The following is a 57,671-nucleotide window of genomic DNA, read 5'->3' as shown; positions in this document are numbered from 1 at the left end:
CATAACCCTCTGGGGACAGTCATACATCACGGACTATATCGGTGACATCAAATATCAGATATCCCCATTGTCCTTCTATCAGGTAAATCCTGTCCAGACAAATGTCCTGTACAACAAGGCTTTGGAGTATGCGGATCTGTCAGGCGACGAGACTGTGTGGGATATGTACTGCGGAATAGGAACCATATCCTTGTTCCTCGCACAGAAGGCAAAGAAGGTATACGGAGTGGAGATCGTTCCACAGGCTATAGATGATGCAAGACACAACGCCGAGATCAACGGGATCACAAATGCCGAGTTCTTTGTCGGCAAGGCAGAGGAAGTCGTTACAGATATATATAAGAAAGGTGGCGACGGCTCCCACGCGGACGTCGTGGTCGTAGACCCACCACGAAAGGGCTGTGATCAGGTTCTTCTGGATACTCTGGTCCATATGGCGCCGGAACGTATCGTCTACGTGAGCTGCGACCCGGCAACCCTGGCTAGGGATGTGAAAATACTTCAGGAGAAGGGGTATGTGGCGAAGAAGGTGGCGGTCGTGGATCAGTTTTGCCATAGCGGGCATGTGGAGACGGTCGTACTTCTTTCCCACAAAAAACCAGACAGCGTAATCAATGTAAAAGTGGAGTTTGGCGAGGGTGAGGGCAAAATTCCTCTTGATAATATCGAAAAAAGAGCAGAAAGCTACAAGCCAAAAGAGCGAGTAACCTACAAGATGATTAAGGAGTACATAGAAGAAAAATACGGCTTCAAAGTACATACCGCATATATCGCAGAAGTAAAACGAGATTTAGGGTTGCCGATGTATGATGCTCCTAATGCGGTAGAGGAATTGAAACAACCGAGGAAACACCCAACACCAGAAAAGGTAGAAGCGATAAAAGATGCCTTGAAACATTTTGAAATTATCTAATCGTACAGGCGTATCATTAGAAATAGTGGTACGCCTATTTTTTGCCCTGATTTGCAGATTTGTCCTTTCCTTTGCTTACAGATATAATTAAGTCAAGAAAGGACGGTGACAATTATGAGAGATAAAACCTATCACGCATATTTGGATAGCCACGAACGGCAGATAGTTATACATAGCCTTGTGGAGCTGAAAAATCAGCTCATACAGCAGGGCAGATATACAGACTGTGTTGACGAGCTAATATTCAAAGTCGCCAACGCTCCTGTTAAGAGAATGAAAATTGAATATGTCTAAGGCACATTACACCGAGCCGCTTATTCTTATTGATTTTTAAGAGTAAGCGGCTTTTTTGCGTTCTCTGATATGGTTACATAGCCGCCTTGACAAAGCGGCTAAATAAATGCGAAAGGAGGACGCACCTATGTCAAATTGCAAAGTGATTGCTCTGACTAATCAGAAAGGCGGTGTCGGAAAGACAACCACGGCGGTCAATCTGGGCGTAGGTCTGGCAAAGCAGGGCAAGAAAGTTTTGCTCATTGATGCCGATGCACAGGCTAATCTCACAATGGCTCTGGGCTACAACAGACCAGACGATATTCCTGTCACACTCTCCACCATAATGCAGAACATCATAGACGATAAATCTTTTGATGCTTCTGGAGGTATCCTGCACCACAGCGAGGACGTTGACCTGCTCCCGTCCAACATTGAGCTGTCAGGCTTTGAGGTCAGGCTTATCAATGCGATGAGCCGTGAGAGTGTTCTGAAAACCTATGTGAATGAGGTCAGGAAGAATTACGACTATGTGCTTATCGACTGTATGCCCTCTCTCGGAATGATAACTATCAATGCTCTAGCGGCGGCTGACAGCGTGATTATTCCCACACAGCCCCACTATCTTTCTGCCAAAGGTTTAGAGCTTTTGCTTCGCTCGGTGTCAATGGTCAAGCGGCAAATCAACCCCAAGCTGCGGATAGACGGTATCCTTATGACAATGGTAATGCCACGCACCAACATTTCTAAGGAGATTACCGCAACCGTTAAGAGTGCTTACGGGCAGAGGATTAAGGTATTTGATACGGAAATCCCTCATTCTATCCGTGCGGTGGAAGCTACCGCAGAGGGCAAGAGCATTTTTGCCTATGACAAAAGCGGTAAGGTAGCCGCAGCTTATGAACAGTTTGGAAAGGAGGTGGCAGATATTGGCGAGAAGCAGAGAAAGCAAAATCGAGCTGACTGCATACGATGACCTTTTCCAGACGGACGAGAGCCGTGAGGAAGCAAAGCTAAGTAAAATCAGGGATATACCGATTGCAGAGATTGACGAGTTTCCAGACCACCCATTTAAGGTTTTGATGGACGAGGATATGGAACAGCTTGTCGATAGTATCAAGCGAAATGGTATTATGACCCCTGCTACCGTGCGGGTCAAAGAGGACGGACGGTATGAGCTTATTAGCGGTCACAGGCGTAAAAAGGCTTGTGAGCTTGCAGGGCTTAACACGCTTAAATGCGAGGTTAAGGAGCTGACCCGTGATGAAGCCATTATTATAATGGTGGAAAGCAACTTGCAGAGGTCAACGATTTTACCGAGTGAGAAAGCCTTTGCTTATAAGATGCGGCTTGAAGCTATGAAGCGGCAAGCAGGCAGACCGCCGAAAGAAAATGCGTCGCCAATGGCGACTAATTTCTCAAAAGGCAGGTCGGACGAGGAATTAGGCGAACTTGTCGGAGAAAGTAAAGACCAAATCCGTCGTTTTATCCGATTGACCGAGCTTGTTCCTGAAATCCTGCAAATGGTGGACGACAGGCAGATTGCTTTTCGCCCTGCGGTGGAAATCTCCTATCTGTCCGAGGAACAGCAATACACCCTGCTTGAAGCGATACAGTACAACGATGCTACCCCGTCACTTGCACAGGCTATCAAAATGAAAAAGTTTATGCAGGACGGAAAGCTGACGGACGAGGTTATCCAGAGCGTTATGGAGGAAGAAAAGCCGAACCAAAAAGAAAAGCCTGCCTTCCGTGATGAAAGGATAACCAAGCTCATTCCAAAGAATGTCCCTAGAGGGCAGGAAACAGATTTTGTTGTTAAGGCGTTGGAGTTTTACAACCGCCACCTGCAACGAAGCAAGGCTCACGAAAGGTAAGCCACACACCGAGGGAGGGGTCTGTCTATGCGGAGGATAGCCATTTTTTCGGCTTCCCCCTCTCCACACCTCACCCCCTTAACTACTACCAAAACTATCCGAAAAAAGAAAAACTATAAGCTGTCCGATACAGGGCAGCTTTTTCGGTTAGTAAGGGAAATTTTCAATATCAACATTATCAGGAGGTAAGCGATGAAAATTCGCGGATTATTCAAAAAGGCTGCGGCTACTCTTATGGCTGCGGTCACGGCATTGTCGATTTTGCCTGCAACGACGGCGTTTGCAGCGGGTGACATCGGTACGATTTCCTTTAGCCACACCTACGACAGCAGCGGCAATGCTATGAGATACAATTCGAGTGCAACCTTTGACGGTCATACCGCAGGCGGCACGGGAAACTATAAGTACCGTATGTTTGTGGACGGAGAAAACGCCTTTTGTATTCAGCCGGGTGTACCGCTGAAAACAGGCAACACCTTGAAACAGGCATCTTCGGACACTTGGAACGCCCTTTCTGCCAATCAGAAAAAGGCAGTCGGGCTTGCCCTGCTCTACGGGTATCAGGGCAACCGCAGTAACCTTACAGGAAGCGATGATGAGAAGTGGGTTGCGACACAGACCCTTGTATGGGAGTTTGTCACGGGCTGCCGTGAAGCTACAGGCCCATTTAGCAAGACAAACGACAAGGTTTACAGCCTGCATTTTGGCTCTAACTATGCTAACAGCGGAGCAAAGGCGGCATACGACCAGATTGTTTCGCTGATGAGTGGGCATCATACTATTCCGAGCTTTATGTCGGGCAGTAAAAACGGCATCACAAAGGAGCTTGCCTATAAGGATGGCAAATATACGCTGACCTTTACGGACAGCAACGGTGTTCTTTCCGATTATGCCTTTTCAAGCTCTGACAGTAAGGTAAGCGTGTCGAAATCTGGCAACAAGCTGACTATCAGCTCTGCTAAAGCCTTTGACGGTACGGTACGCATTACCGCAACAAGAAACAATGTGCCGACAGTCAGCAGTAGTGCAAAGCTGATTGCATACGGCGACCCGAACTTGCAGGACTTGGTAACAGGCGTTGAAAATGCCGATACCGTAGCCGCTTATATCAATGTGGAAACCCCGACAGGCACGATTGCCCTGAAAAAGACTTCCGAGGACGGTGTTGTAGAAGGTATCCAGTTTACCATTAAGGGCAAGGACTTTAATCAGACGGTCAAGACCGACAAGAACGGCAATATTACCGTAGCAGGTTTAGTGCCTGACACCTACACCATTACGGAACAGGCGATTGATAAATATGAGCCGCAGCAGACCCAGACCGTTACCCTTATCGGCGGCAAGACCACAACCGTCACTTTCAGTAATGTTTTAAAGCGTGGAAGCCTTGAAGTGGTTAAAACTTCCGAGGATAATCTGGTTGAGGGCGTGAAATTCCACCTTTACGGCACTTCCCTTAGCGGTTATCCCGTTGATGAATATGCCGTAACCAATGCAAAGGGCGTTGCAAAGTTTGAAAATGTCCTTATCAGCGGCAACACTCCTTACACCTTAGAAGAAGTCGATACCGCAATCCGCTATGTCGTTCCTGCTTCCCAGACCGCACCGATTGAATGGAACAAGGTCACAAACCGCAGCTTCCACAACATTCTCAAAAAATTCAATGTGACGGTCACAAAGACCGATGCGGAAACAGGCAAGCCGCAGGGCGACGCTTCCCTTGCAGGTGCGGTGTATGGCATTTACAAGGGCGAAGAACTCATTGACACTTATACTACCGATGCAAACGGTCAGTTTACGACCAAGTATTATATTTGTGACAATGACTGGACTATCCGAGAAATCAGCCCGTCCGAGGGTTATCTGCTCGACACCACTATTCATAAGGTCGGTGCAGAGCCAGAGCTTTATACCGTAGAGCTGAACAGCACGGAAAACGCCGTGAATGAACAGGTCATTAAGGGTAACATTTCCATTATCAAACACACTGACAACGGCGAAACACAGATTGAAACACCCGAAGAAGGGGCTGTTTTTGAGGTTTATCTGAAAGCCGCAGGCAGCTATGAAGCGGCAAAGGAAACTGAGCGTGATATGCTCACCTGCGATGAAAACGGCTTTGCCCAGAGTAAGGATATGCCATACGGCATTTATACCGTGAAGCAGACCTCTGGTTGGGAGGGTCGAGAGCTGATGAAGCCTTTCGATGTATTTATCAATCAGGACGGTCAGACTTACCGCTACCTTATCAACAACGCAAACTTTGAGAGCTATATCAAGATTGTCAAGAAAGATGCAGAAACGGGAAAGACAATCCCGTATGCAGGGGCAGGCTTCCAGATTTATGACCCAAGCGGCAGCCTTGTATCTATGACTTTCACTTATCCAGAAGTGACAACGATTGATACTTTCTACACCACCGCAGACGGCGACCTTATCACACCGCAGACTTTGGAATACGGCAAGGGCTATTCTCTGGTTGAGGTGCAAGCCCCTTACGGCTATGTACTGAACTCCGAGCCTGTCTATTTTGATGTAATGCAGGAGAACTCCGAGGAAGAAAGCGGCATTACCGTTATTGAAGTGGTACGCTCCAATATGGCACAGAAAGGCACAATTACCGTAACCAAATCTGGCGAAATGTTCAGCACCGTTGCAGGCGACAAGGGCTTGTATCAGCCTATCTTCTCTGTCGGCAATCTGGAGGGTGCGGTCTATGAGATTCGTGCTGCCGAGGATATTTATACTCTGGACGGAACGCTTAGAGCTTCTAAGGGCGAGGTTGTGGATACTGTTACCACAGGCAAGGACGGTACGGCAAAATCCAAAGAACTGTATCTCGGAAAATACGAAGTTAAAGAAGTTACAGCTCCGTTCGGTATGGTGTTGAATGAGGAAATCCACGCCGTCGAGCTTGTGTATGCAGGTCAGGAAATCGCCGTAACGGAAACTGCCACAGGTTTTGTGAACGAGCGTCAGCGTGTGGAAATCGACCTTGTGAAAGCCCTTGAAATTGACAAGGATTACGGCGTGGGCGAAAACGGCGAGCTTGCCGATGTAACCTTTGGCTTGTATGCCGCTGAGGAACTGACTGCCGCAGACGGAAAGACTATCCCTGCTGACGGTTTGATTGAGGTCATCTTCCTTAATGAGAACGGTCACGGCAAGGCAATCAGCGACCTGCCGATTGGCAACTACTATGTGCAGGAAATCAAGACAAATGCAGCTTATCTTACGAGCGATACTAAATATCCCGTAAACTTTGAGTATGCAGGTCAGGAAACCGCTACTGTCCACATCACGGCAAACGAGGACAACGCCATTGAAAACAAGCTGATTTACGGCTCTGTAAGCGGTAAAAAGTCTGACGAGGACGGAAAGGCTCTTGGCGGTGCTGTTATCGGTATCTTTAAGGTGGGTACAACCGAGTTTACAAAGGAAAATGCGATTAAGACTACCACATCGGCGGATGACGGTAGTTTTTCTTTTGCAAAAGTACCGTATGGAACTTGGGTAATCCGTGAAATCGAAAGCCCGAAAGGGTTTGTACTCTCCGAAGAAGAAATCCCTGTTACTATCGGAAAGGTTGACGAGGTTGTGGAAATCGAGCTTGTCAACTTCTATATCACAGGCAAAATTGAGCTGACAAAGGTGGACGAGGATTATCCTGAAAACAAGCTGACGGGTGCGGTCTTTGAGGTCTATGCCGATAAGAACGGCGACGGAAAGCTCGACAAGGACGATGAGCTGCTCGGAACAATGGGCGAAGTGGAAAAAGGTGTTTACCAGATGGGCGACTTAAGATACGGCAAATACCTTGTCCGTGAAAAGACAGCCCCAGAGGGCTTTATGCTTGACGAAGGCGTGTATGGCGTATCCATTGAGGAAAACGGCAAGACCTATGCCGTAGAGAACAAGGCAGGCGTTGGCTTTATCAACACCGCACAGAAAGGCTCTCTGAAAATCGTTAAGACTTCCTCTAATGGAAAACTGGAGGGCTTCTCTTTTAGAGTAACAGGTACGGACTATGACCAGACCTTTAAGACTGACAAAAACGGCGAAATCTTCATTGATGGCTTGCGTATTGGCGAGTACACCGTTTCTGAGGTCAGCGACAATGCTTCCGCAGGCTATATTCTCCCTGCCGACAAGCAGGCAACGGTTAAGGTCGGAGCAACCACGATTGTTCAGATGCACAACGAGCTTCGCGACACACCGAAAACAGGCGATGACTTCAATCCTGCCTTGTGGGTAAGCCTTGCGGCGGTATCCCTTATCAGTGCAGGCGTTCTCGGCGTTGTTGGCTTTAAGGGTAGAAAAAAGAAGAAGGAGGACTAAGGAATGGACGCAAAGACTATCATTGCCATCGTGCTTGTTGTCTTTATCGGTGGTGCGGCACTCTGGCTCAATATCCGTCACAGAAAGAATAAGTGACCCATAAAATTCGGGAACGGGGGCGGCTGAAATATGCCGCTCTCTTTCCATATATGGAGGTATCCAATGCGGAACTTAAAGACCGTTGAAAAGAAAGTCAGGGCTATTCTGGAAAAGAACGAAGATGCCCGAAATGACGATATGGTGCTGTACCTTGCCCTTTGTAATGTGTGCCTGAAAGATGCGGGGGCAATCCCCCTTGCGGAGATAATGACACAGTATAAGTATCTCGGTCTGCCGAGCTTTGAAAGTGTCAGTAGGACACGCCGTAAATTGCAGGCGAAGCACCCAGAACTGTCAGGCAACGCCCGTATGCAGCGGCTTCGGGCAACAGGCGAAAAGGCATATCGGAAGTATGCCAAAGAATGAGAGGTGTCTATGGACGAAGAAAAACGCTCCAATGGGGGCTATGAAATCATAGAGAGCTGTACTATCGGGAGTAACGAGCTTGTCATCGGTCATAACCCCAATGCTCCTAACCCTTATGTGTGTTGGTATTGTAAGGGCGGCAATAACTATTTCTGGGGCTACTACTGCAATGATATTTCTGCCGCACGGGAGAAACTGAATGAACGGTATCAGACGGAGTGCCGTATGCCGTACAATCAGGCTTCCCCGAAGCAGAAAAACGGTGATGACCGTGAGCGATAACCAAAAGAAATATGACTGTACGACCTGTCCTTATCCCCGATATAAGGACGGGTCAATTATTTTCTGCGATGTCTGTATCCGTAAGATTTTAGATGAGCAGAAAGCGAAAAAAGAACGAAAGGAGCAGCCGAATGAGTGAAGAAAAAAGAATGCTCGGTAATTATGAAGTGACCCAGAGCATCTATGTTGGGGATAAAGAGGTTGTGCTTGCCGTGGATAAAAAGGAACAGTATCCCTTTTTAGTCTGCTACTGCGACTACCACAATCCGCTGTCAGCAGCGTGGGCAACTGAGGGCGTTGCTTCCGATGATTATCTGGAAGCAATGGAGATTTTCACGGAACGGGTACAATCTCAGATTGACCGCACCAGAGCCGAGCTGTCAAAGTTTCCTTTTGATAAAGCCGTGTTCACAAAGGAGCATTGTATTTCTGACGACCATAAAAGCAATATCGTCGGCAAGGTTGTCGTTCTCAATGCCGAGACGAAGCGGTATGAATATCAGCACCCTGCCTATCAGCTTATCTTGACAGAGGGCGGCAGCGGTGCAACAGGCGGCAGAGGTCAGGCGGTGTTTGGCACTTGCCTTGCCACGGGAGAAAGAGCCAGATGGGAAAGGTACGATGTGCTTGGGGAAATCAAGCCCGAATGTATGCCCGATTGGGCAAAAGAAGCCCTTGCCAAAGTCAAGGAGCAGCAAAAAACTGAAAAGGCGAAAAAGCCGAACAGTCGGGAGGAACGCTGATATGGAGATACGGGCTTTAACCCCTGCCGAACTGAAATACACTTATGCTCAGAGTATGCAGCTTCAAGGGCAGACAGGTAATATCGGACATCTGCGTGGCGATTTTGCTTCCTCTGGGTACGGATTTTATACCACTTGGTTTGACACCAGACCCCAATGGAAAACGGACGAGTTTAAGGCAGGGCTTGACGAGGTTATCAATTCGCTCCGTGAGGATAAAGGGCTGTTGCACAACCGCTATGATATGGGTGCGTTTGCAAGGCGTTTCCACGAAAGTTCTTTTATGGGGAGCTACTGTACCGAGTATGGCTTCCGTATGGATACGGAGAAACACGCTTTTCTGTTCCGATGCAATCCTACAAAGGGCGATTACAACTTTTACTGCTTCTGCTATGTAAAGGAATGGCTTGACCGCCATATTTCCAAAGCGGAACAGGGCATCCGATTTATTGACCCGAACTACAAAGAGCTGTTCCGTATTCCTGATGGCGGCAAAATCATCATCACAACATCGTGGGGCGAAAAATCGGAACATTCCTGCCGCTTTATTGATGAGTACCACACGGAGGTCGGAAACTACCTTTACCATATCTGCGAGTTTGCAGAGCGTATGGCGAAAAACGGGGCAACCTATGAGCCGAAGCCCGCAGAGCCGCAGGCTGCGGTCAAAGCTCCGAAGCACAAGGATTTAGAACGATAGGAGGACTGACAAATGGCAGTAAACCAGAAAGCAGTCAAGGTCTTAAACAAGATTTTGGACGCAGGATTTACCGATGAAAAAGCTATTGCCGCTATGACAATGGACGATATTCTTGCTATGCAGGGCATTACAGTTGCGGATATTTCCCTTATCAATGACCTGCAAAAGAGTATCAAGGCAAACAAGGTCATTTCCTTTCTTGGCGGTGATGCCAATGAATGACCCAAAATAAATCTATAAGGAGGTGGAAACACAATGGCTGCGAAGTATCAGCTAATCACAGAGCTGTATCGGCGTACAGGCATTGCGGTTGCGAAAAATCCGCAGGCGTGGCAGAACTTTTTAGCTGCCGCCTGCCGCAACTATAAATGCCGCTTTGACGAACAGCTCTTAATCTATGCCCAACGCCCTGATGCCGTTGCCGTGGCACAGCTTGAAACTTGGAACAAACAGTTTCGGCGGTGGGTCAATAAGGACAGCAAAGGTATAGCGGTCTTTGACCCGAAAGGTCGCAGGAACACGCTGAAATATTACTTTGATGTGTCAGATACGCACGAAGGGTATTATGGCAGCCGCCCCGTTCCGATATGGCAGATGAATGAGCGATACGAGCAGGCTGTTATGGAAAGGCTCTCGGACAGGTTTGGAGAGATGGAAGGCTCTGACCTTGCTTCTGTCTTAATGGAAACGGCAAAGAACGCTGTCGAGGATAATTTACAGGACTATCTTTCACAGCTAAAAGACTGCACAAAGGACAGCTTCTTGGAAGAACTGGACGATTATAATGTAGAAGTTATCTATAAGCGGCTGGCAGCAAACAGCGTTGCTTTTATGCTGATCAGCCGCTGCGGTCTGGACACGGACGGTTTTTTTGACCGTGAGGATTTTCAGGAGATTGTCAATTTCAACACCCCTGCCACTATTAACGCCCTCGGTATTGCAACAAGCGATATTGCGGAAATGACACTCAGGGAAATCTCCCTGACTATCCGAGATGTGCAAATGGCAGAGAAAACCCAAAATCGCACCTTTGCACAGAAACCGCAGGCTCGGTATGATATAGGCAGAGAACAACCCGAAAGGAGCAAATACAATGAACGAAATCACTTACACCAGACAGGGCGATTATCTTATTCCCGACCTGACATTAGCGACAGAGCCAGAGCTTCCGCTTGGCAGATACGCTTTGATGCACAGGGATTATCTGGAGCAGCACAAGAGAGTGACCTACCTCAACCTGCTGACAACGGGCAGGCTGAACGAACATCTGCACCAGACAGAACAGACGGCACTACAACGGTTGGAGCTTCTGACGAAGCAGCTACAAGCCGAACAGGGCGTGACCGAGGAACTGAAAGCGAAAGCCCCGATGCAGTGGGTCGGACTGATGAACAATATTCGCAGTCAGGCGGAGGAAGTGATACTGACCGAGCTGATTTACAATTAGACAGGTCATACCCCGCCGAGGAAAGCATCGCCAATGAAACAGAGGTCAGGGCTAATCTCCCTACCGTAGAGGAACAGATTGAAATGATAGCTGAAGCAGAGGACGAAAAATCCTCTGCTTTTGCTATTTCTCAGGAGAATATTGACTCTGTTCTTTTATTAGGAAGCGGTTTTCAAAACGGCAAGTACCGCATTTACCGTCAATTCCAGAAACAAGAGGACAACAAAAATAATATCGCTTTTCTCAAAAATGAGTATGGTATCGGCGGCGGTACGCACTACTTCCCAGACGGAACGCAAGGCGGTCAGTCCCACGATGGCAAAGGTATCCACATTGAAAAGCATGGCTCATACACCAATCCAGACCTTATCCTCTCTTGGAGTAAGATGGAAAAGCGGCTGCGTGAGCTGATAAAGAATAACCGCTATCTGAATGAAAAAGAGAAAGACCACTATCCCGAATATCTAAAGAGCGTGGAAGCTCCGCAGTATGAAATCGACACGCAGGAGAAAGTGAACAGGCAGAGATTTATTGATGCCCACCGTGACCTGCCCCCTGCTGATAAACGGGATACGCTCTCTTTGCGGCTGTCCGATTTTATCCGTGACTTGGACGGTTACGAAAAAAGTCTGCTTGAAAATGTAAACAGAAACGACCTTGCCGATGTGACCACTGAGCAGATGGAACAGCATTTATCTGACCCTGCCACCGTTCAGCAGCTCATTGACTTTCTTGCTCTGGTACAGGGTAAGACTTCTGATGTTTACAGCCGCAGCAATGCGTGGCGTTTTTCGCAGGAGCTTCTGGAGCTATATCCGCTTCGCTATCTCTACCATGAGGACGATGTGGTATATATCGGTGCGGATAAATACGAGGTTGTGGCATTCGATGAAAATGCCGTTTCTCTGCGTAATCCAGAGTTTCCCCTGTTCGGCAAGGAACTTAGTCGGGCAGACTTTGAGGAAAAGCTAAAGGAAAACCCTGCCAACGACCACTTAAAGGTCGTTGTGACCGAGAAACAGAAAACGGAAATACCGCCTGAACAAAAGCCAGACGGCATCCAGTTTTCTATCGGATTTTCGGAACACCCTGCCTTTTATGACAGGCAGTTTAATGACCGCTACACCGATTTGAGCTTTGCCCTTGGTAATTATCTGCTCGGCGTTCTGGACGAAAAGCAGCACCGTGAGCGTGAGGGCGATGATAATGTCGGTTGGTATCACAAGACTGATTTTGATATAACCGTTACTATTGGCGGCGAGGACTTCCACTATGATGGACGGTTTGATATTGGCGACGGCGAGGGCGATTTAATTGCCCATATCAAGAACTTTTATGAATATTCCCTTTCCCCAGACTGCCCGTTTATCCCTGAGTGGAAAAGGCAGGGCGAGGACTATTACCGTGAGAAGATGGAAAGTCTGCGTTGGGGGCGTGATGTGTTTATCCCGTATCTGGAGCAGCACAAAGACCTGACCCCAGAGGACAGAAAGCTCTTTGACGAGATAATGTCCTTTGAAAAGGAATGGTTTGTCCTTGCCGAGGAAAAACCGTCTGCGGTTGATGAAATGATTGCTTATGCAGAAAGGGCAGCCGCAGAAAGTGAAACCGAGCTGCCAGAAGAACGCTTTGAGGTCGTTATGACTTCCGATGCGTTCCCAGACCCCGAAGATGCTTATGCTATCTGGGATAATATCCGAGAGGAATACTATGCTGACAGCTACGGCAAGATACTGACCTATCCTACTGAGGAAGAAGCCGAAACTGGACTTACGGCAGTCAGAAAAGAGGTTGCCGACAAGGAAGCCGAGGAATGGCTTTATGTGGAACGGGCAAAGCATGGCTTAGAGCCTGCCGAGCAGGATAATTCTGACCTTATCGGTAAAGAAATCGTTATAGACAACCGCCGCTATCTCATTGAAAGCGTTGGGAAAGTCAGCGGCGATGTGTCAATGCGTGACATCACTTTTAAGGACAGCGTAGGTTTCCCTATCAACCGTGTGGAGAAAATCGGCTATATCCGAAGTCTTTTGGAGCAGGAACAGCCAGAGCTACCGCCCGAAGAAAAAGCTGAGAGGTCTGCCGTTCCCTCTGCTTTACGACACAACTACCACATTACCGAGGATACTTTAGGCGTTGGCGGTGCAAAAGAAAAGTTCCGAAACAATATGGCGGCAATCAACCTTTTGCACGAATTGGAGCTTGAAAACCGCCTTGCCACGCCCGAAGAACAGGAAACCCTTTCAAAATATGTTGGTTGGGGCGGTCTGTCAATGGCTTTTGACGAGAATAACGCAGCGTGGGCAAACGAGTTTCAGGAGCTTTACGCAAGCCTGTCGCCAGAGGAATACCGTGCGGCGATGGAGTCCACCCTGACAGCGTTTTATACGCCGCCCGTTGTGATTAAGGGAATGTATGAAGCCATTGCCCGTCTGGGATTTTCTGAGGGCAGCATTTTAGAGCCGTCTTGCGGTACAGGAAATTTCTTTGGTCTGCTTCCCGACAGTATGGCAGGCAGCAAGCTCCACGGCGTGGAAATTGACGAACTCACAGGCAGGATTGCAAAGCAACTCTATCAGAAAGCGAACATCGCCGTACAGGGCTTTGAGGAAACGAAGCTGCCAGACGACCACTTTGATGTGGTTATCGGCAATGTGCCGTTTGGAGATTTTAAGGTAAATGACAGCCGTTACAACGCCCAGAAGTTTCTCATTCACGACTATTTCTTTGCAAAGGCTCTGGATAAGGTACGCACAGGCGGCGTGGTGGCGTTCATTACCTCAAAGGGTACAATGGACAAAGCAAGCCCAGAGGTGCGGAAGTATATCGCCCAGAGAGCCGAGCTACTCGGAGCAATCAGGCTTCCCGATAACACTTTCCGAGCAAACGCAGGCACGGAGGTCACAAGTGATATTCTCTTTTTGCAGAAGCGTGACCGCATTACGGATATAGAGCCTGACTGGGTACACTTCGACATCGATGAGAACGGCATCACAATGAACAGCTATTTTGTGCAGCACCCAGAGATGATTTTGGGTGAGATGAAAATGGAAAGCACCCGCTTTGGAATGGATAGTGCCTGCAAAGCATATCAGGATATTCCTTTGTCAGAACTGTTGCACAACGCTGTCCAGAACATTCAGGGAGAAATCCCAGAGTATGTGGGTGAGATTGACGAAATCTCCGATGAGCAGGACGAGGTTATCCCTGCTGACCCGAATGTGCGGAACTTCTCCTATACTCTGGTAAACGGTCAGATTTACTTCCGAGAGAATGACCGCATGACCCCCGCCACGCTGTCCATGACGGCGGCAAACCGTATCAAAGGGCTAATCGAAATCCGTGACTGCGTGAGAAAGCTCATTGAGTATCAGACCGAGGACTACCCAGAGGAAATGATACAGACCGAGCAGGAAAACCTAAACCGCCTGTATGATGCTTTTGCCAAAAAGTACGGGCTTATCAACAGCCGAGGAAATTATCTTGCCTTTGCTTCAGACGAGAGCTACTTCCTTTTATGTTCTTTGGAGGTGCTTGACGATGAGGGCAACTTCAAGCGAAAAGCGGATATGTTTACGAAACGGACGATAAAGCGCCACCGTGAAATCACTTCCGTGGAAACGGCGAGCGAAGCTCTTGCCCTGTCTATCGGGGAGAAAGCCCATGTTGATTTACCCTTTATGGAACAGCTCACGGGTAAGACGCAGGAAGAATTGATTGCCGATTTACAGGGCGTTATCTTCCGTATCCCTGCCGCCGAGCCTGCAAGGTATGTGACCGCCGATGAGTATTTATCAGGGAATGTACGGGCGAAGCTCGTAACCGCCGAAGCCGCAGCAAAGAATGACCCAGAGCTTGCGGTCAATGTGGAAGCCTTAAAGCAGGTCATACCGAAAGACCTGTCTGTGGCTGAAATCTCTGTCCGTCTGGGTACGACTTGGATACCGCAGGAGGATATTCAGCGTTTTGTTGTAGAGCTTCTAACCCCGTCAAGCTATGCAATGGGCAGGCTAAAGGTACGCTACACCCCGATGAACGGCGACTGGTTTATTGAGAACAAAAGCTCCGATATTGGAAATGTAAAGGCGGACAGCACCTATGGTACAAAGAGGGCTTCCGCCTATCGCATTATTGAGGACACCTTAAACCTGCGAGATACCCGTATCTTTGATTATGTGTATGACGAGTACGGCAACAAAAAAACGGTGTTCAACGCAAAGGAAACCACGGCGGCACAGGCAAAGCAGGAAGTTATCAAGCAGGCGTTTCAGGATTGGATATGGAAAGACCCAGAACGGCGAAACCGCCTTGTGAGGTACTACAACGATACCTTTAATTCAGTACGCCCCCGTGAGTATGACGGCAGCCATATCACTTTTGGCGGTATCAGCCCAGAGATTACCCTAAGACCCCATCAGGTCAACGCTATCGCCCATATCCTTTACGGCGGGAATACGCTCCTTGCCCACAAGGTAGGAGCAGGCAAAACCTTTGAAATGGTCGCCGCCGCACAGGAAAGCAAGCGGCTCGGACTATGTAATAAAGCAATGTTCGTTGTGCCAAATCATCTGGTCGGTCAGTGGGCTTCTGAGTACCTGCGGCTCTATCCGAGTGCCAATATCCTTGTGACAAGGAAGCAGGATTTTGAAACGGGAAACCGCAAAAAGTTCTGTTCCCGTATTGCCACAGGCGATTATGATGCGGTCATTATCGGGCATAGCCAGTTCGAAAAAATCCCGATGAGCATTGAACGCCAGAGGGAACAGCTTCAAAGGCAACTCGACGATATTGAGCGTGGCATTGACGATGTGCAGGCAAGCAAGGGTGAACAGTTCACGGTCAAGCAGCTTATGAAAACCCGAAAAGGGATTAAAGCGAAGCTCGACAAGCTCAATGATACCAAGCGTAAGGATACGGTCATTGACTTTGAACAGCTCGGCGTAGACCGCCTGTTCATTGACGAGAGCCATTTTTACAAGAATTTGTACCTCTATACTAAGATGCGGAATGTGGGCGGAATTGCTCAGACCGAAGCCCAGAAGTCAAGCGACCTATTTATGAAATGCCGCTATCTGGACGAAATCACGGGAAACCGTGGCACGATATTCGCAACGGGTACGCCTGTCAGTAACTCAATGGTGGAGCTTTACTCTGTCCAGAGGTACTTGCAGTATGACACGCTGATGCAGAACGGCTTACAGCATTTTGACAGTTGGGCTTCCACCTTTGGCGAAACGGTCACAGCTCTGGAGCTTGCACCTGAAGGCACGAATTACCGAGCCAAGACCCGCTTTGCCAAGTTTTTCAATCTCCCAGAGCTGATGCTGATGTTCCGTGAGGTGGCAGATATACAGACCGCCGATATGCTAAAGCTCCCCGTACCAAAGGTCAATTACCACAATGTAAAGACCAAGCCGAGCGAGATACAGACCGAAATGGTGGCTTCCCTTGCCAAGCGAGCCGAGAAAGTCAGGGCAAGGCTTGTTGAGCCGAACATCGACAATATGCTCAAAATCACGAATGACGGGCGTAAACTTGCTCTTGACCAGAGAATGATTGACCCGATGCTGCCCGATGACCCAGACAGTAAGGTCAACGCCTGTATCGACAATGTGTACCGTATCTGGGAGGAACACGCCGACACAAGGGCAACGCAGCTCATATTTTGCGACTTGTCTACCCCGAAGAATGACGGCACATTTAATGTCTATGATGATATTCGGGAAAAGCTCATCGCCCGTGGCATTCCTGCCGAGCAGATACGGTTTATCCACGAAGCCACCACCGATGCACAGAAAAAAGAGTTGTTCGGCAAGATTAGAAGCGGCGAAGTGCGTGTATTGTTAGGCTCTACCCCGAAAATGGGAGCAGGCACGAATGTCCAAGACAGGCTTATCGCCATTCACAATCTCGACTGTCCGTGGCGACCCTCTGATTTGGAACAGCGGCAAGGGCGTATTGAACGGCAAGGAAATATGTTTCCAGAGGTTGAGGTTTACCGCTATGTGACAGAGCAGACCTTTGATGCCTACCTCTATCAGTTGGTGGAGAGCAAGCAGAAATTTATCTCCCAGATAATGACGAGTAAAAGCCCTGTCCGTTCTGCCGAAGATGTGGACGAGGTTGCTTTGTCCTTTGCGGAGGTCAAGATGCTTGCCACAGGCGATGAGCGTTTTAAGGAAAAAATGGATTTGGATATTCAGGTTTCCAAGCTCAAAGTGCTGAAACAAAGCTACCTTTCCGAGCATTATGACCTTGAGGACAGGATACTCAAGCACTATCCGCAGACCATTAAGGAGTATGAGCAGCGTATTGTCTGCTATGAAGCCGATACCGTTCTTGCCGAGCAGAACAAGCCGCAGGGCGAGGAAAAGTTCTGTCCTATGACCCTGCGGGGGATTAAGTACACCGAAAAGGCAGCCGCAGGCGAAATGTTAATCGCTATCTGTAAGGAATATCCGCTGTCTGCACCCACCGAAATCGGCAGTTACCGTGGCTTCAAAATGGAAGTTTTCTATGATACGGTCAATGCTCACTACTGTCTAAATCTTTGCGGAAAGGCAAAGTACAAGGTAGATTTAGGCTCTGACCCTCTGGGAAACCTGACCCGAATTGAAAACGAGCTTGCAAAGTTCCCTGCCAGACTGGAAGTTGCCAAGACTAAAAGAACGGAAACTATCGCACAGTTTGAAACCGCAAAAGTTGAGGTACAAAAGCCTTTTGCCTTTGAAGATGAGCTGAAAGAGAAATCGGAACGGCTGAACGCTCTGAATATCGAATTGAATTTAGACCAGAAAGCCCCTGCCGTACTTGATGCCGAGCCAGAGCAAAGTGACGAGCCGCCCGAAAGAAAATGTGAAAATCGGGAGCGATAAAGTTATTTGCAGATTTGTATTGCCCCGCTTTGGGCAGTATAATAAGGGCAGATAGTTACAAGTCGGAGGTGTAAACGATGTCTGGAGCGTTTAGATTTGAAACCTTTATAGATACCCATAGCAATATATTCAACGAATATCTAAGCTCTGTTGTCGTCAATCTCTCTAAAGAGAATGAGGAATACAAAGCCATTCAGGACGAGATTGAAAGTCTGTATCAGCAGTATCCGAAAGTGTTGGGTGTGTTTGATACGGAACAGGCAACGGAGCTTACAAAGGAAGAATGTGCCGCTGTTATCAAAGTTATGGAGTTAAAGAACAGACTGACCGATATGGAAATGCAGTCGGTTTACTTCCGTGGCTGTTATGACAGCGTTGGGTATCTGAAAAAGGCAGGAATTTTATAAGCGAACAAAGGCGGCATTGGCGTAAAGCTGATGCCGTTTTTACATAGCCGAAAGGTAGAAAAATTCATACCTATATGGTATAATTCGACTGGAAAGGATGATGAATATGGCTACATTTAAGGATAGAGATGTATTTGAATTTTGCGAAAAATTATTTGAGAAGTTAAAGAAACAAGATAATGGCTATTTCCCACATAGACACGATAAACAGGTCTTTGATAAAGCTGCGGAACATTTTAGTATAAGTGTTGATGAGGTTGATAGGATATATGACTCATATACAAAACTTGCTGCTAAAGCAGAGATGATGAAAATCAATAGATTGCCAAAGGCAAAACGGAAAGCTGCAATGATGCGTAAGCTGCAAGATATTGTGTTGCATAATAAAGATTTACCATTTTACAAAATTGAAGGCGAGCCATCAGAGCCAATAATCCCTGCAACAGATATTATTGAAGAAGAATTTAAAGATAGCATAGCCGAGATTGCACAGTCAGGGTGGACAATTCCGTTGACAATAGATATTGAGAGATTAGACGAGTTGAGGGCGTGTTCTTCAAATCATACAGATATTGATGCGTTTTTCTCAACATTTTATTCTGATGATGAATTAGATGATTTGTATGATACTATTTATAATTCTATTGATAATTTGGGACAAAAGAAAAGATTTGAAGAGTGTTATATAATTTTCAAGCAGGGATTATATTCATCTTGTCTGACAACTTTGACCACGATTTTAGAGGGTGCAATTTCTACTTTTGGTGATGACCCTAAAGATGTAAGAATAATGAGAATATGTAATTTCCACGCAGAAGAAGAAAGAAATAATGGAAATAAAATCAAAAGTTTATGTTGGCAATCAATGTATGAATATACGAAGTTGTTATTTGAGAAAAGCGATTTTTCAAAAGCAGAACCAGATGAAGCTAATCGACATTGGTTAGTTCACGGACGAACAAGTCAAATTGGAGATAAATTGGATTGTATTCGTTTAATAAATGCACTTGCCACCTTATCAAATTTAAAATAACACAGAATATACATAGCCGAGAGGTTTTCACAGCGAAAGCCCCTCGGCTTATTTCATTTTCAGGAGGTGATGATGATTGAATGAGAAGTAACCGACCCTATGTGCAGCTTGACCCTGCCGTGATTGAGCAGGCACGACAGATGGACTTGCTTTCTTACTTGCAGAGGTATGAGCCAAGCAACCTAAAGCGTGTGGCAGGTAATGTCTATTGCACGAAAGAACACGACAGCTTGAAGATTTCCAATGGTAAGTGGTACTGGTGGTCGAGAGGTTTCGGCGGTGTTTCTGCCCTTGATTATCTCATTAAGGTCAGGGAGTATAGCTTTGTGGAAGCCGTGGAAATGCTCACAGGTATTACGGCAGACTGGAAGCCGCCGCCTGTTTCCGCACCCAAAGACGAGCCAAAGGTATTGCTCCTGCCACCGAGAAACCATGATTGTAACCGAGTGACCGACTACCTTTTCGGGCGTGGGATTGACCTTTCTATCATACAGGACTGCATTGCAGACGGTACGATTTTTGAAAGCGTTAAGTACCACAATGCCGTTTTTGTCGGCAAGGACGAAAGCGGAACGCCCAAGTATGCCGCCTACCGCAGCACGATAGGCAGCTCCTTTAAGGGCGACGCATCGGGCAGTGACAAGCGGTATTCGTTCCGACTTCTGGCAGATAACCCCGTAACTTCGGTGCATTTATTTGAAGCCGCCATTGATTTATTGTCCTATGCTACCTATCTAAAGCGTGAGGGCAAGGACTACAAATCAGAAAATCTGCTCTCTCTTTCGGGTGTATATCAGCCAAAGAAAGAGATAAAAGACAGCAAAATTCCCATAGCACTAACAACATTTTTGAACGCCAATCCCCATATTAAGACTATCTTTCTGCATCTGGATAACGACAAGACAGGCAGGCTTTGTACTGCCACCTTAAAAGAATTGTTGCAGAAAGACTACCAAATCGTTGATGATCCTCCGCCTGTCGGCAAGGACTTCAACGATTTTTTATTGTCCTATCTGGGGATTGTAAGACCGATTTCAAGCCGTGAAAGGAGTGATGCCCGTTGAATGTCTGCTGATATTGCCCCAAGAAAACAATCAAACCACAACAGATTTTAAGAATGAAAGCGAGGATTTAACCATTGAAAAAGTATGATGTAACTCTGATAGGACACTATGAAAAGACCATTGCCGTTTATGCCGACAGCCCCGAACAGGCGGCGGAAAAGGTAAGGATTATTCTTTGCGATACCGACCTTATCGACTTTTCTGACGATGATTTCGATTACGGAGAAGCGGATATTCAGGAAGCCGATGAGGAAAGAACGGCAGAAAACAGAGCCGATGATGAGGACGAGGACGAATGTCTGAAGCACGAGGATTGTTCGGACTGTCCGTACTTCTGCCCGATGTGTGGAGAGTGCCGTCTGGAGGACGAGGACTAAGTAATGTCTTACCAAGCACTGAATTTGATTATCCAAAAGTCTTTGGATACCAAATTCGCTTGTTAGGGGGCTGCCCCTAATACCCCGATATGAGAAAGGAGTTTTTAAGAATGAGTGAGTTCCTGTTTTTTACCATCGGCACAATGCTCGGCGGTCTGGTCGGTGTTGTGCTGATGTGCTGCTTGCAGATTAACAGGCTCTCCAAAAAGGAGGGATTGGAAAATGAGAAAGCGAAGCGTCCAGATACTTTTCCGTCTTAACGAGGAAGAAGCCGAGTATCTTTATGAGCTTGTGCGAAAATCGGGTCGCTCAAAAGAAGCGTTCCTTAGAGAAATGGTAAAGGGCTATCAGCTCTGCGAAAAACCCGACCCCGAATTTTACAGGATAATGCGTGAGCTGTCTGCCATCGGCAACCGTATCAATCAGCTTGCCGCCAAAGCAAACGCCCTGAACTTTATCGACACGCCGATGCTCCGTGAGGAAGCAAGGAAGTGGCACGATTTTCAGCTTGATGTCCGTAAAAAGTATCTGCTTCCCCGAAAGGTATCTTAATGGCGGTGTGTGAAATCTGGGATGTAAAAGGCAGGCTCGACCACCCGATAGACTATGCCGAAAACCCAGAAAAGACCGCCAACCCCAAATACACCGAAGCCGACTTGCAGGCGTTGGTCGATGTAATGGAGTATGCCACCAACAAGGACAAGACGGAAAAGCGGTTTTTCGTCACAGGGGTCAACTGCGATACTGCCACCGCCAGAGATGAAATGATGATTGCCAAAGCTGAGTGGAACGATGAAAGCGAGATTGTCTGCTATCACGGTTTCCAGAGCTTTAAGCACGGCGAGGTCACGCCAGAGGTTGCCCACGAGGTCGGCGTAAAACTTGCCGAAAAGATGTGGGGCGACAGGTTTCAGGTCATCGTTGCCACCCACTTAAATACCGAGTGCCTGCATAACCACTTTGTCGTAAACTCTGTTTCCTTTTTGGACGGGAAGCACTACCACGATAATAAAGCCAACCTGCGGCTGCTCCGTCAACGCTCCGATGAGCTTTGCAGGGAGTATGCTTTGTCTGTCATTGAACACCCAAGCGGAAAAAAGAAACCCTATGCTTTGTATCAGGCTGAAAAGAACGGTATGCCCACAAGGGATAATGTGGCTCGGCAGGCGGTGGACGAAGCTATCAGCAAATCGTTTACGCTCAAAGACTTTGACCGCCAGATGGCAGAGATGGGCTACCGTGTGAGCTTTGACCCCAACCGCAAATACTGGACGATAATCGGCAAAGGTTGGGAACGCCCAAAGCGATTATATAAGCTCGGAGAGGATTACACCAACGAGAGGATTACGGAGCGTATCAGGGAAAATTCCTATGCCGTAAAATTTTCCAGATTTGCCGAGCCGCAAAAAACCGTACAGGTTTTCCGTGTGAAAGGCTCACTCAAAAATGCGAAAAAAATCGGCGGCTTGCGTGGGCTGTATCTCCACTACTGTTACAGGCTCGGTATCCTGCCAAAAAGCAGAAAACAGAATTATGCAAGGCTTCATTATCTTTTGAAAGATGACCTGATGAAGATGGAAGCCATATCACAGGAAACAAGGCTGCTCTGCCGCAATCGGATTGATACGGTGGAACAGCTCTTGTCATATAAAGGCTCTCTGGAAACGGAAATGTCGGAGCTTACCGAACAGCGAAAGGAACTGTATTCCAAATCCCGCAAATCAGGCGGCGAAGAAAAAGAAGCGGTCAAGGCTCGGCTTACGGAAATTACGGAGAGAATGAAATTCTTACGGAAGGAGGTCAGACTATGCGGGGGCATCGAAGCCCGTAACGATACCCTCAAAGAAAAGCTAACAACCATACGGGCAGATGAACAGCAAGGAAAGGAGTTGATGACGAATGAACACAGGCGGCGAAGCGGCAGAACAAATCGTCCGAATGAGCTTGGAGGGCTTTGAGGTCGCTGCCAAAATTACAGGTGCAGGTGCGAAGAATATCGCAATCCTTTTGTATTCCATTCTCAAAGAAGAACAGAAAACAAAGGGCAAGGCAAGGCTTACGAATATGCTCCGTTCTGGCAAGGAGTTAAAGGTATTTACCGTAAGGAACAGCGACCTGAAGAAGTTTACGCAGGAAGCAAAAAAGTACGGCGTTCTTTATTGTGTCCTTGCAGACCGTAAAAACAAAGACCCCAATGCGGAGGTCGATGTGATTGCCCGTGCGGAGGACGCATCGAAAATCAGCCGCATTGCGGAACGCTTCAAACTGGCATCGGAAGCAACGGCTTCTGTTGTGACCGATGTGGAGAAAGCCAAAGACGAAAAGGCAGGTCAGCCAGAGCCAGACATCGGCGTACAGGACAAGGCAGAGAAAGACAAGCTCTTAGATGCCCTGATGGGTACGCCAATCCAAAAGGAGGAAAATGCCCCAAACCCCTCGGTGGCAAAGACCGAAAAATCCCCTCTGTCCGAGCCTACCTCAGAGCAGCCAAAGAAATCCGCAGAGGGGGCTACTATGACTAAGGAGAAACCTTCGGTCAAAGAGGAACTGCGGAAAATCAAGGAGAGCCGAAAAGAGCAGGAAGCAGATACTTCTTCTGCCCTGGACAAAAGCTCCGCTTCTGACAGGGCGAAGAAGCCGCCCGCAGGCAAGACGGAGCATAAACAGCCCCAGAAGCGGAAAAGAAAACCAAAATCCAAAGAAACGAGGTAAACAGTATGAGCATTTATGATGTATTCAGCAGCGGCAGCAAGCCCTTTGATAAAGCGGAATGGGCTGCCCAGAAGCAGGCACAGCGGCAGGAAGCCTATGAGCTGATTGACAACACCTGCTCCGAGATGATGGCAGACGGCGAGAGCTTCCGCCAGTATCTTGATGTGCAGGGGCGTTTTGACCGCTACTCGGTGGCGAACGCCGTTTTAGTATCGGCACAGATGCCCGAAGCGACACAGCTCAAAGATTATAACGCTTGGAAGCAGAGCCGTGTCTATGTGAACAAGGACGCACAGAAAATCGTTATCCTTGAGCCAAGCAAGGAGTACACCCGTGATGACGGCACGAAAGCGGTAGGCTACAACGCAAAGGTGGTCTATGACATTTCCGAAACATCGGCAAAGGACAGGCAGCAGGCACAAGAGCCGAAAACGATGCGTGAGCTTGTATCGGCTATGATTGATGCAAGCCCCGTTCCCTTTGTTCCCGTTGCCGACCTTGAAATCCCTGCCTACTATGACAGTAAACAGCAGACGATTTTCATTAAGACAGGGCTTACGGAGGAACAGCTCTTTGTGAGTATGGCAAAGGAAGTGTCGGCGGCGGTTTTCGATTTCAAGCATAACGAGAGCCGTGATGCTTCCGATTTCAAATCCTTCTGCGTTGCCTATATGGTCAGCACCCGTTACGGCGTGGACACCAGAGGTTTCAGTTTTGACAGGCTTCCGAGGGAGTTTTCGGAAATGGACACGCAGGTATTCAAAGGCGAGCTTGGCTCGATGCGTGATGTTCTGGGCGAAATCCAGAGCGATATGTTTAAGAGCCTTGAAAAGAACAAGCCGCCGAAGAACAAAGAGCAGGAACGCTAATCGGAGGTGCAGCCTATGAAAGAAGAACGATACCACATCGCACTTGACAAGTACGACAAGAATATCGTTATCAATGCTTTGAACACCTTGCGTACACGGCAGTTGCAGGAGGAACGCCCCACCGACCCTGTTGATGAGCTGATTGACAAGGTGGCGAACGCCCCGACAAAAAAGGTCAGGGTCATTCCGTGCAGGTGCAATGAGGAACGATAACGACCAAAAGACGGGCTTAATCCTTTCTATCTGCGGCATCGTTCCTGTTGTATGGCTTTCCCTGCTGACAGCACCCTATGTCAGCGGCGGCATCGTGGAGATAGTCAGCGGCTTATCCGTAGCAGTAAATAACCCGTTTTCCATAACGGTGTGTGAGGACAGCGTAAAGACTGTCCTTATTTTTTTGCTTGCCTACGCTATGGGCATCGGCATCTATTTCTCCACACGCAGGAACTACCGCAGGCGGGAGGAACACGGCTCGGCAAAATGGGGCAATACAGGTACTCTCAACAAGAAGTACCGAGATAAAAACCCGTTCGAGAACAAACTGCTCACGCAAAATGTGCGTATCGGCTTGGACGGAAAGAAGCACCGCCGAAACTTGAATATTTTGGTCTGCGGCGGTTCTGGTGCAGGTAAGACAAGGTTTTTTTGCAAGCCCAACGCTATGCAATGCAACACCTCTTTCGTGGTGCTTGACCCAAAGGGCGAAATCGTCCGTGACATTGGCGGTCTGCTCGAAAAGAAAGGTTATGAGGTGCGTGTCCTTGACCTTATCAATATGCACCGCAGCCATTGTTACAACCCCTTTGTGTATCTTCGGAACGACAACGATGTGCAAAGGCTTGTGACCAATCTCTTTAAGGCGACCACCCCGAAAGGAAGCCAGTCGCAAGACCCGTTCTGGGATACGGCGGCGAGTATGCTGCTTCTGGCATTGGTATTCTATCTCAAATATGAAGCACCGCCAGAGGAACAAAACTTCCCGATGGTTATGGAGCTTTTACGGGCAGGCGAAGTGCGTGAGGACGATGACAGCTATATAAGCCCTCTTGACGAACTCTTTGACCGTCTGGAGATGGTAAACCCAGAGCATATCGCCCTCAAGTATTACAGGGATTATCATTCAGGCTCGGCTAAGACCTTAAAAAGTATCCAGATAACCCTTGCCGCAAGGCTTGAAAAATTCAATCTGGAGAGCCTTGCAGGGCTTACTGCCACCGATGAGCTTGACCTGCCAAGTCTGGGGGAAAAGAAAGTCGCTTTATTCGCCCTGATACCAGACAACGATACGAGCTTTAACTTTCTTGTGTCGATTTTATACACGCAGCTCTTTCAGCAATTATTTTATCTGGCAGACCACAAGTACGGCGGCAGCCTGCCCGTGCATTGCCATTTTATTATGGACGAGTTTGCCAATGTTTCCCTGCCAGACGATTTTGACAAGATACTGTCGGTTATGCGTTCCCGTGGCGTGTCGGTCAGTATCATCCTGCAAAATCTGGCACAGCTCAAAGCCCTGTTTGAAAAGCAATGGGAAAGCATCGTGGGCAACTGCGATGAGTTTTTGTATCTGGGCGGCAACGAGCAAAGCACCCATAAGTATGTGTCCGAGCTTTTAGGTAAGGAAACCATTGATACCAACACCTACGGGAAAAGCTCTGGACGAAGTGGGAACTATTCGACCAACTACCAGATGTCAGGGCGTGAGCTGATGACCCCAGATGAAGTGCGTATGCTTGATAACCGCTACGCACTTCTTTTTGTGCGTGGCGAGCGACCTGTTATGGATTTTAAGTATGACATCTTAAAGCACCCCAATGTAAAACTGACTGCCGACGGAGGTCAGCCGCCTTATGTTCACGGCGAGCCGACACAGGCGGTTGCGACCCTTGTGTTTGACAGCGAAATACCTGATAACGCCGTAAGCGTTATGCCTGTCAGCACTTCCTATGAACTTCTGTCCGATGAGGACTTAGAAGAAATATTCAACATCTAAAGGAGGATTTATCTATGAAATTTTTTAACAAGAAGGACACCCAGAAGAAAGTAACCACAAAGCTGCCCATGACGGGCAAGGTCAGAACGGGTTTCCGCCGCTACTGCGTGGCGGTGCTTGCCCTCACGATGGTGCTTGGCACATCTATGACCGCTTTTGCTGCCAATGACCCCATTCAGGTCGTCAACAACCTTTCCGATTTTATCTTCGGTCTGGTAAGGGCTGTCGGTATGATTATGCTCGGCTTCGGTATCGTGCAGGTGGGCTTATCCCTCAAATCCCACGACCCGTCCCAGAGAGCGAACGGCTTTCTGACCCTTGCAGGCGGCGTAGTCATTACCTTTGCAAAGGAGATTTTGACCCTCATCACAGGCTAATTCCCCATATCCAGAGGACAAAAGACAGAGCATATCGGGCAGATCACTTCGTGGGCTGCCCGATATGCCCAATTTTAACAAGGAGGTGGTCGAATGTCTGATAACTGGGTCGTACAGAACTTGGAGAACGCCCTGAATACTTGGAATGAGAAGTTGGCTGAAATATGGCAGCTCGTTACCCAATCCCCAGAGCAATTCAAGGGCGGTACGATATGGAATGTGATTGTAAATATCCACGGTGCGTTGCAGGCTATCGGGCTTGCCCTGCTCGTGCTGTTTTTCGTCGTAGGCGTGATGCGTACCTGCGGTAACTTTGCAGAAGTGAAGAAACCCGAACACGCATTGAAGCTTTTTATCCGATTTGCCCTTGCCAAAGGTGCGGTCACTTATGGTCTGGAGCTGATGATGGCTCTGTTTAAGATTGTGCAGGGCGTTATCTCTACCATAATGAACGCCGCAGGCTTTGGAACGGCAACACAGACCGTCTTGCCCTCGGAAATCGTGACCGCCGTTGAGGACTGCGGCTTTTTCGAGAGTATCCCATTGTGGGCGGTCACGCTCATCGGCGGTCTGTTCATTACGGTACTCAGTTTCATTATGATAATGTCGGTGTACGGCAGATTTTTCAAACTCTACCTTTATACCGCTATCGCCCCTGTTCCTCTTTCTGCCTTTGCAGGAGAGCCGAGCCAGAGCGTCGGCAAGAGCTTTATCAAGTCTTATGCTGCCGTGTGTTTGGAGGGTGCAATCATAGTGCTTGCCTGCATCATCTTTTCGCTCTTTGCAGCGACACCGCCTGCGGTCAATCCCGATGCGGCGGCGGTCACAATGGTATGGAGCTATGTCGGGGAGCTTGTATTCAATATGCTCGTCTTGGTCGGTGCGGTCAAAATGGCAGACCGTGTTGTCCGTGAAATGATGGGCTTGTAAGGGAGGTGCTATTTTGGAAGTCAAGATAAATAAAGAAATCCGTAACTACACGGAGAGTATGTTTTTCGGACTGTCACTCAGGCAGTTCATTTTTTCTGTCCTTGCCTGCGGCGTGGCGGTTGGCTTATTCTTTCTGCTCCGCCCGCACTTTGGAACGGAAACGCTCAGTTGGGTGTGCATCTTAGGTGCGTTCCCCTTTGCGGCTATGGGCTTTATCAAGTACAACGGTATGACCGCCGAGCAGTTTGTCTGGGCGTGGATAAAGTCAGAGTTTCTGATGCCGAAAAAGATTGTATTTTTGCCCGACAATCTCTATTACGAAGCGTTGAAGCCGACCATTGAAGCCCACGAAAAGGGCTTGCCTGCCGTGCCAAAGAAGCAAAGGGCAAAAGCACAGAAGAAACCAAAGAAAGCAAAAAAGCGTAAGGAGGTAGACGATGTTAAAAACGCTTAGAAATCTGTTCAAGCAGGACAAGGAAAAATTTGTTGTGCCGAAATCGGTGCAGAGCGTTATCCCGATAAAGACTATCTGGGCAGACGGTATTTTCCTTGTCGGCAGCAACAAGTACGCAAAGACCTTTAAGTTTGAGGATATAAACTATACCGTGGCAAGCCGTGAGGACAAGGAAGCAATGTTCCTTGAATACTCGGAGCTTCTCAACGCTCTCGACAGCGGTGCGACCACGAAAATCACAATCAATAACCGCAGGCTCAACAAAGCGGATTTTGAGCAGACCATTCTTATTCCTATGTCCGATGACGGTCTGGATAAGTACCGCACGGAATACAACAAGATGCTGCTTGATAAGGCAACGGGGGCTAATTCTATTGTGCAGGACAAATATGTGACGGTATCGGTCTGCAAAAAGAACATTGAGGAAGCACGGAACTACTTTGCCCGTGTGGGTACTGACCTTATCGCCCATTTCTCCAGACTCGGCTCGAAATGCACGGAGCTTGAAGCGGAAGAAAAGCTCCGTATCTTTCACGACTTCTACCGCACAGGAGAGGAAACGGCGTTCCGTTTTGATATGTCACAGACGATGCGGAAAGGTCACGATTTTAAGGACTTCATCTGCCCCGATACCTTTGAGTTTGAAAAGGACTACTTCCGTATGGGCGACAGATACGGGCGTGTGATTTTTCTCAGGGAATACGCCGCTTATATCAAGGACAGTATGGTGGCGGAGCTTTGTGAGCTGAACCGTAATATGATGCTCTCGGTTGATGTTATACCCGTTCCCACGGACGAAGCCGTGCGTGAGGTGGAAAACCGACTGCTCGGCGTGGAAACCAATATCACGAACTGGCAGAGGAAGCAAAACCAGAACAACAACTTTTCGGCGGTCATTCCCTATGACCTTGAACAGCAGCGAAAGGAAAGCAAGGAGTTTCTGGACGATTTGACGACCCGTGACCAGAGAATGATGTTCGCCGTGCTGACAATGGTGCATACCGCCGATACCAAAGAGCGGCTTGACAATGATACGGAAGCCCTGCTCACGACAGCCAGAAAACATCTCTGCCAGTTCGCCGTGCTGAAATATCAGCAGATGGACGGGCTGAACACGGCTCTGCCTTTTGGCGTAAGGAAGATTGATGCCCTGCGTACCCTGACAACGGAGAGCCTTGCGGTGTTCATTCCGTTCCGTGTGCAGGAAATCTACCATAAGGACGGCGTGTATTATGGACAGAATGTTATCAGCAAAAATATGATTATCGCCAACCGCCGCCATTTACTGAATGGTAATTCTTTTATCCTCGGTGTGTCTGGTGCAGGTAAATCCTTTACGGCAAAGGAGGAAATGACGAATATCATTCTGACCGACCCCAACGCCGATGTTATCATTATAGACCCAGAGCGTGAGTATTCGCCGCTTGTAAAGGCAATGCAGGGCGAGGTCGTCCACATCTCGGCAACGAGTGAAAACCATATCAACGCTATGGATATGAACTCTGATTACGGTGACGGTGCAAACCCTGTCATCTTAAAATCAGAGTTTATTTTATCCCTTTGTGAGCAGCTCATCGGCGGGGCAAGTCTGGGGGCAAAGCAGAAATCCATCATTGACCGATGCACGGCAAGTGTGTACCGCTACTATCAGCAGGGCAACTATCAGGGAACGCCGCCGACCTTACAGGACTTCCGTGAGGAACTTCTGAAACAGGATGAGCCAGAAGCAAAGGAAATCGCCCTTGCCATCGAGCTGTTTACAGACGGCTCTCTGAATACCTTTGCCAAGCATACCAATGTGGACACCCACAGCCGTCTTATATGCTATGACATTCTGGATTTGGGCAAGCAGTTACAGCCTATCGGTATGCTTGTGGTGCTTGACAGCATCTTAAACCGTATCACGCAGAACAGAGCCAAAGGCAGAAATACTTTCATTTTTATTGATGAGATTTATCTGCTCTTTCAGCACGAATACTCTGCCAACTTCCTGTTTACCCTCTGGAAGCGTGTGCGTAAGTACGGTGCGTACTGTACGGGTATCACGCAGAATGTAGACGACCTTTTGCAGAGCCATACGGCAAGGACGATGCTTGCCAATAGTGAGTTTATCATTATGCTCAATCAGGCATCGACTGACCGTATCGAGCTTGCCAAGCTCCTTAATATCTCCGACCTTCAGATGAGCTATATCACGAATGTGGGTGCAGGTCAGGGGCTTCTAAAGGTCGGCAGTTCCCTTGTGCCGTTTGTCAATAAATTTCCACGCAACACAGAGCTTTACAGGCTGATGACGACCAAGTTTGGGGAGGTGTAAAGGTATGGCAGATATTAAATTCAAAAGTGCGGCTCACCGTGATTTCTTTCTGGAAAATATGATGAAAAGCAGGGTCAACGACTGCTATCACAGGGCATTTTTCTATGTAATGGGAATTGCATCGGAAACGAGGGCAAACATTAACCAGATGTTTGACTTTAAGACCGACTGTATTGTGCCAGAGGGTATGCACGGCGGTTGGCAGACAAGCGGAACGGTCAAGGTCTGCCACCTTGCTTTCAATCTCTGGAACGGATATGCGGAGGAAGGACGGGAACGGTTTTTCACGCCAGAGGAATTATTCTGCTGCGAGTTTGCCCCGTATTTTATGGAGGGCATTAAGGTCAGGTATCCCGAATATTGCAGGGAACTTCCCACACCAAAGCAGCAGACAGACAATGTTCGATAACGAAATACCCTACGGGCATACCATTATGCCCATAAAATGGGCAGGAACAAAGAAAGGAGCAATCAATGAAAAAATATAAGATGCAGATTTGTGTAGCTGCCGCCGTACTGCTTTTCGCAGCGGCGGTTTTTTGCGGCTTTCAGGTGTATCACCACTATGCACAGGTGGACGAACAGACCGAAGCCTTTGAGCAGATAGCCGAGCTGGTGGAGCAGACCCCAGATACCGAGGGCGTTCCCGATGATACCCCTGTCAGCGAGGGCGAAGATGTGCTTGCAAAGTATAAGGAGTTGTATTTGCAAAACGAGGATATGGTCGGTTGGATTTCTATTGCCGGCACGACAGTCAATTATCCCGTGATGCAGACACCCAATGACCCCAACTTTTATCTGAAGCACAACTTTGAAAAGGCGTACAGCGATTTGGGAGTGCCGTATATTCAAGAGGACTGCGACCTTGCCGCAAGCGATAATCTTATTATTTACGGACACCACATCAAAGGGCAAAAGATGTTCGGGGCGTTGGAGAGCTACAAGGACAAGGACTTTTATGAGGAACACAAGAGCATTCAGTTTGATACCCTGACCGAGCAGGCAGAGTATGAAATCGTAGCCGTGTTCAAGACCGTTGCGTACAGCTCCGAGGGCTTCCGCTACTATGACTTTGTAGATGCCGAGGACGAGAAAGCCTTTGACGAGTATGTAAGCAAGTGCAAGGAGTTTGCCCTGTATGATACGGGCGTGACCGCCGAATACGGTGACAAACTCATTACTCTTTCCACCTGCGAATATTCCGCACAGAACGGCAGGCTTGTGGTGGTAGCAAAAAAGATTGCCTGACTGCTCCAGAGCTTGTAAGAAAGGAGGGCTTCTATGGCAGATATAAAAACCAGAGATGCGGTCAAAGGTACGATAAAGACCATAGACAAAGCCGCCGTTGCTTCCGAGCGAATGAAATCCGCTTATGCCAAGACAAAGGATAAAGCGGAACAAGGGTATTATGCGGACGAAAGCTCTGCCACCGAGTACGCTGCCGACAGAGTTTCCTGTGCTTCCGAGCGTGTGACCGAGGAAGGCGTACACCAATTCAATAAACAGGGTCAGAAAAGTATTCAGACCACACAGGAGAATATCGGAAAGACAAAGGACAAGATTGCCGATTTCAAGCAAAAGCGGGCTGCCAAAGCCGCCGAGCAGAGAATGGAAAGGAATATGTCAGAACAACACGGCTTGCAGATCCGTCACGGAACTGCAAGCCGTTCTGCTGCTCCCGATATGCCCCAGAGTGGGAAAAGCCAGCTCATAAAGACCCGTCAGCAAAGCAGGAAAACCATTAAGACCACCGCCCGAAATGCAGAAAAGGCGGTAAAGTCTACGGCGAAAGGCTCGGTCAAAACAGCCGAAAGAAGTGTAAAAACCGCACAGGCTACCTCTAAGGCAACAATCAAAACTGCCGAGCAGACGGCAAAGGCAACGAAAGAAGCGGCAAAGGCTTCTGCGAAAGCCGCCCAGAAAGCGGCACAGGCGGCAAAAGCCACCGCAAAGGCAACTGCGGAAGCAACCAAAACAGCGGTCAGAGACACGATTGCAGCAGTCAAGGTGATTATCGCAGGAACAAAGGCTCTTATCTCTGCTTTGATAGCAGGCGGTTGGGTTTCTGTTGTGATAATTTTGATTGTTGTCCTCTTAGGTTGTGCCGTTTCTCTGTTCGGCGGTGGTGGCGGCAGCAATGCCTATACGCCTGTCAGTGCGGAGGTGGAAGCCTATGAGCCATTGATACAGAAATATGCCAAGCAATACGGTATCCCTGAATATGTTGAGCTTATCAAGGCGGTGATGATGCAGGAAAGCGGCGGGCGTGGGCTTGACCCGATGCAGGCGGCGGAGGGAAGTTTTAATACACGCTATCCCCACGAGCCGAATGGTATCCAAGACCCTGAATATTCAATCCAATGCGGCGTACAGGAATTAAAGGCAGCCCTTATCTCTGCGGAAGTGGAAAATCCGATTGATATGGAGCATATCAAACTTGCCTTGCAGGGCTATAATTTTGGAAACGGCTATATCTCGTGGGCGAAAACCAACTACGGCGGTTATTCCTATGCAAATGCGGTAGAATTTTCCACCATGCAGGCACAACGGTTAGGGTGGGAAAGTTACGGCGACACACAGTATCCCGCCCATGTGTTACGCTATTACCCGTATGGACGGGCGTTCACAAGCGGCGGCAATCAGGCAATCGTGGAGGTCGCCCTGACACAGCTCGGTAATGAGGGCGGTCAGCCCTATTGGTCGTGGTACGGCTTTGACGGGCGTGTGGAATGGTGTGCCTGCTTCGTATCGTGGTGTGCCGACCAGTGCGGCTATCTGGACAGCGGTATTGTGCCGAAATTTGCAGGCTGCGTAGATGGGGCAAATTGGTTTAAAGGCAATGGGCAATGGCAAGACCGAAACTATGAGCCGACAGCAGGTACTATCATCTTTTTTGATTGGGAGAACGACGGAGAAACCGACCATGTAGGTATTGTGGAGAAATGTGAGAACGGTGTTGTTTATACCGTTGAGGGTAACTCAGGAGATGCTTGCAGACAAAACCAATACAGTGTTGGAAGCAGCTCAATTTATGGTTATGGTATCCCTGCTTATTAAGAAAAGGGGCAAAAGAAAAACCAGAGGTTTAATCCTCTGGCTCTTTTGCCTTACATAGTCCGTTTACCGTTGCTTCTATGACGGAAAGCTCTTTATCGTCTAATTTGTTGAGCTGTGCGTCTAAGCGTCTGCGGACAGAACTTTTTTCGACTTCTTTATTTGGAAATATGTACTCGTCAACAGACACATCGAACATCGTAATAAGCTGGATAAACAGCTCAATACTTGGATACTGCCCCTCGTTTTCGATAGATTGAATGTGTCTGGGAGCATAGCCGATTATGCCAGATAGCTGCTCCCTTGTCATCCCTTTGGCTTCACGGGCTTTTTTAATTGCCTGCCCAATCGGCGTGAAATCAAAGTCAAAATGATTGTTCCTTTCGTCCATTAGCTCACCACCTATCCTCTGAAAATCTTACCTTTATATTTTACAGAGATGTGGCTTCTGATTAAACGATGCGAAATCTCTTGTAACGAGAGATAAAATATCCTATTGCAAGAGATAAAAATTCATATTTATATAGTTGAGGACATGGGCTCAGATAGTTATAATAATAAAACGTGTTTGAGTTCATTCACATAATTCGAGAATAAAAATTTTGATTTGGACTATCCTTTTATGTGTTTCAATCGTTATACATTATAGAACGGGATAAAGATTTTGAACTTCTAATAATGGGAAAGGAGGATTTTGTGCAAAATGATTTTCTACTAATCAGAAAAATGAAACAAGGTGATGATGATGCACTTGATTTATTTGTCCACAAATATTATCAAGACATTTTAAACTATTGTCATTATCATTGCTCTGATAAAACGTATGCAGAAGATTTGGCACAGGAAACCTTTGTACATTTTTTCTCAAAATTATCTGATTATCATTATAGGGGAAAAACCTTGAATTACTTATATACGATAGCCAGCAATCTGTGTAAAGATTATTTGAAGAAAATAAAGGAGATACCTCTGGAAGAAAATGAAATAGTGGAAGAAAACCAAATGGAAAATATTCTGAATAAAATTTTGGTAGAGCAGGCTTTAAAGCAATTACCAGTTGAATTATGTGAAGTACTTACACTTTATTATTTTCAAGAGTTAAAACTTACAGAGATTTCCGACACATTACAAATAGGACTTCCTCTGGTAAAATATCGTTTACGAAAGGCGAAAATTCAGTTGGAGGAAGTTTTGAGAAAGGAGGAATATGATGAATTTGGAAGAAAGAATGAAAATGTATAAGGAATCTGTACAAGTCAAATCTAAAGAAGAAAAAATACAGGAAACAATCTGTAAATCAAAAAATGCTTTTTTTATGGCAGAACAAGAACGAACGCTTTCTTACCACGAATTTTTATGGACACAGCTTCGTGTGATACAAAAAAGATGGTGGGTTCTTCAATTTATGCTTCTGGTAGCGTTATGGATTGCCTTAAGTTCTATCCATGATGAAATATATATTAAAAGAAGCATGGGTGTAGCAGCGGCACTGTTTGTAATCCTTATTATTCCCGAATTGTGGAAAAACAGGTCATGTGAGTGCATGGAAATCGAAGCAGCCTCATATTATTCGCTTAAACAAGTATATGCAGCGCGCATGTTATTATTTGGCGTTACAGATGTTTTTTTGATTACTCTGTTTTTAGGAACCGCTTCGGCAGGGTTGAACATTGGGTTGTCAGAATTAGTTGTTCAATTTCTTTTTCCGCTTTGTGTTACTTCTGGTATCTGTTTTGGAATCTTATGCAGTAAATATTCATTCAGTGAAACAGTTGCTATTATTCTGTGCGTTATATGGAGTGCAGTATGGCTTTTTGTTGTTTTAAATGAAAATGTATATACAATGGTAACTATTCCTGTTTGGTTAGCTTTACTGGGAGCAACAATACTTTTTCTTATTCTTACTGTATGCCGTATTTTAAAGAACTGTAATCAATATTTGGAGGTGTCACTTGATGAAATTAGAACTTGATGGTTTAACAAAAGAATTTGGTGATTTTACGGCTGTAAATCATATAGACCTTACTATGACAAACGGTGTATATGGTCTTTTAGGCGTAAACGGAGCAGGAAAAACAACCTTGATGAGAATGCTGTGTACCTTACTAAAGCCTACAAGCGGAACCATATATTGTAATGGGAAAGATATTTTTAGTATGGATAGCGAATACCGTAAACTGTTGGGATATTTGCCGCAGGAATTTGGATTCTACCCCGAATTTACCGTAGAGGACTATTTACTTTATATTGCAGCCTTGAAAGGAATCCGTCCTGTTGTCGCAAAAAAACGTGTAAAAGAGTTAATTGCTAAGGTTGGTCTTTCAAAGGTAGCAAATAAAAAAATGAAAAAATTATCTGGCGGTATGAAGCGCAGGGCAGGAATTGCACAGGCTATGTTGAACAACCCGAAGATTCTGATACTTGACGAACCGACGGCAGGGCTTGACCCGAATGAAAGAATTAGATTCCGAAATTTGATTAGCGAACTTTCAGAGGACAGATTAGTATTATTATCCACACATATTGTTTCTGATATTGAATATATAGCCAATGAAATTTTGTTGATGAAAGACGGAAAACTTATGCACAAAGGAACCGCAGACGAAATAATAAATTCTATGACGGAAACGGTCTGGGAATGTTTTGTGGAAAAGAACATGGTATCTGATTTTATGAAAAAGTATAAAATTTCAAATATGAAATCAGAAGCAGACGGTGTTATCTTAAGAATTATTTCCCATGAAAAACCATTTGTAAATGCCCAAAGCGTAGAAGCTTCGTTAGAAGATGTATTCTTATATTATTTTGGAGAGAAGGCAGGTGATGAAAATGCTGCGATTTGAAATAAAAAAGGTGTTTTCTAAAACTAAAAACAGGATAACAATTATAGTTTTGCTTGTGATACTTATTGCGACCAGTATTTTAACGATTAACAGAGTTGAGTATGTTGACGAAAGCGGGAATCATTTAACAGGTATTTCGGCAGCAAAAAACCTTAGAGAAGCCAAAAACGAATGGTCAGGCTACCTGACGGAGGACGTTTTCCAAAACGTTCTTGAAGAAAACAGAAGTATTAACAATGAAGCATCATCAGATAGCATTGAGGAAGAAAATAAGAGATTTGCAAAGAAACAGGGGATTTCAACAATCAGAGATGTTATCAATTATGCGTTTAGCGAATACAGAGATTATAATGATTTTGCCATTGATAACATTTCTGATGATGAAGCCAGCACTGTCTATGAAAGAAGAATTTCTACTTTAAAAGAATATCTTGATTCTGGAGAAGAAACATTTACAGAAAAAGAAAAAAGTTTTCTGATTCAGCAATATGAAAATTTAGATACACCTTTTTATTATGAATATATGGACGGTTGGTCAGCATTACTGCAAAACATATCAACATTTATACTGATTTTGGCATTAGTGATAGGTTTTTTTGTGTCTGGAATATTTTCAGACGAATTTCAGACAAAAGCGGATTCCATTTTCTTTTCAACCAGATTAGGAAGAAATAAAGGTGTTCTATCAAAAATAGGGGCGGGTCTTACGATTGTTTCAGCTTTCTATGCAGCTTTTGTATTTTTATATACGTTTATTGTCCTTTCGGTGTTGGGAACAGATGGAGCAAACTGTCCGATTCAGTTAGATTTATGGAGAAGTGCATATAATGTGACATTTTTACAGGCATATTTGCTGATTGTGGCAGGTGGTTATATTGGCACATTGTTCGCTTCCATGTTAGCAATGCTGGCTTCGGCTCTGACACGTTCTACACCAACTGCAATCATTGTACCCTTTATTATATTATGTGCATTTCCGTTTTTAAGCAGAATTATTACTTTACCGGGATTATGCTCTTTCTTCCCTGACCAGTTATTAGAAATTTATTTGGATATTAAAGAAGCTGGACTTGTAACATTGGGAGGTAAAGTAACAACAATAGCAACCGTTATTGTTCCTGTATATGCCGTGATATGCTTGATTCTTCTACCTATACTGTATAAGGTCTACAAAAAAACGGAGATAAAATAAATGAAGCGATATACAAGACGAAAAAGCTATAAAGTGAAAATATTATTTAGCCTGCTGTTTTTAATAATCTTGTGTATGATGGCAGGCAAGGTACTTAATTCAGATTTTACATTACTCCCTCTTGATAACATAACACATCATGTTGCCAGTGGGGATAATGGTTGGAATCTGATTCTTGTAAATCGCAATAGTTATATTCCTGATGATTATAAAGTAGAACTTACAGAATTATCAAATGGGGAAAAAGTAGATTCCAGAATTTATCCAGAATTGCAGGAAATGTTTAATGACGCAAGGGCGCAAGGGTATGGTTTATTTGTCAGAGAGGGGTATAGGACGCAGGAAGAACAACAGCAGCTATTGAACGAAAAGATAGAAGCGTATGAAAATGAAGGAAAATCGAAGTCCGAAGCGAAAAAACTTGCAGAGCAATGGGTGGCAATTCCTGGAACCAGTGAACATCAGTTAGGAATTGCGGTTGATATAAATGCTGACACTACAAAAAGTTCAAGTGATGATGTATATAGCTGGCTTGCGGAAAATGCTCATAAATATGGCTTTATAAAGCGTTACCCCTCAGATAAAACAGATATAACTGGTGTCATAAACGAACCTTGGCATTATAGATATGTTGGAAAAGAAGCCGCTTTGGAAATATATTCTCAGGGAATGTGTTTAGAGGAATATATAGATACGCTGGAATAGAATGGAGGTTGAGGTATATGGAATGGGTGTATTGCCCTATTTGCAAAAATAAAACTCGAACTAAAATACGAAAAGATACAGAGTTGATAAACTTTCCTTTGTTCTGTCCGAAGTGTAAACAAGAAAGTGTAATCAATGTGACAAAACAAAAAATAACAGTTGTAGAGCCAGACGCTAAGACGCAGAGCCGATGAACTTGTGAAATGAAATCACAGTTTGTCGGCTCTGTTTTTATATAATCACAGGTAGGACAAGCCCACCGAATAAAAAAAACGGTGCTTTTGGTGGGCTGTATTGTCACGCTTAAATGAATGCCCCTCTAAACCCGTTTTGAGTTTGGAGGGATTTTTTATGTGTTGGTCTAATACCATCACGCCGCTGTTTATAAGAAGCGGCAACTATTTACATAGTATCACGAATAAGCGAGGATAACCTGTTAAAAAAATCCCTGCTTGGGCGTGGTACTCTTATACCTCGAAAGTAGATGTCAAATCTCTACAAAATAGAAGTGATTATGCTTATATCCGCATTGGCTTGACAGCCTTTGCGGATTTTTTCGTGTCGCTTTTTGTAAAAACGCAGGACAAGCCTAATTCTGGCGTTGGATGCCGTTCACCGCCTGCCAATCTGAATTTTTCAAAAAATTCAGATTGGAGGAAACAGAAGTGTTTGACAACACAAATCCCTATACAATCCGTTTCGAGGAAACGGACGGCAGAAAACGCTACTTTGTAGCATTTACAGATGGGCAGGGTAACTTCCGAGAAACAGAGGTTTCAAAGGCTGTTTATATGGAGTTTTGCCACTTTATCAAGCGTGAGCGTAATCTTCGCAGGTCTGATGAAAGGCATTTGGAGCAATCGGAACTGACCGAGGAAACGCTTTGCAGACGGGCGGTACATAAGCCAAAGCCTGTTGACGATGCGGTAAACGATAATATCCGAATGGAACGGCTCAACCGAGCAATTATGGAACTGCCCGAAATACAAAAGCGGCGGTTTATGCTCCACTTCGATTTAGGCTTAACCTATGAGCAGATTGGAGCTATGGAGGGCTGTACGAAAATGCCTATCAAGCGTTCTATTGACAGGGCGATTGAAAAAATTCGCCTTGCATTAAAAAACTTTTGATTTTTAGGGGCTACTTATAGCTTCTGAGTGTGGAAACAGGTGAAGGGATAAAAACCTTTGCCTGTTTTCCTTTGTGTGGCGAAAACGGGATTGCACCTTGAAAACTGAATACCCATTCGCCAAATACTTCCTCTTTGTGATTGTGATGAGCATAAGCGTGTGTAGCGATACGCCAAGACCTGCCGATTAGCAGAAAGCGTTGAAAGGTGGTGAGCGAGTAACTATCGACTCAAAATATCGGGCAGCTCCCGATTTCGCCATAACCCACAAAGAGCATAATGGTACTCCCGTCCAGTCATAGTCCGAGCGTGATTAAACCGTCGCAGGCAATGAGGGCGGCTCTGTCAGAACGACAGTTGGGGTGGAACCCCCGTGGCGTCAGTTAGCTGCTGACCGTTTGGCGACTTCCCTGCGTGTTATAACGCATTGCATTTCGGGGTGTCGAGGACAAATTGAAATGCTCCTATCATAAAGCCAAACGCAAGGCGGTCTATGGAAACAGAGTTTTGTTTTATGCTCTCCCGACCTTAAATACTTCCTTGTGTTTGGCTGCCTACATAGGCAGAAATCTCTTGCCTAAATTCAGATAGGAGGTCAAACAAATGGAGAAAACGATTAAGCGTGGGGATATTTACTACGCAGAACTTAACCCCGTTATCGGCTCGGAGCAAGGAGGTACACGCCCTGTACTTATCATTTCTAATGATATAGGAAACAGGCATAGCCCCACGGTTATCGTTGCCGCTATCACGAGCCGAGTACACACAAAGGCAAAGCTGCCCACCCATACTGCTATCAGAGATTTTGAGGGTCTTAACAAGGACTCTATTATTTTGCTTGAACAGATACGTACTATTGATAAGAAGCGTTTACAGGAATATATCGGTATGCTTTCCGAAAGTGAGATGGCAAGAGTTGATAAGGCTCTTGCCATTAGCGTTTCGCTGAACATACTAAAAGGTACAAATTGATGATTTCATAGAAATTCGCACATTGGTCATTTGATGGCTGTACTTCTATAATTGAGGTACAGCCGTTTTAATTTAGCGGAGGTAGACAGATGGAAGATGTAAAAGTATCTAATGGTGCAGATTGCCAACTTGAACAAAAATGTGACGAGAAAGAACGATTTGACAAATTTATGAATGTGATGGTGCAAATCGTAGAAAAGTACGGGCAGTCAGTTTTGCAGGATTTAGATTGTGTTGCGTAGAAATACGCAACCTTACATAGAAACATTTTCCTATATTTATTATGGAGGTGCAATATGAACAGAGAAGGAAAAAAGTGCGTTCTGTATCCAAGAGTTAGTACAGAAATGCAGGTTGATGGATATAGCCTTGAGGGTCAGAAAAACGGATTAAAACGATTTGCAGACCGAGAAGAAATGGAGATTGTCGGCATTTATGAGGATGCAGGAAAGTCGGGAAAATCTATTGAGGGTCGCCCTGCGTTTAAGAAAATGCTTTCTGATATTGGGAATGGATTGGAAATAGATTATATTCTGGTATATAAACTTTCCCGATTTGGCAGAAATGCAGCAGACATATTAAATTCATTAGAGTATGTGCAATCCTACGGCGTAAATCTGATTTGCATTGAAGAAGGGATTGACTCATCACAGACAAGCGGCAAACTGTTAATATCTGTCCTTTCTGCTGTTGCTGAAATTGAAAGAGAGAATATTATCGAGCAGACGATGAATGGTCGCAGAGAAAAAGCAAGACAAGGCGGTTGGAATGGCGGATTTGCTCCGTATGGATATTATTTGAAAGACAATCAGCTTTTAATAGAAGAAAGTGAAGCGGCGGCTATTCGCATTATATTTGAGAAATTTGCAGGCTCGGATATAGGGTACGGCGGTATCGCTAAATATCTTAATTTGCAAGGAATAAAGAAAATACCCCGACAGAATGGTACTTTGGAAAATTGGAGTGGTCATCTGGTGAGGCAGATATTAGACAATCCTGTTTATTGTGGCAAAATTGCTTATGGTAGAAGAACAAGGGAAAAAGTTAAAGGCACGAAAAATGAATATAAGCAGGTACACGCCGAAGATTATATATTAGAGGACGGGCAGCACGAAGGTATTGTCAGCGAGGAATTATGGCAAAAAGTTCACGCTAAGCGTGTAGCTACGGGAATAAAGCAACCGTCCAAAACAGGTAAGGATAGGTCGCACCTTTTAACTGGTGTGTTGAAATGCCCTCTTTGTGGAAGCCCGATGTATACCAATAAGCACGCTTGGACAAATAAGGACGGCACATATAAAGAAGTGTACTATTATATTTGTGGCAGAAATAAGCAGGAGCGTGGTCATTATTGTGAGTACAAAGCATCGCTAAGAAAAACAGATATAGAGCCGCTTGTTATCGAAGCAATTAGAGAGTTAGTAAGTGATAAGAGCTTTGCAAAGGAAATTAAAAAACGATTTGGTGTCCAGACCGATACGAGCAAAATAGATAAGGAGCTTGCAAATTATGAAAGTAAGTTGAAAGAGGTTGATTTGAACAAAGCCCGTTTGGAACGGGAAATTGACAATCTTCCTGCTGATGCAAAATATCGGGAACGAAAAATCCACGATATGACAATAAGACTTGATGGACTGTATGACACAATAGTGGAGTTGGAAGAACGAATTGAAGATGCAAAATTGCGAAGAAGCTCTATTGAGATGGAAGCAATCACGCTTGAGAATGTTTACAGAATTATGGAGAACTTCAGCAAACTTTATGCTATAATAAGTGACGAGGAAAAGAAAAGCCTTGTTTCCTATCTGATTAAAGAAATTCAGATATACCCTAACGGCACATCAGACAGGATTTTGAAGTCGATAGAGTTTAATTTTCCGATTTATCGTGACGGACGGGAGATAAGGAAACTTTTGTGGGAAAACGGTAATACCGTTGAGACGGTGTGTTCTTTTGTCCCACAAATCACCAGATAGCCATATTAATGTAACGGTTGAATTTGGAGAAGGCGAGGGAAAAGTACCACTGGATAAGATTGTGGAGCGAGCAAAACAACATCAGCCTGCTCCAAAAGCTACATATAAATTGATACAAGAGTATGTGGAAATGAAATATGGGTTTAAAGTACAGACCGCATATATCGCAGAGGTAAAAAGAGAATTGGGATTGCCGATGTATGATGCACCTAATGCGGCAGAGGGATTAAAGCAAACAAGGAAGCATCCGACACAGGAAAAGGTAAATGCAATTAAAGACGCATTAAATTATTATAATTTGATCTAATTTTTAAAAGAGAGAAAGGAGAAAAACGAATGGGAAGTAAACCAAAAGTGTTTGTTATTACACCATTTAATGAAGACTTTCTGGCATTGTATGATGAATTGAAAAGAATTTTTAAAGAAGATTTTGATTTTACAAATGCAGGAGATTTGGATAACCAACAGAATATATTACAGGATATAGTGGAAGGGATTCATCAAGCTGATGTCATTATTGCTGATTTGACAGGACTCAATGCCAATGTGTTTTATGAATTAGGACTAGCTCATGCTATGAATAAAAAGGTAATTATTATTACACAAGATCTTGGAGAATTACCATTTGATATAAAATCATATCGTGCAAACGAATACAGTTTGCAATTTAATAAATTGCCCAAACTAATAGAAGAACTGAAAAAATTGTTATTTGGTGCAATTGACAATAGTGTGAAATATGGAAATCCTGTTTCAGATTATATACCTGATTTCTACAAATGTGAGAATAGTATTTCTCCTATTAATAACCCGAAAGATATGGCTGATGAAGGCAACGGTGGTATTCAAGGTACAATTGATGATGAAGGTGAAAAAGGTTTCATTGATTATATTGCAGATATTGTAGAAAACTCAACAAAAATGACAAATGAAATTACATCCATGGGGAATGAAATGGATGAAATGGATATATCTATTAATGCTGCTACAAATGAGATTAATCGTGTAAAATCTCAAAGCGGTAATGTGGATGCAAGTTTTGTAAGAAATATTTGTCGAAAACTTTCTAGTCCCATAGATATATTTGCAGGAAAATTAAAAAGTCATGTAAATGAAGTGTCCAAATATTGGGATATAGTTGAAAATAGCTATCTTTCATTATTAGACAATCAATATGCTCAGAATGTGAACAATATTGAAGATCTATGTGAGTCTATGACTGCATTGGGGAATATGCAAAATGCAATTTATGGCTCCAATGAGAATATTGAAGGTTTTATCGGTGTATTACGTGGATGTTTGGGAATGGAGCGAAGATTAAACAAAGCAATTTCTTCACTTATATCTGAACTTGAAGAATATTTACAAATGACAGACACTATGTCTTCATCTGTTGATAGGATACTCAGTAAAGGCGAGATTGTTATAGATACTTTGAAGAAATAGTCGTTAATGTAACTATAATAAATTTTGGATAGATTGTTTGAGAAGGATGTGCGGTGCAATGGGAAAAGTTATTAAAGATACGCCTCATGCAAATGGAATAGATATTTGCATTTATACGCAAGACTTTGAAAATGAATTCATTTCATTGACTGATATAGCCAGATATAAAAGCGAAGATCCGGCCGCAGTAATACAAAATTGGATGAGAAATCGAGATGTTATAGAATTTCTGGGATTATGGGAAAGACAACAAAACAATGGAAAGATGAACATCCGTCTGTGAAAGGAAACATGAGGGATGTAGCAACACTGAATCAACTACTAGTACTTGCGAATTTGGAAAGTTATAATGCTATTTTGATTAATCAGGGGGAAAAGCCAGAAAGAACGAATGGAATTACTGCGTCAATTAACAGTACAGCAGTTGCAGACTTTGGAGACAGTGAGTTTAAATAATCTCCCGAGATTGGGAACAATCTCACAGAAAGATTAGGTTACAATAGGGTGTCTTGTGGGAAAAAGGTAATACCGTTGAGAGTGTAGTATTGATGTCAAGGGTGAAATAGAAACTATGGAAGAATGGCTTAAAATAAGGCTTTCAAGTACTTTTGATACTTGGGTTATTCGTTTATGTCTTATATAGAATGCTTAACTCGGGAACATATCTGTACAGTAAATGTTTCCATTGGAGTGTAGGCTTGAAGATACATTATGGATAAATCGTAGGGTTGTAGCTACGGAATAGATATCATAATGGTTTTGAAGTGAAATCGAAGAAAGAGAAAAGATGCGATGAGAACAATGTTATTAAGTTTCAAGGCAGATGTCTATAAGAGGGTATTGTCAGGAGAAAAAATATATGAACATAGACGTGTTTTTCCTAATGAAACGGTTAAAGCTTATTTATATGTGAGTGCACCTGTTAAGGCAATTGTCGGTATTATGACATTAAGTAACAAGGTCATGATAGAGTCTTGGAAGGAAAAATTTTCGTATGATAAAGCGGCTGTTGAACGGATAGATAATTATTTGAAAATGCATACGGTGGCGATGGAAATTACAAATTTTCAAAATACAAATATGATTCCGCTGGAACAACTTAGAAATGATCTTCCAGGGTTTGTTGTTCCACAGATGTATTATTATATTGAAGATTCCCTGTTACTTGAATATCTTGAAAATAATTTGAAACCAGAAGGTGAGTTGATTAAACATTCTTTTGAAAATATTACAAGTGATATGATATGCACTCACTAAAGTAAACAAATATGTAACTTGAAAACAGATATGAAAAATAGTATAATGGGTCTATAAAAATTTTCGAAAAGGAAAATAGCACAAACCAATGATTGATACTAATAATTTGCTTACTGCAGGTGAGGTTGCAAAAAAATTAAAAGTGACTGTTCAATCTGTGAGACTACTTATAAAAAATGGTATGCTTAATGCTGAAAGAGTTGGAAACCAATGGTTGACATCCATCGAAGACTTAAATGAATACATAGAAAAAAATGACGTGGTAATTGAACCGGATGATCATGAGCGGTTGAGTGACGATATTCCGGAAATAGTCGCATTGAGTTTTTTCTCAGGAGCGATGGGATTAGATATTGGAATGAAAAATGGTGGGATAGATGCTTTGTTAGCTTGTGAGTTTAATAAGGCTTGCAGAATGACTATTGCCAAAAATAAACCTGAAATTGGACTGATAGGAGATATTACAGATTTTACAGCAGAAGAGATTCTGAAAATGGCTAAGATACCAGAAGGAAGAAAGGTTGATGTGATTTTTGGTGGACCACCATGTCAGGCATTTAGTACAGCTGGGAATCGAAAGGCATTTGATGATGAACGAGGAAATGTTTTTCTAAAGTATTTAAGTATTATTTCGGAAATAAAACCAACATATGTTGTTATTGAAAATGTTAGAGGCCTATTGTCAACTCCTTTTAAGTATAAAGACATTGAAGAACCTATTAAAGGGGGCGCAATGATGATTATTCTTGATAAATTGAAAGAAATTGGCTACACGGTTTCATTTAATTTATATAATGCTGCGTATTTTGGGGCTCCACAAATTAGAGAGCGTGTAGTTATTATTGGAAAACTAGGTGGAGGTAAAGTCAGTTACCTTCAACCTACACATAATGAAGAAGGAACTGATGGATTGAAAGCATGGCGTACATTGAGAGATGCGTTTGATGATAATCTTCCAATGAATGTAGAACATCATTTTATTGAGTTTCCAGAGAAAAGATTAAAATACTATCGAATATTAAAAGAAGGACAATATTGGAAAGATCTTCCGTTAGACTTACAGAAGGAAGCTTTGGGAAAATCATTTTATTTGGGTGGTGGAAAGACAGGATTTTTAAGAAGATTATCATATAGCAGACCATCACCAACATTGGTTACTAATCCAACAATGCCAGCTACTGACTTGGCTCATCCAACAGAGGACAGACCATTAAGTGTTGAAGAATACAAGAGTATTCAAGAGTTCCCAGAAAGTTGGAAAGTTTGTGGTGGTATTTTGGATCAGTATAAGCAAATTGGTAATGCTGTTCCAGTAAAATTAGGTGAGGCAATTGCAAAAACTATTATTGATGATATGAACGGAATAAAGTACGAAAATACAGGTTTCTCGTATTCAAGATATAAGAACACCGATGAGATTTCATGGATGCAATTCATGAAAAAAGAAATGGAAAAAAGTAGAAAAAAATAGTATTTAATACAATGTTGTGGCAACCGTCATAGTGATTGGTTGCCACAAAATGTTTTATTCTTCAGAAATGATATCAGAATTAGCCTTGATAATTTGTTTTAGAAAATTTTGATAATCGTCTTCAGTCATTTTACAATTTGGTTTAATATCTGTAATAACATGTGAATTAATTATATCATTAAGTATATCCCATTTGTATGCTGGTAATATTTTGCCATTGCTTTTCCGAGAACCAAGACGATACCACTTTTCTATAGTAGTTCCCTTACGTACTTTGCTAGATGAACTGTTTTCGGTGTTGTTTTTATTTTTAATCTGTAAAAGTACGCTTCCATCAATTGAGCAAAAATCAATTGCTTGAAGAACGGTTCCGTTACACCATACCCAACCATACTTCTGTATATTATTGTTAATGTATTCTTCTAATAAGTTACCCTGAATATTTTCTGCACTCATAAAAAGATTGTGATATACTAGCATACGTTTTATTTGTTTTTTTTCTTCTCCAGTAGCATAGTATACGATATTTTCTAAAGCAGGATCATTGCAACTTCCTTTAGGAGATGCCTTTCTTTTGCTAGGTGGGTTTTGGGTAGCATCTACATAGCATTTAATCCATTTTTCTATGTAATCAGAACAAGATGATGCAGAACGAATATTGGGAAACAAAGCTAAATCCTCACTCTGTAAACCTACATTAAATATTATTCTTAATTCTTTTGAGTAAGGGTTGTTGGCAATTTTTTCATTAAATATTTCACTAATCTTTTCGATTGATTTTTCAAATTTATTAAGTGATGGCATATGCATTACCTCCTGATCTTATTTTTTACAGTTATTATATTACAATTATTACATATTTACAATAAAGTGTGTTTTGACAATGTTTTAAAGAGGTATGTGAAATAAATAGCTTGCTATTATGTGCCTTCAGAGTGATATATGTACATACCAAAAAAATCATAAGGAGGTACAAAACATGGTACTACATTTTTATGTAACAAAGGACAAACGAAAAGCTATGGTTCAGGCAATCGAGAAGGAAATCGGGGGTAAGGCAAAATACCTCGGAGTTCCTTCTTGCGCCTACGAAATTGGGAACTTTACGGTAGGAAAGAATGGCGAATTGGAATTCGGAGATTTTGATGACCTTGATGAGATTGCACCGATTGTTGATGCCTGTGTTTTGGCAACAGGGGTCAGCCCGGCAGAATGGAACAACAATGAAAAGGGGGCAGAAGAACCCGACAGTGAGCCGAATAAAGGGGCAGAAACGGGCGAGAGCCTTGGACTTACGGTTTCCATACCACTTGAAAAAGTGGACATGGGAAACTTAATAAGCCTGCTTGAAGCAAAAGGCGAACTGATAAAGAAAGCCTTGGGAATCGAGAATGTTCACATTGAAGAAAAAGACGAGGTTGTAAACTTCCCTTGGTTTGAAGCGGTAAAGCCGGAAGAGGCACTTGCCTACACTAAATTCATATCAGCCATTTGCGAGATGAGTAAAAAGCAGAAGAGAGTGACCGCAAAGCCAAAGGAAAATAAGAATGAGAAATACGCATTCAGATGTTTCCTTTTAAGGCTTGGGTTCATCGGTGATGAATTCAAGGCAGACAGAAAAATCCTTCTTTCAAAACTGGATGGCTCGGCTGCATTCAAGGCAGGAGCGAAGAAAGGGGGCGAGCAGTAATGTTTTTCCCACCAAGAGATGTTGTAAATAAGGTAAAGGAACAGTACCCGGCGGGTTCAAGAGTGGAACTTATTTCCATGAACGACCCATACTGAGATATTCCAAGTGGCACGAAGGGAACTGTTACAGAGGTGGATGACACAGGTACAATCCATGTGCATTGGGACAACGGATGCTGCCTTGGGGTTGTCTATGGAGAGGACTCCTGCAGAAAACTGAATACCGTGAAAGTCATCTGCTATAACGATGAGGAAGTATGGGACAGCCGGGAGGAGGCTTTGGAATTTTATATGAAAGCAATGGCGGGTTCCGAAGGAAGTGAGCAGGAACGATATGCCAAGATTGTGGCGGAACTTGCGATGGGAAAGGCTGTCTGCACGGATGGAGAAGAGTAGAAAACCACTGGAAAGATACACAATAAAAGGTGTGTATCTTTCCAGTAGTGGTATTCCAATTTATGTGCTTTAGAGTGATATATGTACACAACGAAAGCGAATACTTTTCAGGAGGTACATAGAATGAGCGAGAAAATCACAAACCAGATTGCAGAAATGAAAAAGCAGACCATCCTACAGAGAAGATGGACATAAACGAATTGGTGGAGCTGATGGTTGAGACCATAGCGGTTAAACAGACATTAATCCGTATCAATAAATATGATTTCCCATATGATGTTGTTCGGAGCATATTGGGGAAGATAGATTTTCATACGATGGAGTATGTGCTGGAATGCCTTCGCAACAATACTACAAAGGTACGCAACATACGAAGCTATATGCTCACGACACTGTATAATGCTCCTGTAACATGTAGTAATTACTATAAAGCAGAAGTAAACCATGACTTCTATGGTAAGTAACGATTCATAGCTGCTGGAAACAGCAGTTGACTATATATTTTTCGCCTTCCTTTCCTTTTGAGGGGCAGGAGGCACACCTGCCTCTCGTTTTAAGGAGATTGTTGCAAGCATGATTCTTTGATATAATCAATGCAACAGTTTTACAAATCGGAATTTATAGGAGGATATAAGTGTTTGTGGTTAGAAAAGCTAAGGCAAGTGATAGTGCTGCAATATGCAAGATTTGTGGCGAGGATTTAGGCTATACCTGCGGAATAGAATTAGTGCAGTCAAAAATGAAGAAATTGGATGATTCAAGAGAAATTGTATTCATTGCGGAAATAAATAATATGGTAGTTGGCTTTGTTCATGCAGAAAAGTATGATGTATTGTATTATGATACAATGGTAAATATTCTGGGCTTGGCAGTGGCTGAGGAATATCGTCATAAAGGGATTGGTAGTCTGTTATTGAAAGCTGTTGAACAATGGAGCGAAGAAAAAAATATTCACTTTGTTCGTTTGAATTCTGGAACCACTCGAGTTGAAGCGCATAAGTTCTATAGGACTAATGGATATAGAGATGACAAAGAACAAAAGAGATTTATTAAGAGGATATAAATAACAAATTCCAGTTTGTAGAATCAAGAAAATCGGAATTTAATGAATTAGTCACAAATTACGGGTAAGTAACAAGGATTTATGGAGAATTCACATAGTATGGAGTTTGAAAAATACAAAAAATATTTAATCAGTACTTGGTTGCCGGAGTATGAAGCAGAACATACGGAGAGAGATTTGATGGTGGAAGGGTGGAATATGTTATTAGATGAAGTTTTTTCACCATTGATTGCTAAAGAACTAGGCATGCGATATCTTGGTAATCGTATCTGGGCTGATGATTATTGCAATCATCGTCGCAGGGTATTAAGTCTATTCCAGCAAACTGATTTAGGTGGAAGCTTTAAGTGGGGATGGAACTATGATTTTATTCCCAAAATGTCAGCGAAAAAAGCAGTTTATGTTAGAACGGATAAGAGTATATTTACGCATTTTTTTGAAAACATTTGGGAAAACCATAATAAGATAGTTGAAGGAAAATGTCAAAAAGCAGATATGACGTTTAATCGCTGTTATATAGACAGTGCAGATTTTGAAAATTCTATGAGGCAAAGGGTAAAAGCGTATGAAGCTGCTTTTTATTATACTCTGCCTCTTATTAGATCCTTTTATGAAGAGACCAAAACCTATGAGCAAAGCATAAAAATGATAAACACCCTATTAGAAAGCTCTTACTATCGATTGATACAGGGAAATTATCTATATTTAACCAAAATATTTTTGCAACAATATGTGTCCTTAGGAGAAGAAAATGAGAAAGAGTTGCGAGAATTGTTTGTAAATGATAATACCAGAGAAAGCTTTTTGAAAAAATTTGCTCAGATACCAAAGGATTATAGATAGTCATGTATATTACGAACGGAATGTAGATTTGTATAACTTCCAGTTTTTAAAACTGAGAAATCGGAATTTTTGGAGGTATATGGAAATGAATAAGGAACAGCTATACGCAGCACAAACAGCAATGATTGAATGGTTATCTGACCCTCATGAATTAGGAAAAAAGCCTTTCAAAATTGAATGTGCAGGTGAATTTGATTTTAATGAAATGCATTATTACATTTTCAAATTCAAAGCGTCGTTGCTTGGTAAATGGCTTGTTGGCGTTTGTGGTGGTTTTGAAGATGATGATTTAGAACCATGCGGACATATTTTCAGCAATATGCAAGAATATAATGAAACTACTGCTAAAAATGAGTGTATTACAATGGTTGAAAATATTATGGCATACTGGAAAGAACAAGCCGCCAAATATAATAACCAATAATACAAATTTGAATTTGGAGGGGAATAACATGAATAGATTAGGTGTAAAGCTAATTCTTTCAATCGTTTCTTTTTTGGCAGTCAATATCTGGCTTATAGGTAAGGGTGTAGCAAAGGGCGCTGCTGACTTTTTCATATCTGCAACGGTTGAGGAAACAATACTATTTATCATTTTACAGCTATTAGTTGTACTGATATATTTTATATATCCTCTTACGGTAAAAAAATATAAAATCATTTACTGGTCTGTATCTGAAGCCTTAGTCATTATTACAGTTCTCTTTTGGGGAATATTTATTGTCGGTCCGATTTGGTTAAAATAAGCAAATTTCAGTTTGTAGAATCAAGAAAATCGGTATTTAAGGAGGTCTTGTATGAAGAAAATCGTATGTACAATGCTATGTATTATGCTTTTATTTGTTTTGAGTGCTTGTGGTGGAGATGTCAGTGAAGTAAAAACTCATAATGTTGAATCTGAGAGCTATTCAGAAGAGGATATTAAAGCCGCTATTGACACAATAAAAAAGGAGTTTAAGAGTGACTGGAAAGGATGCACTCTCACAGAAATTTACTATGCCGGAGATGACTGCACGAAAGATCATAAAGATTGGGCAGACAGAAACAATGCAGATGAAGTCATTGTTTTATTATCTTCATTCGATGTTGATTCATCTGGTGGAGACGGGTCTTTGAATCCAAATAGTACATACAGTGATTGGAAGTGGATTTTAGTTAGAACAGATGGCGGAAAGTGGCAGCATGTTGACCATGGATATTAAGTCAAATTCCAGTTTGTAGGGAACAACAGCTAAGACAATTTTATAATAAAACAGCGTCAGAGCATTTATGTGTAAAAGCATGAATGCTCTTTTTTGTCCTTTCATGGACAAAGAACAAGAAAGCAGCTTTTGGACAAATTGTCCAGAAGTTCAAATAAAAAAGAAGGAGGATACCTGATGTATAGCAAAAATGGTATTCCGTGGGTAAGACCACCCACACAGGACAGGAAGCATAGAGAAAATAATATCGGGAGGACAGAACAATGGTCGATGAATTGACGCAGGAGTCGTTCCAGACAGGAAAGGCGATTGTGACTGTCAGCATAGATCTGATTACTGCATGAAAAATAAATTTTGTTGAGGTTAAATTGAGATTGACTTTGTATTGTATAAGTATGAAATAAAAAGGAATCAGGTGATGTACAATGATAAAGCATAAAATATGTAAAATCCTTCTTGTTATACTGGCAATTTTTTTATGTGTGGCTTTTTATGAATTGCTCGGAATCTGCGTTGCATATAAAAAGCAGCCGGAAGTGTCCAATACAACCAAAAAAGAAACAAAAAATGGGTCATGGAACGAATGCAGTGAAAATACAGAACGGGCAGTAATCATAGAAAAGAATCCAGAAGCGCTTTTACAAAGAGTGCGTTTGATCAAGAATGCAAAAAAGGAAATTATTTTTTCTACTTTTGCATTTCAATCCGATGAAAGTGGAAAATTGATTTTAGGAGCACTGCATGATGCGGCAGACAGAGGTGTACATATTCGTCTGTTAGTAGATGGAATGGAGAGCTGGATTGATATGGAAGGAAATCCGTATTTCTATGGACTATCTTCCCATGAGAATGTTGAAATTAAACTGTATAATAAGGCCAATCCATTGAAACCGTGGAAAATGATGGGTAGAATGCATGATAAATATTTGATTGCAGATGGAAAGAGATATATTCTTGGGGGAAGAAATACACACAATTATTTCCTGGGTGATTTTCCGGGACATAAGAACTATGACAGAGACGTGTTAGTGGTTTGCGATGAACCTGAGAAAGAAAATTCAGTTAACCAGTTGTCAGAGTATTTTGAAACCATATGGAATCAGGAAGACAGTGGTTATTTTCATAACAATAAAAAACTGGCAAATAGAAAATCTGTAAAGAACGCAGTTTTAGAGCTGCAGAACAGCTATCAGAAATATTTTGAGGAGAATAAGGAAAGAATCTGCGAGACCGATTATACGGACGAAACTTTTGAGACAGAAAAGATTACATTAGTGTCAAATCCTATTCACACAGGTTCCAAAGAACCAGTAGTGTGGTATCAGTTGGGAGAATTGATGAAAAATGCAAAAAATCGTGTGAAGATCCACACGCCATATATTATCTGTAATGATATGATGTATAATACATTGGAGGAGATTGCAGAGAACGTTTCAGATTTTTCTATTATGACAAATTCAGTTGCGAATAATAGGAATCCATTTGGGTCTGCCGATTATGCGAAAAACAGAAATAGAATCTTAAGTACAGGAATTAATATCTGGGAATATGAAGGCGGTTATTCATACCACGGAAAAAGTATTCTGATTGACGATGATCTGTCTGTAATCGGTTCCTTTAATATGGACATGAGAAGTGCATATCTGGATACGGAACTGATGCTTGTAATACGCAGTAAAGATATTAATAAACAGTTGGAAGAGGGCATGATGGAATATGAAAGAGTGTCCCGACAGGTATTGGAAGATGGAACCTATCGTGATCCGTATCATGTAGAGCCAATTGAATTGACAAAGAAGCGTCAGAGAAACGTACTTTTGGTACAGCATCTGCTTGGATGGGCAAGATATCTGTTCTGATAAAGGAGGAAGAAGATCGTGTTTCAAATATTAATTGTAGAAGATGATAAAGAATTAAGCCAGCTATTCCAAAAAGTGCTTGAGAAGAATGGATATCAGGTCAAAAGTGCATCGGATGGAGCACTGGCATTAGAAATATTGGATAAAGAGTATATTGATCTGATCATTTCTGATATTATGATGCCGGTTATGGATGGTTATGAACTGGTGTCGGAACTCCGTTCAGCAGGATATCAGATACCGGTACTTATGATCACTGCGAAAGGTTCCTTTGATGATATGCGCCAGGGATTTCTTTCGGGAAGTGACGATTATATGGTAAAACCGGTAAATGTGAATGAAATGGTTTTAAGAGTCGGAGCACTGCTTCGCCGTGCACAGATACTGAATGAACACAAAATTGTGATCGGTTCAACAGAGTTTGATTATGATGCAATGACGGTTACAACTGATAAGGAAAGTCTTGTTTTGCCTAAAAAAGAATTCCTGCTTTTATATAAGCTTGCAGCTTCGCCAGGCAGAACATTTACAAAACAACAGTTGATGGATGAAGTATGGGGATACGAGACGGAGGCAGACCCACATACGATAGAGGTACATATAGGAAGAATCAGAGAGCGTTTTAAAGATAACCCTGATTTTGAAATCGTAACAATGCGTGGAATTGGATACAAGGTGGTGAAAAAATAATGGAACAAAAGAAAGAAAAAGGATTGCGGATCCGATCCTGTCTGACTGGTGCAATCTGGCTGGCACTTGTATTTTCAACAGTCATATCTGCTTTATTATTTGCTTTTTTGAATCATTTTTTTAATCTGCCGGGCAGCATACCTGTGCTTGGCTGGCTTTTGATTTTCAATACATTGATTGCAGGGCTGATCACTTCCTTTATTAATGCAAAGTTACTGGAACCAATTACCAGACTTAGTAAAGCAATGAAGGAAGTTTCTCAGGGAGATTTTGAACAGCATTTGGAAACGAACAGCCGTATAGCAGAAGTTGGAGAATCTTATCAAAGTTTTAACGTTATGACAAAAGAACTTCGTGCAACAGAGGTGCTGCAGATGGATTTTGTATCTAATGTTTCTCATGAGTTTAAGACCCCGATTAATGCCATTGAAGGATATACAATGCTGCTTCAGGGAGAAGAACTGTCTCCGGATCAAGAGGAATATGTAGAAAAAATCTTATTTAACACCCAAAGACTTTCCGGATTGGTTGGTAATATTTTGCTGTTATCCAAGTTAGAGAATCAGAATATACCAATGAAAAAAACAGAATATCGTCTGGATGAACAGATCCGCCAGGCATTTCTTTCATTGGAAACAAAATGGACAGAAAAAGAAATTGGTTTTCAGGTAGAATTGGAGGAAGTTAAATATACTGGGAATGAAGAACTTTTTATGCATATCTGGATAAATCTTTTGGATAATGCGATTAAGTTCAGCCCTTCAAAGGGGACAATTACGATGTTTCTGAAACAAGAACAGGATTCTGTTAAGTTCATTCTGGAAGATGAAGGACCAGGAATAGAGGATGATGTAAAATCCAGAATATTTGACAAGTTCTATCAGGTAGATGGATCTCATAAAGCAGAAGGAAATGGCCTAGGTCTTGCACTTGTAAAACGGATTGTAGATAGTGCCGGAGGAACAATCAAAGCAGAAAACCGTGAATATGGTGGATGCAGATTTGTTATAGAGCTGCCAAAGCAGAAAGATGAGATTATATAGTTTTAAGATAAATTAGAAGATGGGAGAATTTATATGACATTTTATCAGGAGTTGCAGTTAAATCAGGCAGGTTCTAAAAACCTGTTGAAAAAGAGTGAAACACTAAAAGAAAAATTATATCATATGTGGGTATATCTGGTGAAGATAGCTGTTACAATAGCATTTTGTTTTTTCTTTGTTAGTATTTTCAGCATCCTATTTGGAAATGAGAACAGCATTGTAGGTGTAGTAGTCTTATTATGTCTCATGGTGTTTAGAAATGCGGATCTGGGGATCCGTACCGGACAATCTACGATGCTTTTGGCTTTGTTCTTTGTAATTATGACTGTATGTCCGCATTTAGCAAATCAGTTTTCACCGGTATCGGGAATGCTGTTAAATATTGCGGCACTGGCTGTGTTGATTCTGTTCGGATGCCATAATCCATTCATGTTTAATCAATCTACATTGGTTCTTGGGTATCTGCTGCTATATGGTTATGATGTTACGGGAAAAAGCTATCAGATGCGATTAGTCGGAATGGCTTTAGGTGCAGCACTTACCTGCTTCGTATTTTATCGAAATCATAAAAACAGAACTTATAAAAGAAATCTGAAAGATCTGATACAAGAATTTGATATCACTTCTTCCAGAACAAAATGGCAGATATGTCAGATTTTATGCGTACCGATTGTCATTTGCATTGCAGAACTTTGTAATATGCCACGTGCAATGTGGGCTGGTATTGCGGCCATGTCCGTGATTTTGCCGTTTATGGAAGATATGCACTACAGAGTCCGTAAAAGGATTGTCGGAAATATTGCAGGTGTTATATGTTTTACAGTATTATATTTTCTGCTCCCTTCGTCAATCTATGCATATATAGGAATTCTTGGTGGAATCGGTGTAGGATTTTCAGCAAAATATGGCTGGCAGGCAGTATTTAACACATTTGGTGCTTTAGCCATTGCTGCAGATACTTATGGACTACAAGGAGCGGTTAGTCTTAGAGTGATTCAAAATGTTTTTGGTGTTGTGTTTGCTTTAGCATTTTGTGTTATATTTTATTGGTTTATGTCTAAAAAAAAGGAAAGTGAGGTGACCGTACATGCAGAGTGAAGTGAATCAGGAAGAAAATTTGAATAGAATTATTACGGTTCCTTATCTTCTTTCTTTTTTCGGCTTTGTCTGATTCCGGTAATTATATGGAGTTAACGTGAAAAATATGGACGTGAAAAAATAAAATGCTATAATAAAAAGAATTGAGACAAAGCAGATGAAAATCTGTGACACAAAGCTAAAGGGCTTGTAAAACGAAAATATTGAAATGTGTTTTAATCGAAAGAATAAGGAATTTGACGTATGCAAAAAACAAAATGTTATCTCGCCGCATTGGTGTCTGGTGTACTTTTAGTAACTGGTATTTGGGCTGGATATGGACAATCTAAAAAAAACGATCACCTTACCGTGTATCTGTGGGAAAATCGTTTAATGAAAAATATTGCTCCTTATATCCATGAGCAGTTTCCAGATCAGGATATTGAATTTATTATTGGAAATAATGACACTGATTTATATAGCTATTTTAAAGAGCATGGTGAGTTGCCGGACATCATGACAGTACGTCGATTCTCTGGAACGGATGCGCAGGATTTACAGCCATATCTAATGGATTTTGCTTCTTATGATGTGGTTTCTAAGTACTATTCCTATGCAGTGGAATATTATAAGGATACAGATGATGAAATTCAGTGGTTGCCAATCTGTGCAATTCCGCAGACGATTATTGCCAACAAGACACTGTTTGATCAGTATGGAATCAAAGTTCCGGAAAATTATGAAGAATACGTACAGGTTTGCCAGCAATTTTATGATAAGGGTATAAAACCTTACTCGATGGACCTTGCAGAAGACTGGTCAAATCAAGAAATAATTCAGGCGGCAGCGATTGGTGAATTTACAAGTTTGTATGGTATTGACTGGCGAAACAAAGCCGAAACTTCAGCTGGTGAAATAAAATTTGACGACGTACTATGGAAAAGAATTTTTTCGGAAACAAGTCAGTTTCTTAAAGATTCGCATTTTAGTAAAGAGGATATTAATGTTAATATTAATACAGGAACTCAGATGTTTGTTGAAGGAAAATCAGCAATGTTTCATGGACAGCCTACAGATATGCAAAAATTACAAGATCAGATGGATGCGGAACTAATTCGTATTCCTTATTTTTCACAGACTTCAGATAGTTCTTTTGTGTATATGTTCCCATCCTTAAATATTGCATTCAATAAAGAATTGGAAAAAAACAAGGAAAAACTGGATACAGCATTAGATGTGCTGGATTGTATGATTTCGGAACAGGGACAAAAACTGATTGCAGATGGAAGTGGTGTGATTTCGCTTAACACAGATGTTC

The 57,671-nt window shown here is 43.4% G+C and carries 57 protein-coding genes and 4 pseudogenes (2 of these 61 cut by a window edge); 59 read left to right on the top strand and 2 right to left on the bottom strand.

What is annotated here, in order from left to right; translation table 11 throughout:
• The 30 genes from rlmD to AB5150_RS03075 form a co-directional block, all read left to right on the top strand.
• On the top strand, positions 1-913 hold the final stretch of the coding sequence (rlmD, locus tag AB5150_RS03220) for a 23S rRNA (uracil(1939)-C(5))-methyltransferase RlmD (protein WP_368291190.1). It extends 920 nt beyond the left edge of the window; the window shows 913 of its 1,833 coding nt (coding positions 921-1,833); the start codon falls outside the window, past its left edge; the stop codon is at positions 911-913.
• 114 nt (positions 914-1,027) lie between these two features.
• Positions 1,028-1,207, top strand: a complete 180-nt coding sequence (locus AB5150_RS03215) for a hypothetical protein (protein WP_349193699.1) — start codon at positions 1,028-1,030, stop codon at positions 1,205-1,207.
• A gap of 127 nt (positions 1,208-1,334) precedes the next feature.
• Positions 1,335-2,162 carry a ParA family protein gene (locus AB5150_RS03210; protein WP_368291189.1) on the top strand — a complete coding sequence of 276 codons (828 nt, stop codon included), beginning with the start codon at positions 1,335-1,337 and terminating at the stop codon, positions 2,160-2,162.
• Positions 2,116-3,063: a ParB/RepB/Spo0J family partition protein gene (locus AB5150_RS03205; protein ID WP_368291188.1), complete on the top strand. Its 948-nt coding sequence runs from the start codon at positions 2,116-2,118 to the stop codon at positions 3,061-3,063. Before AB5150_RS03210 ends, AB5150_RS03205 begins: the two co-directional genes overlap by 47 nt.
• Positions 3,064-3,255: 192 nt before the next feature.
• Positions 3,256-7,401 carry a SpaA isopeptide-forming pilin-related protein gene (locus tag AB5150_RS03200; protein ID WP_368291187.1) on the top strand — a complete coding sequence of 1,382 codons (4,146 nt, stop codon included), beginning with the start codon at positions 3,256-3,258 and terminating at the stop codon, positions 7,399-7,401.
• A 162-nt stretch (positions 7,402-7,563) separates the two neighbouring features.
• On the top strand, positions 7,564-7,866 hold the full coding sequence (locus tag AB5150_RS03195; protein WP_015522521.1) for a hypothetical protein: 303 nt from the start codon (positions 7,564-7,566) through the stop codon (positions 7,864-7,866).
• Between the two features lie 9 nt (positions 7,867-7,875).
• Complete coding sequence (locus tag AB5150_RS03190; protein WP_368291186.1) at positions 7,876-8,148, top strand: hypothetical protein; 273 nt, start codon at positions 7,876-7,878, stop codon at positions 8,146-8,148.
• A 131-nt stretch (positions 8,149-8,279) separates the two neighbouring features.
• Complete coding sequence (locus tag AB5150_RS03185) at positions 8,280-8,891, top strand: hypothetical protein (RefSeq protein ID WP_368291185.1); 612 nt, start codon at positions 8,280-8,282, stop codon at positions 8,889-8,891.
• Between the two features lies 1 nt (position 8,892).
• Positions 8,893-9,591 carry a hypothetical protein gene (locus AB5150_RS03180; RefSeq protein ID WP_368291184.1) on the top strand — a complete coding sequence of 233 codons (699 nt, stop codon included), beginning with the start codon at positions 8,893-8,895 and terminating at the stop codon, positions 9,589-9,591.
• A 12-nt stretch (positions 9,592-9,603) separates the two neighbouring features.
• A complete protein-coding gene (locus AB5150_RS03175; RefSeq protein ID WP_021419085.1) occupies positions 9,604-9,813 on the top strand; it encodes a hypothetical protein in 210 nt (69 codons plus the stop codon).
• A gap of 871 nt (positions 9,814-10,684) precedes the next feature.
• On the top strand, positions 10,685-11,038 hold the full coding sequence (locus AB5150_RS03170; protein WP_234704433.1) for a TnpV protein: 354 nt from the start codon (positions 10,685-10,687) through the stop codon (positions 11,036-11,038).
• A gap of 83 nt (positions 11,039-11,121) precedes the next feature.
• The gene (locus tag AB5150_RS03165) at positions 11,122-17,913 is read left to right on the top strand and encodes an LPD25 domain-containing protein (RefSeq protein ID WP_368291183.1); all 6,792 of its coding nucleotides are present in this window, start codon (positions 11,122-11,124) and stop codon (positions 17,911-17,913) included.
• A gap of 77 nt (positions 17,914-17,990) precedes the next feature.
• Positions 17,991-18,320 carry a DUF6664 family protein gene (locus AB5150_RS03160; RefSeq protein WP_368291182.1) on the top strand — a complete coding sequence of 110 codons (330 nt, stop codon included), beginning with the start codon at positions 17,991-17,993 and terminating at the stop codon, positions 18,318-18,320.
• Between the two features lie 106 nt (positions 18,321-18,426).
• A complete protein-coding gene (locus tag AB5150_RS03155; protein WP_368291181.1) occupies positions 18,427-19,353 on the top strand; it encodes a hypothetical protein in 927 nt (308 codons plus the stop codon).
• 80 nt (positions 19,354-19,433) lie between these two features.
• A complete protein-coding gene (locus AB5150_RS03150) occupies positions 19,434-20,417 on the top strand; it encodes a DUF3991 domain-containing protein (RefSeq protein ID WP_368291180.1) in 984 nt (327 codons plus the stop codon).
• A gap of 74 nt (positions 20,418-20,491) precedes the next feature.
• Positions 20,492-20,794: a hypothetical protein gene (locus AB5150_RS03145; RefSeq protein WP_368291179.1), complete on the top strand. Its 303-nt coding sequence runs from the start codon at positions 20,492-20,494 to the stop codon at positions 20,792-20,794.
• Positions 20,795-20,883: 89 nt separating this feature from the next.
• A complete protein-coding gene (locus AB5150_RS03140) occupies positions 20,884-21,054 on the top strand; it encodes a DUF3789 domain-containing protein (RefSeq protein WP_015522529.1) in 171 nt (56 codons plus the stop codon).
• The gene (locus AB5150_RS03135; RefSeq protein WP_117688259.1) at positions 21,017-21,346 is read left to right on the top strand and encodes a ribbon-helix-helix protein, CopG family; all 330 of its coding nucleotides are present in this window, start codon (positions 21,017-21,019) and stop codon (positions 21,344-21,346) included. The genes AB5150_RS03140 and AB5150_RS03135 overlap by 38 nt, the downstream gene beginning before the upstream one ends.
• Positions 21,346-22,752 carry a relaxase/mobilization nuclease domain-containing protein gene (locus AB5150_RS03130; protein ID WP_118649636.1) on the top strand — a complete coding sequence of 469 codons (1,407 nt, stop codon included), beginning with the start codon at positions 21,346-21,348 and terminating at the stop codon, positions 22,750-22,752. The genes AB5150_RS03135 and AB5150_RS03130 overlap by 1 nt, the downstream gene beginning before the upstream one ends.
• Positions 22,694-23,506, top strand: a complete 813-nt coding sequence (locus AB5150_RS03125; RefSeq protein ID WP_117733817.1) for a PcfB family protein — start codon at positions 22,694-22,696, stop codon at positions 23,504-23,506. Before AB5150_RS03130 ends, AB5150_RS03125 begins: the two co-directional genes overlap by 59 nt.
• Positions 23,507-23,511: 5 nt before the next feature.
• A complete protein-coding gene (locus AB5150_RS03120; protein ID WP_368291178.1) occupies positions 23,512-24,375 on the top strand; it encodes a hypothetical protein in 864 nt (287 codons plus the stop codon).
• 15 nt (positions 24,376-24,390) lie between these two features.
• Positions 24,391-24,588: a hypothetical protein gene (locus AB5150_RS03115; RefSeq protein WP_015522534.1), complete on the top strand. Its 198-nt coding sequence runs from the start codon at positions 24,391-24,393 to the stop codon at positions 24,586-24,588.
• Positions 24,575-26,368 carry a VirD4-like conjugal transfer protein, CD1115 family gene (locus AB5150_RS03110; RefSeq protein WP_015522535.1) on the top strand — a complete coding sequence of 598 codons (1,794 nt, stop codon included), beginning with the start codon at positions 24,575-24,577 and terminating at the stop codon, positions 26,366-26,368. The genes AB5150_RS03115 and AB5150_RS03110 overlap by 14 nt, the downstream gene beginning before the upstream one ends.
• 14 nt (positions 26,369-26,382) lie before the next feature.
• Positions 26,383-26,745 (top strand): hypothetical protein, encoded by a 363-nt coding sequence (locus tag AB5150_RS03105; protein ID WP_015522536.1) that lies wholly within the window; start codon positions 26,383-26,385, stop codon positions 26,743-26,745.
• 93 nt (positions 26,746-26,838) lie between these two features.
• Positions 26,839-27,675, top strand: a complete 837-nt coding sequence (locus AB5150_RS03100) for a hypothetical protein (RefSeq protein WP_015522537.1) — start codon at positions 26,839-26,841, stop codon at positions 27,673-27,675.
• 13 nt (positions 27,676-27,688) lie between these two features.
• Positions 27,689-28,129 (top strand): PrgI family protein, encoded by a 441-nt coding sequence (locus tag AB5150_RS03095; protein WP_368291177.1) that lies wholly within the window; start codon positions 27,689-27,691, stop codon positions 28,127-28,129.
• The gene (locus AB5150_RS03090) at positions 28,113-30,446 is read left to right on the top strand and encodes a VirB4-like conjugal transfer ATPase, CD1110 family (RefSeq protein WP_015522538.1); all 2,334 of its coding nucleotides are present in this window, start codon (positions 28,113-28,115) and stop codon (positions 30,444-30,446) included. The genes AB5150_RS03095 and AB5150_RS03090 overlap by 17 nt, the downstream gene beginning before the upstream one ends.
• Before the next feature lie 4 nt (positions 30,447-30,450).
• Positions 30,451-30,855, top strand: coding sequence for a DUF6075 family protein (locus AB5150_RS03085; protein WP_015522539.1), 405 nt, complete (start codon positions 30,451-30,453; stop codon positions 30,853-30,855).
• A gap of 65 nt (positions 30,856-30,920) precedes the next feature.
• A complete protein-coding gene (gene srtB / locus AB5150_RS03080; protein WP_368291176.1) occupies positions 30,921-31,694 on the top strand; it encodes a class B sortase in 774 nt (257 codons plus the stop codon).
• A gap of 33 nt (positions 31,695-31,727) precedes the next feature.
• The gene (locus AB5150_RS03075; protein WP_368291175.1) at positions 31,728-33,503 is read left to right on the top strand and encodes a lysozyme family protein; all 1,776 of its coding nucleotides are present in this window, start codon (positions 31,728-31,730) and stop codon (positions 33,501-33,503) included.
• Positions 33,504-33,531: 28 nt separating this feature from the next.
• On the opposite strand, the gene AB5150_RS03070 is transcribed toward AB5150_RS03075, so the two are convergent.
• Positions 33,532-33,891 carry a helix-turn-helix domain-containing protein gene (locus tag AB5150_RS03070; protein WP_368291174.1) on the bottom strand — a complete coding sequence of 120 codons (360 nt, stop codon included), beginning with the start codon at positions 33,889-33,891 and terminating at the stop codon, positions 33,532-33,534.
• 305 nt (positions 33,892-34,196) lie between these two features.
• Between AB5150_RS03070 and AB5150_RS03065 the strand changes: the two genes are divergently transcribed.
• The 15 genes and pseudogenes from AB5150_RS03065 (at position 34,197) to AB5150_RS02995 (ending at position 46,491) form a co-directional block, all read left to right on the top strand.
• On the top strand, positions 34,197-34,742 hold the full coding sequence (locus AB5150_RS03065; RefSeq protein WP_117688263.1) for an RNA polymerase sigma factor: 546 nt from the start codon (positions 34,197-34,199) through the stop codon (positions 34,740-34,742).
• A complete protein-coding gene (locus AB5150_RS03060) occupies positions 34,711-35,472 on the top strand; it encodes a hypothetical protein (protein WP_117688264.1) in 762 nt (253 codons plus the stop codon). Before AB5150_RS03065 ends, AB5150_RS03060 begins: the two co-directional genes overlap by 32 nt.
• Positions 35,456-36,343, top strand: coding sequence for an ABC transporter ATP-binding protein (locus AB5150_RS03055; RefSeq protein WP_117688265.1), 888 nt, complete (start codon positions 35,456-35,458; stop codon positions 36,341-36,343). The genes AB5150_RS03060 and AB5150_RS03055 overlap by 17 nt, the downstream gene beginning before the upstream one ends.
• Complete coding sequence (locus AB5150_RS03050; RefSeq protein WP_117688271.1) at positions 36,330-37,535, top strand: ABC transporter permease; 1,206 nt, start codon at positions 36,330-36,332, stop codon at positions 37,533-37,535. Before AB5150_RS03055 ends, AB5150_RS03050 begins: the two co-directional genes overlap by 14 nt.
• Entirely contained in the window at positions 37,536-38,240 is a 705-nt protein-coding gene (locus AB5150_RS03045) for a M15 family metallopeptidase (protein WP_368291173.1), read from the top strand.
• Between the two features lie 8 nt (positions 38,241-38,248).
• Entirely contained in the window at positions 38,249-38,434 is a 186-nt protein-coding gene (locus AB5150_RS03040) for a cysteine-rich KTR domain-containing protein (protein ID WP_233435087.1), read from the top strand.
• 471 nt (positions 38,435-38,905) lie between these two features.
• The gene (locus AB5150_RS03035) at positions 38,906-39,370 is read left to right on the top strand and encodes an RNA polymerase sigma factor (protein WP_158561913.1); all 465 of its coding nucleotides are present in this window, start codon (positions 38,906-38,908) and stop codon (positions 39,368-39,370) included.
• Positions 39,371-39,972: 602 nt separating this feature from the next.
• A complete protein-coding gene (locus AB5150_RS03030; protein ID WP_015522551.1) occupies positions 39,973-40,341 on the top strand; it encodes a type II toxin-antitoxin system PemK/MazF family toxin in 369 nt (122 codons plus the stop codon).
• Positions 40,342-40,430: 89 nt separating this feature from the next.
• A complete protein-coding gene (locus AB5150_RS03025) occupies positions 40,431-40,583 on the top strand; it encodes a hypothetical protein (protein ID WP_015522552.1) in 153 nt (50 codons plus the stop codon).
• Between the two features lie 54 nt (positions 40,584-40,637).
• Positions 40,638-42,317, top strand: coding sequence for a recombinase family protein (locus AB5150_RS03020; protein ID WP_368291172.1), 1,680 nt, complete (start codon positions 40,638-40,640; stop codon positions 42,315-42,317).
• Between the two features lie 61 nt (positions 42,318-42,378).
• Positions 42,379-42,624, top strand: a complete 246-nt coding sequence (locus AB5150_RS03015; RefSeq protein ID WP_368291171.1) for a hypothetical protein — start codon at positions 42,379-42,381, stop codon at positions 42,622-42,624.
• A gap of 29 nt (positions 42,625-42,653) precedes the next feature.
• Positions 42,654-43,763 carry a nucleoside 2-deoxyribosyltransferase gene (locus AB5150_RS03010; RefSeq protein ID WP_055280230.1) on the top strand — a complete coding sequence of 370 codons (1,110 nt, stop codon included), beginning with the start codon at positions 42,654-42,656 and terminating at the stop codon, positions 43,761-43,763.
• Between the two features lie 58 nt (positions 43,764-43,821).
• Positions 43,822-44,256: pseudogene (locus AB5150_RS03005) on the top strand (hypothetical protein).
• Between the two features lie 299 nt (positions 44,257-44,555).
• The gene (locus AB5150_RS03000; protein WP_055272221.1) at positions 44,556-45,020 is read left to right on the top strand and encodes a hypothetical protein; all 465 of its coding nucleotides are present in this window, start codon (positions 44,556-44,558) and stop codon (positions 45,018-45,020) included.
• Between the two features lie 88 nt (positions 45,021-45,108).
• Positions 45,109-46,491 carry a DNA cytosine methyltransferase gene (locus tag AB5150_RS02995; RefSeq protein WP_055272223.1) on the top strand — a complete coding sequence of 461 codons (1,383 nt, stop codon included), beginning with the start codon at positions 45,109-45,111 and terminating at the stop codon, positions 46,489-46,491.
• A 54-nt stretch (positions 46,492-46,545) separates the two neighbouring features.
• Here the strand turns inward: AB5150_RS02995 and AB5150_RS02990 are convergent, their stop codons facing one another.
• Positions 46,546-47,295 (bottom strand): SinI family restriction endonuclease, encoded by a 750-nt coding sequence (locus AB5150_RS02990; RefSeq protein ID WP_055272225.1) that lies wholly within the window; start codon positions 47,293-47,295, stop codon positions 46,546-46,548.
• Between the two features lie 175 nt (positions 47,296-47,470).
• On the opposite strand from AB5150_RS02990, the gene AB5150_RS02985 reads away from it, so the two are divergent.
• From AB5150_RS02985 to AB5150_RS02920, 14 genes and pseudogenes are all read left to right on the top strand, one after another.
• Positions 47,471-48,181: a hypothetical protein gene (locus AB5150_RS02985; RefSeq protein ID WP_055272226.1), complete on the top strand. Its 711-nt coding sequence runs from the start codon at positions 47,471-47,473 to the stop codon at positions 48,179-48,181.
• A pseudogene (locus AB5150_RS02980) lies at positions 48,181-48,399 on the top strand (DUF4314 domain-containing protein); the annotation flags it as partial. The gene AB5150_RS02985 and the pseudogene AB5150_RS02980, both read left to right, overlap by 1 nt.
• 350 nt (positions 48,400-48,749) lie before the next feature.
• Positions 48,750-49,040: pseudogene (locus AB5150_RS02975) on the top strand (DUF6017 domain-containing protein); the annotation flags it as partial.
• Between the two features lie 176 nt (positions 49,041-49,216).
• Positions 49,217-49,639, top strand: a complete 423-nt coding sequence (locus AB5150_RS02970; RefSeq protein ID WP_055272531.1) for a GNAT family N-acetyltransferase — start codon at positions 49,217-49,219, stop codon at positions 49,637-49,639.
• Between the two features lie 99 nt (positions 49,640-49,738).
• The gene (locus AB5150_RS02965) at positions 49,739-50,482 is read left to right on the top strand and encodes a hypothetical protein (RefSeq protein WP_044998366.1); all 744 of its coding nucleotides are present in this window, start codon (positions 49,739-49,741) and stop codon (positions 50,480-50,482) included.
• Between the two features lie 85 nt (positions 50,483-50,567).
• Complete coding sequence (locus AB5150_RS02960; RefSeq protein WP_055272228.1) at positions 50,568-50,906, top strand: hypothetical protein; 339 nt, start codon at positions 50,568-50,570, stop codon at positions 50,904-50,906.
• Between the two features lie 28 nt (positions 50,907-50,934).
• Positions 50,935-51,228 (top strand): hypothetical protein, encoded by a 294-nt coding sequence (locus AB5150_RS02955; protein ID WP_055272230.1) that lies wholly within the window; start codon positions 50,935-50,937, stop codon positions 51,226-51,228.
• A gap of 51 nt (positions 51,229-51,279) precedes the next feature.
• Positions 51,280-51,684 carry a lipoprotein gene (locus AB5150_RS02950; RefSeq protein ID WP_004853444.1) on the top strand — a complete coding sequence of 135 codons (405 nt, stop codon included), beginning with the start codon at positions 51,280-51,282 and terminating at the stop codon, positions 51,682-51,684.
• A gap of 425 nt (positions 51,685-52,109) precedes the next feature.
• The gene (locus tag AB5150_RS02945; RefSeq protein ID WP_117875514.1) at positions 52,110-53,543 is read left to right on the top strand and encodes a phospholipase D family protein; all 1,434 of its coding nucleotides are present in this window, start codon (positions 52,110-52,112) and stop codon (positions 53,541-53,543) included.
• A gap of 18 nt (positions 53,544-53,561) precedes the next feature.
• A complete protein-coding gene (locus AB5150_RS02940) occupies positions 53,562-54,233 on the top strand; it encodes a response regulator transcription factor (RefSeq protein ID WP_004851516.1) in 672 nt (223 codons plus the stop codon).
• On the top strand, positions 54,233-55,276 hold the full coding sequence (locus tag AB5150_RS02935; RefSeq protein ID WP_055145211.1) for a HAMP domain-containing sensor histidine kinase: 1,044 nt from the start codon (positions 54,233-54,235) through the stop codon (positions 55,274-55,276). The genes AB5150_RS02940 and AB5150_RS02935 overlap by 1 nt, the downstream gene beginning before the upstream one ends.
• Before the next feature lie 33 nt (positions 55,277-55,309).
• A complete protein-coding gene (locus AB5150_RS02930) occupies positions 55,310-56,374 on the top strand; it encodes an FUSC family protein (protein WP_368291170.1) in 1,065 nt (354 codons plus the stop codon).
• Positions 56,364-56,467, top strand: a pseudogene (locus AB5150_RS02925) (CDP-alcohol phosphatidyltransferase family protein); the annotation flags it as partial. The gene AB5150_RS02930 and the pseudogene AB5150_RS02925, both read left to right, overlap by 11 nt.
• A 150-nt stretch (positions 56,468-56,617) precedes the next feature.
• Positions 56,618-57,671: the 5' portion of an ABC transporter substrate-binding protein gene (locus AB5150_RS02920; protein ID WP_368291169.1), read on the top strand. It continues 386 nt past the right edge of the window; only the first 1,054 of its 1,440 coding nucleotides appear in the window; the start codon lies at positions 56,618-56,620; the stop codon falls past the right edge of the window.

It is taken from the genome of Coprococcus sp. RTP21281st1_F1_RTP21281_210402, assembly GCF_040915325.1.
Lineage (GTDB): Bacteria > Bacillota > Clostridia > Lachnospirales > Lachnospiraceae > Coprococcus > Coprococcus aceti.
Note: the sequence above shows the minus strand (reverse complement) of the source record. Positions and strands in the feature narration are given on the sequence as shown.

Bases quoted from the DNA above. Each gene is read 5' to 3' on its own strand.
- AB5150_RS03215 (WP_349193699.1), top strand. From the start codon at position 1,028: ATGAGAGATAAAACCTATCACGCATATTTGGATAGCCACGAACGGCAG.
- AB5150_RS03210 (WP_368291189.1), top strand. From the start codon at position 1,335: ATGTCAAATTGCAAAGTGATTGCTCTGACTAATCAGAAAGGCGGTGTC.
- AB5150_RS03200 (WP_368291187.1), top strand. From the start codon at position 3,256: ATGAAAATTCGCGGATTATTCAAAAAGGCTGCGGCTACTCTTATGGCT.
- AB5150_RS03195 (WP_015522521.1), top strand. From the start codon at position 7,564: ATGCGGAACTTAAAGACCGTTGAAAAGAAAGTCAGGGCTATTCTGGAA.
- AB5150_RS03190 (WP_368291186.1), top strand. From the start codon at position 7,876: ATGGACGAAGAAAAACGCTCCAATGGGGGCTATGAAATCATAGAGAGC.
- AB5150_RS03185 (WP_368291185.1), top strand. From the start codon at position 8,280: ATGAGTGAAGAAAAAAGAATGCTCGGTAATTATGAAGTGACCCAGAGC.
- AB5150_RS03180 (WP_368291184.1), top strand. From the start codon at position 8,893: ATGGAGATACGGGCTTTAACCCCTGCCGAACTGAAATACACTTATGCT.
- AB5150_RS03175 (WP_021419085.1), top strand. From the start codon at position 9,604: ATGGCAGTAAACCAGAAAGCAGTCAAGGTCTTAAACAAGATTTTGGAC.
- AB5150_RS03170 (WP_234704433.1), top strand. From the start codon at position 10,685: ATGAACGAAATCACTTACACCAGACAGGGCGATTATCTTATTCCCGAC.
- AB5150_RS03165 (WP_368291183.1), top strand. From the start codon at position 11,122: ATGATAGCTGAAGCAGAGGACGAAAAATCCTCTGCTTTTGCTATTTCT.
- AB5150_RS03160 (WP_368291182.1), top strand. From the start codon at position 17,991: ATGTCTGGAGCGTTTAGATTTGAAACCTTTATAGATACCCATAGCAAT.
- AB5150_RS03155 (WP_368291181.1), top strand. From the start codon at position 18,427: ATGGCTACATTTAAGGATAGAGATGTATTTGAATTTTGCGAAAAATTA.
- AB5150_RS03150 (WP_368291180.1), top strand. From the start codon at position 19,434: ATGAGAAGTAACCGACCCTATGTGCAGCTTGACCCTGCCGTGATTGAG.
- AB5150_RS03140 (WP_015522529.1), top strand. From the start codon at position 20,884: ATGAGAAAGGAGTTTTTAAGAATGAGTGAGTTCCTGTTTTTTACCATC.
- AB5150_RS03135 (WP_117688259.1), top strand. From the start codon at position 21,017: ATGAGAAAGCGAAGCGTCCAGATACTTTTCCGTCTTAACGAGGAAGAA.
- AB5150_RS03130 (WP_118649636.1), top strand. From the start codon at position 21,346: ATGGCGGTGTGTGAAATCTGGGATGTAAAAGGCAGGCTCGACCACCCG.
- AB5150_RS03125 (WP_117733817.1), top strand. From the start codon at position 22,694: ATGAACACAGGCGGCGAAGCGGCAGAACAAATCGTCCGAATGAGCTTG.
- AB5150_RS03120 (WP_368291178.1), top strand. From the start codon at position 23,512: ATGAGCATTTATGATGTATTCAGCAGCGGCAGCAAGCCCTTTGATAAA.
- AB5150_RS03115 (WP_015522534.1), top strand. From the start codon at position 24,391: ATGAAAGAAGAACGATACCACATCGCACTTGACAAGTACGACAAGAAT.
- AB5150_RS03110 (WP_015522535.1), top strand. From the start codon at position 24,575: ATGAGGAACGATAACGACCAAAAGACGGGCTTAATCCTTTCTATCTGC.
- AB5150_RS03105 (WP_015522536.1), top strand. From the start codon at position 26,383: ATGAAATTTTTTAACAAGAAGGACACCCAGAAGAAAGTAACCACAAAG.
- AB5150_RS03100 (WP_015522537.1), top strand. From the start codon at position 26,839: ATGTCTGATAACTGGGTCGTACAGAACTTGGAGAACGCCCTGAATACT.
- AB5150_RS03090 (WP_015522538.1), top strand. From the start codon at position 28,113: ATGTTAAAAACGCTTAGAAATCTGTTCAAGCAGGACAAGGAAAAATTT.
- AB5150_RS03085 (WP_015522539.1), top strand. From the start codon at position 30,451: ATGGCAGATATTAAATTCAAAAGTGCGGCTCACCGTGATTTCTTTCTG.
- srtB (WP_368291176.1), top strand. From the start codon at position 30,921: ATGAAAAAATATAAGATGCAGATTTGTGTAGCTGCCGCCGTACTGCTT.
- AB5150_RS03075 (WP_368291175.1), top strand. From the start codon at position 31,728: ATGGCAGATATAAAAACCAGAGATGCGGTCAAAGGTACGATAAAGACC.
- AB5150_RS03070 (WP_368291174.1), bottom strand. From the start codon at position 33,891: ATGGACGAAAGGAACAATCATTTTGACTTTGATTTCACGCCGATTGGG.
- AB5150_RS03060 (WP_117688264.1), top strand. From the start codon at position 34,711: ATGAATTTGGAAGAAAGAATGAAAATGTATAAGGAATCTGTACAAGTC.
- AB5150_RS03055 (WP_117688265.1), top strand. From the start codon at position 35,456: ATGAAATTAGAACTTGATGGTTTAACAAAAGAATTTGGTGATTTTACG.
- AB5150_RS03050 (WP_117688271.1), top strand. From the start codon at position 36,330: ATGCTGCGATTTGAAATAAAAAAGGTGTTTTCTAAAACTAAAAACAGG.
- AB5150_RS03045 (WP_368291173.1), top strand. From the start codon at position 37,536: ATGAAGCGATATACAAGACGAAAAAGCTATAAAGTGAAAATATTATTT.
- AB5150_RS03030 (WP_015522551.1), top strand. From the start codon at position 39,973: ATGGAGAAAACGATTAAGCGTGGGGATATTTACTACGCAGAACTTAAC.
- AB5150_RS03025 (WP_015522552.1), top strand. From the start codon at position 40,431: ATGGAAGATGTAAAAGTATCTAATGGTGCAGATTGCCAACTTGAACAA.
- AB5150_RS03020 (WP_368291172.1), top strand. From the start codon at position 40,638: ATGAACAGAGAAGGAAAAAAGTGCGTTCTGTATCCAAGAGTTAGTACA.
- AB5150_RS03010 (WP_055280230.1), top strand. From the start codon at position 42,654: ATGGGAAGTAAACCAAAAGTGTTTGTTATTACACCATTTAATGAAGAC.
- AB5150_RS03000 (WP_055272221.1), top strand. From the start codon at position 44,556: ATGAGAACAATGTTATTAAGTTTCAAGGCAGATGTCTATAAGAGGGTA.
- AB5150_RS02995 (WP_055272223.1), top strand. From the start codon at position 45,109: ATGATTGATACTAATAATTTGCTTACTGCAGGTGAGGTTGCAAAAAAA.
- AB5150_RS02990 (WP_055272225.1), bottom strand. From the start codon at position 47,295: ATGCCATCACTTAATAAATTTGAAAAATCAATCGAAAAGATTAGTGAA.
- AB5150_RS02985 (WP_055272226.1), top strand. From the start codon at position 47,471: ATGGTACTACATTTTTATGTAACAAAGGACAAACGAAAAGCTATGGTT.
- AB5150_RS02965 (WP_044998366.1), top strand. From the start codon at position 49,739: ATGGAGTTTGAAAAATACAAAAAATATTTAATCAGTACTTGGTTGCCG.
- AB5150_RS02960 (WP_055272228.1), top strand. From the start codon at position 50,568: ATGAATAAGGAACAGCTATACGCAGCACAAACAGCAATGATTGAATGG.
- AB5150_RS02955 (WP_055272230.1), top strand. From the start codon at position 50,935: ATGAATAGATTAGGTGTAAAGCTAATTCTTTCAATCGTTTCTTTTTTG.
- AB5150_RS02950 (WP_004853444.1), top strand. From the start codon at position 51,280: ATGAAGAAAATCGTATGTACAATGCTATGTATTATGCTTTTATTTGTT.
- AB5150_RS02945 (WP_117875514.1), top strand. From the start codon at position 52,110: ATGATAAAGCATAAAATATGTAAAATCCTTCTTGTTATACTGGCAATT.
- AB5150_RS02935 (WP_055145211.1), top strand. From the start codon at position 54,233: ATGGAACAAAAGAAAGAAAAAGGATTGCGGATCCGATCCTGTCTGACT.
- AB5150_RS02930 (WP_368291170.1), top strand. From the start codon at position 55,310: ATGACATTTTATCAGGAGTTGCAGTTAAATCAGGCAGGTTCTAAAAAC.